Below are 54,627 nucleotides of genomic sequence, written 5' to 3'. Positions count from 1 at the left end.
CCGCTCTCGTGGTCCCAGCCCTGCGCATGCAGCGTGCCGTGTACCAGCAGGTGCGCATAGTGCGCCGCCAGCGTCTTGCGCTGTTCCTTCGCTTCGCGCTCGACCACCGGCGCGCAGAGCACCAAATCTGCCATCACGACGGGGCTCTGCGCATAGTCGAAGGTCAGCACGTTGGTCGCATAGTCCTTGCCGCGGAACTCGCGGTTGAGCTGCTGGCCTTCCTCGGCGTCGACGATGCGTACGGTGATCTCGCCGTCGGCGTCGAGCGCATGGCGAATCCAGCGCGCTACCCGGTGGCGCGGCAGCGCAGCGCGATGGCGCGCGACCTCGCGGAAGCGCGCGAATTGCAGCGATAGGCTCAGGTCCGCCAATGCCATCTCAGCGGGCCGAAGTGCGTTTGCGCGCGCCGTCGTAGGCATCGATGATCCGCGCCACCAGCGGATGCCGCACCACGTCGCCGCTGTTGAAGTGCGTGATGGCGATGCCGTTGACGCGCTTGAGCACGCGCTCGGCGTCGATCAGGCCGCTGAGTTGCGCCTTCGGCAGATCGATCTGGCTCACGTCGCCGGTCACCACCGCCTTGGCGCCGAAGCCGATGCGCGTGAGGAACATCTTCATCTGCTCGGGCGTGGTGTTCTGCGCTTCGTCGAGTATCACGAAGGCGTTGTTGAGCGTGCGTCCGCGCATGAAGGCGAGCGGTGCGATCTCCAGCGTGTTGCGCTCGAAGGCCTTTTGCACGCGATCGAAACCCATCAGGTCGTAGAGCGCGTCGTACAAGGGCCGCAGGTAGGGGTCGACCTTCTGCGTCAGGTCACCGGGCAGGAAGCCGAGCCGTTCGCCGGCCTCCACCGCCGGCCGCGTGAGCACGATGCGCTGCACCGCGCTGCGCTCCAGCGCATCGACCGCGCAAGCCACCGCGAGGTAGGTTTTGCCGGTGCCGGCGGGACCGATGCCGAGCGTGATGTCGTGGTTCGCGATGTTGTCGAGGTAGACGCTCTGGTTCGGCGTGCGCGCACGCAGGTCGGCGCGGCGCGTGGCGAGCGTGACGGCGCCGTCCGCGGCCTCGCCCATCGAACTGTCGCCCGCCAGCGTGAGCTGTACCACGGCCGCGTCGATCGGCCGCTGGGCGATCTCGTAGAGCGCCTGCAGGACTTCCATCGCGCGCTGCACGTTGACCTTGGGTCCGTCGAACTTGAACTGTTCGTGCCGGTGCGCGATCTTGACGCTGAGTGCCTCCTCGATGCGCCGCAGGTGCGCGTCGAGCGGCCCGCAGAGGTGCCCCAGGCGTGTGTTGTTGGGCGGAGCGAAGGTGTGTCGCAGAATCACGCGGATTTCAATTCAAAAAGCGAGAAGGGCACCCATGATAGGCAAACTCACCGGCATCCTGGCCGAACGCAATCCGCCGCAGGTAGTGGTGGACTGCAACGGTGTCGGCTACGAGGTCGACGTGCCGATGAGCACCTTCTACAACCTGCCGTCCACCGGCGAGCGCGTTTCGCTGCTCACGCACTTCGTGGTGCGCGAGGACGCGCAGGTGCTCTACGGCTTCGGCAGCGCCGACGAGCGCGCCACATTCCGCCAGCTCATCAAGATCTCGGGCGTCGGCCCGCGCATGGCCCTGGGCGTGCTCTCCGGCCTCAGCGTGGCCGAGCTCGCGCAAGCCATCACGCTGCAGGACGCCGGGCGCCTGGTGAAGATCCCCGGCATCGGCAAGAAGACTGCCGAGCGGCTGCTGCTCGAACTCAAGGGCAAGCTGGGTGCCGACATCGGCATGCCTGCGCATGCGGCGACGGACGCGCAGGCCGACATCCTTCAGGCGCTGGTGGCGCTGGGCTACAGCGACAAGGAGGCCGCCGCCTCGCTCAAGGCCTTGCCCAAGGACGTGGCGGTGGGCGAGGGGATCAAGCTGGCGCTGAAGGCGCTGGCCAAGTAGGGCTACGGCACCCACCAGTAGCGGAGGGCGTGAAAGTAGATCGGCGCCGCGAAGATCACCGAGTCGAGCCGGTCGAGCATGCCGCCATGCCCTTCGATCATCGTGCCCCAGTCCTTCACGCCGCGGTCGCGCTTGATGGCCGACATCACGAGCCCGCCGAAGAAGCCCATCACGCAGATGGTCAGCGCCATCAGCGCCGCCTGCCACGGGTTGAAGGGCGTGGCCCAGTAGAGTGCGGCGCCCAGCGCTGTGGCGCTGGCGACGCCGCCGACCAGGCCTTCCCAGGTCTTCGACGGCGAGAGCTCGGGCGCCACCTTGCGCCGGCCGAGGAGCTTGCCCCAAACGTACTGCAGCACGTCGCTGCCCTGAACCACGATCACGAGGAAGGCGATCAGCAGCAGGTTGCGGCCCTCGAAGCCGGGAATCTGCAAGGTGAGCAGCGCCGGCACGTGGCTGATGCAGAACACGCAGACCATCAGTCCCCATTGCACCTTGGACGTGCGCTCGAGGAAGCGCTTGGTGTCGCCGCCCACGGCGGCGAGGATCGGCAGCACCAGGAAGGCGTAGACCGGAATAAAGATCGAGTAGAGCCCGTACCACTCGATCCAAATCAGGAAGTACTGCACCGGCAGGGCGACGAAGAAGGCCAGCGCGATCGCATGGTGGTCGCCGCGCCGCGTGTAGGCCAGGCTCATGAACTCGCGCAGGGCGTAGAACGAGATCAGGTAGAACAACACGATCACGCCGCCCTTGCCGAACGCGAAGGCAACGCCGATCACCGCGACCATGATCCACCACGCGTTGACGCGCGAGTTCAGGTTGTCGATCACCGAATGCGGCAGGCCCTGCGCCACGCGCCACTTGAGCAGCGCGCCGATGGCCGAGGCGAGGATCAGCACGCCGGCGACGCCGCCGAAGAGCGCGAGCGTGGTCTGGGTGGCGGCAGAGATGTTCATGATGGCGAGATCTCTTCCGCACGGTCGTACTCGGGCCGCAGGTCGAGCATCGCTGCGCGCGCCCGCGCAATGAACGCGTTCTTGTCCTCGCCTTCGGCCAGGCTGATCGGCGCGCCGTAGCGCACGCTGCAGGCGAGCGGGATCGGCACCAGCGTGCCCTTGGGCAGCACGCGCTTGAGGTTCTCGATCCACACCGGCACCAGCCGCACCTGCGGGCAGGCGCGGGCCAGGTGGTAGAGCCCGCTCTTGAGCGGCAGCAGCACCTCTTCGCCGATGTTGCGCGTGCCTTCGGGAAACATGATCAGCGAGTCGCCGGAGCGCAGCGCGTCCGTCATCTGGTCGACCGGGTTGGCCGCTTCGCCGCCGCCGGCGCCTTTGCCGTCGCGGCGGATCATCAACGCGTTGAACACGTCACGGCCGATGAAGCGGCGCAGCGGCGATGCTTCCCAGTAGTCCTGTCCTGCCACCGGCCGCGTGAGCGCGCGCAGGTCCGGCGGCAGCGTGGCCCACAGCAGCACGAAGTCGCCATGGCTGGTGTGGTTGGCGAAGTAGAGCGTCTGCTCGGCCTTCGGGGCGGTGCCGGCCCAGATGGCGCGCACGCCGGTCAGGAGCTTGGCGAAGACGACGATCAGCCAGGCGCAGGCAATGGCCGCCGCCTTGCGCAGGCCGCCCGGTTCTAACGAAGAACTCATGACAACTCCTCGGGATTCATGCGTGGGCCTCAGCGCCAGTCCTGCATCGCAAGCGCCATCGCGAAGACGATGGTCTGCGCGATGACGGCGATGCCGTGGCGCTGCATCAGTTGGCGGCTGCCGAGCACGCGGTCGGCCAGCGGGCGCGACGCGTCGGCATTGCGCCGCAGGCCGAGCTGCTCGAGCGCGCGGTCCATCGAGGGCAGCGATGCGATCGTCGCTTTCGCGAGGCCGTCGAACAGCGTGGCGTCGAGTCGCAGCCGCAGCGCGAGATAGCGTTCCGGCAGCCCGATCAGCGTGACGGCCGCGTAGGCGATCCAGGCGGCCGAGCCCAGCGAGCGACCGGTCAGGGCCAGCACCAGGGCCGAAATGAAGGAGAGGGCAAGGCCCCAAAAGGCGAGCGCCTCGCTGGCACGCAGCAACCCGGCCGTGGCTGAGCACAGTGCGCGGTCGTTGTCTTCATTCATCGCGAGTCTTTCCCGAGGTGGCCAATCGATCGAGCGCGGCGAGCCAGGCCGGGCGCAGCACGATCTGCGGGCGCGCGCGACGCACCACCTCGTGCGCGCCCGCCATCGTGCCGGCGGCGCCGTGAAGCCCGAGCCAGCCGATCACCGAAGCCGCGCTGCGCGAGAAGCCGAGCGCGCAGCAGACCCACACCGCCTGGCCGCTGCGGCGCTGGCCCTCGACGACGGCAACGGCGCGCTGCAGCCGCAGTGCCGTCGGCACGGTGAGGTCGAGCATCGGCACGCAGCGTGCGCCGGGCACCGGCAGCGTCTGCAGTTCGGCGCAGAGGCTCAGCAGCCGCGGCCGTCCCGCCGCCTCCCATTCGCCGCGCGTCGGCAGACGGCCGAGGCGCAGCCCCGGCGCCACTTCGACTGAAGCGGGCAGTCGCCGTGTCCAGAGCCAGGCGTTGACGGCGGCGCCGAGGCGGTAGGGCGCGAACAGCCAGCGCGCGGCCCACTGCATGCGGCCCTCGCGGTCCATCTGGAAGCCGCGTGCGTCCAGGCCCGCATAGTTCAGCGCCACCAGCGCGAGCGACAAGGCTGGCCACATCAGCCAGAGCGGGACGCCGCGCATGTGGAGGGCAGCAGCGAAGAAGAGCAGCGCGCCGGCTGCGTAGGAGCCGGCCAGCTTCCAGCGCTGCGGATCGCGCGCGAGTCGCCAGGCCCGCGGCATCGCCAGTACGCGTTCGAGCGGCCAGAGCCAAACGCAGAACAGGCCCAGCAGAGCGCCGGTGGGAATGTCGATGAAGTGGTGCTGCCAGGTGGTGAGCACCGAGGCGCAGATCGCGAAGGCCCAGACATGCAGCGGCGCGCGCAACCAGCGCGCGTGGAGCAGGCGCCGGTACCAGTCCCACAGGATCACGGCCAGCGCGATGTGCAGCGAGGGCGCCTGGTTGAAGGGCTGGTCGAAGCCGCGCAGCGCATCGAACAGGAAGGCCGGCGCGCCCTCGACTGCCGGCTGGCCGAAACTGAAGCGCAGCGGCCAGAGGATGAAGCAGCTCACTGCAACGGCCTGCGCCGTCAGCAGCCGTGCCGCATGCCGGTCCAGCGTGTGGCGGTCGCGCGCGAGGTAGAGCGAGAGCGCATAGAAGGCATTGATGGTCCAGTACGGGAAGATGGTCCAGGGCCAGAAGGGCACGCCCCGCTCCCACTCGAACACCAGCACCGGCACATGGGTGCGCGTCGCGGCCCACCAGTTGGCGAAGCCGTAGGTGGCATAGAACAGAGGACCGAGCAGCGCCAGCCAGGCGGCGGCGCGCTTCCAGGGCCGTGGTCCGCGCACGGGTTTCATGGACCGGTGCGGATGGCCAGCGAGACCGTGAAGATGCCCCATTCGTCGATGCGCTGGTCGATCTTGCGAAAACCCGCCGCCTCCACCAGTTGGTCCATCTCGGCCTGCGTGCGCCGCCGCATCACCCAGGCCTCGCCCTGGCGGTGGCTGGTGAGGGCGCGCGCGATCATCTCCAGTTGCGGGTGCCAGGGCTGGCCGGTATAGACCAGGTAGCCGCCGTCCTCGACCGCATCGCCGACGCCGGCCAGCGAGCGGCTCACCATCTCGTTGTCGGGGAAGAGCTCGTAGAGGCCCGACACCACCGCCAGCGTGGGCCGCGGCAGCACGCTCGCGAGACTCAGGCGATCGAAGGCGTCGGCCTGAACGAACTGCGCGACGTCTTCCAGGCCCTTCTCTGCGATCAGCGCGCGGCCGTCGCGCACGTTGATGTCGCTGTAGTCGCGCAGGAGGATCGAACTGGCCTTGACCGGGCTGGCCTGCACCGCATCGAGCACATAGCGGCCGTGGCCGGCGGCGATGTCCATCAGACGCACTTCGCGGTGCTTCTCGGCCAGCCGTTCCATCGCTTCGCAGAGCAACTCTTCGACGTGGATCTTGCGCTGACGGATGCCGCGCCAGCCGATGGAATCGAGATAGGTCCTGTCGATGGCGCGGCCGATCGGGCCGGCGCCTCTGGGCTCGTTGCGATAGACGTAGTCGAGCGTGCTGCCCGAGTCGAAGCCCGTCTGGTGTCCCAGCTCGACGCCGCGCGACAGCAGGCCACCAAAGCGCAGGCTGCCACGGGTGATCGCCCAGTAGGCGCCGCGCGGCGACCACGGAGACAGCGGCTCGACGAGCGCGCGCGATTCATCGGCGGTCTCGCCGCTCTGGTGCGCCGAGCGCAGGTCGACGGCTTGCGGCGCCTCGTCGAACAGGCGCAGGATGAATGCGCGGATCGCCTGCACCGCGGGTGCGCGATCCTTCTCGCCCAGCGTGTCGTGGAAGAAGCCGGGCAGCTCCGTCTTCGTCTTGATCGCGCTGCCGACGCGGTCGAAAAACGTGTGCTGCGGCTGGTGATGCACCACCCAGTCCGCGCCGGAAATCAGCAGATGCACCGGCAGCGTGATCGCATTGGCATCCGCCACCACGCGATCGGCCGCTTCGTAGAGGCCGAGCAGGATGTTGACCGCGATCGGCCGCGAGATCAGCGGATCGTTTTCGTAGCTCGCGATGCGCGCGGGGTCGTGCGTGAGGAACTTCGCCTTCACGTAGCTGTTGACGAAGAACAGCCCGCGCAGCTTGTGCATGAGGCCCAGCCCAGCGCGCGCAAAGGGCACGTAGAGCTTGACCTTGAAGGCCGGCGAGGCCAGCGTCAGCCCGCGCACCCGGGGCGCGTAGTCGTGCGCCCAGGTCGCGACCAGCACCGCGCCCACGCTCTGCGCGATCACGTGGATGTCCTCGGGCGGTACGCCGTGCGCGCTGGCGATGTGCTGGATGAAGGTCTGCACGTCGCGCACCGAGGTCGCGAAGCTCGGGCTGTAGCCGCGCTGGCCCGGAGACTTGCCGTGGCCGCGCGCGTCCCATGCGAAGAAATCGAAATCCGGCAGATCGAGCTCGTCGACCAGGTGTGCCATACGCGCGCCGTGCTCGTGGCCGCGGTGGAACAGCACGATGGCGCCCCGCGGCGCGGCGCCGGTCGCCGGCCAGTGCCGATAGAACAGCGACACCCCGTCGTGCGTGTTGAAGTGGTGTTCGTGCGGCACGCGGGCTTCTGTCATTCGGGTTTCTCGTCTCAGGTGCGGGCTGCGGCGGCGGCTTCGAACAGCGCGCGGCGGATGCGGTTGACGACGGTCCAGGCCACCAGCATCGCGACGATCGGCATGAGCCATGCGCTCCAGGCCGGCAGCGGTCCGCCGAGCGCGACGTAGAGACCCAGCGCACCGAACACGAAGGCGCGGTCGCTCTTGCCGAGCGGGCCGTCGTAGCGGCGCGAGGCGCCCACCGTCGGGCCCAGCGCGCCCGTGAATTCGCAGAGGCCCGCGAGCACGATCACGGTGCCGACCCAGAAGGGGCTGAAAGGCGCGACCAGCGCGAAGGGCAGGTAGAGCGCGGCGTCGGACAGCACGTCGGTCAGCTCGTTCAAAAAGGCACCGAGCGCGCTCTGCTGGTTGTGCTCGCGCGCCAGCATGCCGTCGATCGCATTGAAGGCCATGCGAAGGAACATCCAGAGCGGGATCAGCGCGAAGGCGGCCGGGGAGGGCGCGGCGAAGAAGAGCCAGAGGCCGAGCGCGACCGAGATCGCGCAGGCCGCTATCGTGACCTGGTTGGCCGTGACGCCCATGGCGTGCAGACGCACGACCAGAGGCCGCAGCAGGGCCTGGAATCGCGGCTTCAGTTCGTAGATCGACACCCTTCTCGTACCCTCCTCGGTCGCGCATTCTGCACGAGGGGCCCGCGTCGGAGGACGGCGATCTGCCCTCGGATGGCCGTTCGGCCGACTAAACTGTCCCTTCAGCCTACCGCCCATGACCATCCAGACCGACGACTTCGCCCCGGCCCCGCAACGCGTGGTCTCCGCCGCGCCCGCATCGCCCAACGAAGAGGCGATCGAGCGCGCCCTGCGGCCCAAGCTGCTCGACGAGTACGTCGGCCAGGCCAAGGTGCGCGAGCAGTTGGAGATCTTCATCGGCGCCGCCCGCCACCGCGCCGAGGCGCTGGACCACGTGCTGCTCTTCGGCCCGCCGGGCCTGGGCAAGACCACGCTGTCGCACATCATCGCGGCCGAGCTGGGCGTGAACCTGCGCCAGACCTCGGGCCCGGTGCTCGAGAAGCCCAAGGACCTGGCGGCACTGCTCACCAACCTCGAGCGCAACGACGTGCTCTTCATCGACGAGATTCACCGCCTCTCGCCCGTGGTCGAGGAAATCCTCTATCCGGCGCTGGAGGACTACCAGATCGACATCATGATCGGCGAGGGCCCGGCCGCGCGCAGCATCAAGCTCGACCTGCAACCCTTCACGCTGGTCGGCGCCACCACGCGCGCCGGCATGCTGACCAACCCGCTGCGCGACCGCTTCGGCATCGTCGCGCGGCTGGAGTTCTACACGGCCGAGGAGCTGGCGCGGATCGTGCGCCGCAGCGCCGGCCTGCTGGCCGTGCCGATGGACGACGCCGGCGGCCTCGAGATCGCGCGCCGCTCGCGCGGCACGCCGCGCATCGCCAACCGCTTGCTGCGCCGCGTGCGCGACTACGCGCAGGTCAAGGGCGACGGCCGCATCACCGAAGATTTGGCCCACAAGGCGCTGGCCATGCTCGACGTCGACCCGCAGGGCTTCGACCTGATGGACCGCAAGCTGCTCGAAGCCGTCATCCACCGCTTCGACGGCGGCCCGGTCGGGCTGGACAACATCGCGGCCAGCATCGGCGAAGAGGCCGGCACCATCGAGGACGTGATCGAGCCCTACCTGATCCAGCAGGGCTATTTGCAGCGCACGCCGCGCGGGCGCATCGCCACGCTGGCCGCGTACCGGCACCTGGGCGTCGCCGTACCGCAGCGCGACGGCGACATGTTCGGCAACTGAGGAGTCTTTTTTTCATGCACACGCACGATCTCAGCGGGTGGCAGCACGAACACCGGTTCCAGGGCGACAGCCACGCCGCCGAACGCAGCACGCGGCTCGTGATGTGGATCACGGCCGCCGCCATGCTGCTGGAAATCGGTGCTGGCTGGTGGTTCAACTCGATGGCGCTCCTGGCGGACGGCTGGCACATGAGTTCGCACGCGGTGGCCATCGGCCTCAGCGCCTTTGCCTATGCAGCCGCCCGGCGCTATGCCGGCGACCGCCGCTTCGCCTTCGGCACCTGGAAGATCGAAGTGCTGGGCGGCTTCGCGAGCGCGCTGTTCCTGCTCGGCGTCGCTGCGTTGATGGTCGTGGGCTCGCTGGAGCGGCTGTGGGCGCCGACCGCGATCCACTACAAGGAAGCGATCGTCGTGGCAGCGCTCGGGCTGATGGTCAATCTGCTGTGCGCACGGCTGCTCGGCGGGGCGCATCAGCACCACGGGCATGCCCACCACGACCACGACCACGCGCCCGGCCATGACCATGGCCACGACCTGAACCTGCGCTCGGCCTACCTGCACGTCGTGGCCGACGCCGCGACCTCGGTGCTCGCCATCGTCGCGCTCGCCGGCGGCTGGCTTTACGGCTGGGCTTGGCTCGATCCGCTGATGGGCATCGTCGGCGCCGTGCTGGTCGCGAGCTGGGCGCGGGGCCTGTTGATCGACACCGGCAAGGTGCTGCTCGACCGCGAGATGGACCATCCGGTGGTCGAAGAGATTCGCGAAGGCGTGGAGCAGGGGCTCGCGGATTCGGAAACGCGCGTGGCCGATCTGCATGTGTGGCGCGTCGGCCAGGGCGCTTACGCCTGCGCGCTCAGCGTTGTCACGCATTCGTCAACGCTCTCGCCCGATGACGTTCGTGCGACCTTCTCGATGCACGAAGAGATCAGGCATTCGACCATCGAAATCCATCGCTGCCAGGCTGGATGACAGCGCAGCTGCGGCTTTTTTGCACTGTCATTGAAGCTTCACCGCGCCGCCACGGCGCCGTCATCCGCCTTGGCGACGATGACGACCCATGCAACGCGATGAGGCTTTTCTTCGTGCATGGCGCAACACGGCCGACCTGTCCTCCCTCGCGGAAGACGAAGAAAGCTCGCGCCCTCCCCAGCGCTACCGGACCCTCTGGATCTCCGACCTGCACCTGGGCACGCCCGGCTGCCAGGCGAAGGCGCTGCTCGACTTCCTGAAGCACACCGAGTGCGAGACCCTGTTCCTGGTCGGCGACATCATCGACGGCTGGCAGCTGCGTCGCCATTGGTACTGGCCGCAGCCGCACAACGACGTGATCCAGAAGCTCCTGCGCAAGGCGCGCAAGGGCACGCGCGTGATCTTCATCCCCGGCAATCATGACGAGTTCGCGCGCAAGTACCTGCATCACAACTTCGGTGGCATCGACGTGGCCGACGAATGGATCCACGAGACCGCAGACGGCCGCAAGCTCTGGGTCATGCACGGCGACCTGTTCGACGGCGTGATCCAGTGCGCGAAGTGGCTGGCCCACGTCGGCGACTCGCTCTACGAATTCACGCTCAAGCTGAACCGGCATCTCAACTCGCTGCGTGCGCGCCTGGGGCTGCCCTATTGGTCGCTGTCCAAGTACCTGAAGCAGAAGGTCAAGCGTGCGGTCAGCTATGTCGGTGATTTCGAGAGCGCGGTGGCTCGCGAGGCCCGCAAGCGCGGCGTGCAAGGCGTGGTCTGCGGCCATATCCACCATGCCGAGCTGCGCGACATCGACGGCATCCTCTACGCCAACGACGGCGATTGGGTCGAGAGCCTGACGGCGCTGGCCGAGCATGCCGACGGCCGGCTCGAGATCCTGCACTGGACAGAGCACATGCCGGCCGCCACACGTGCCGGGCGGGCCGCTTCCCGGCGCGAACCGGCGCACGCATGACGTGCGCGGTGTCGCCTTCTCCGCGCCTTCAGGCCCAGCGAACCGTCGATCTCGTCTACTTCGACGCCGGCGGCGGGCACCGTGCCTCCGCGCTGGCGCTCGAAGCGGCCATCCGGCGCGAGGGCTTGCCGTGGACCGTGCGGCTGGTCAATCTGCGCGAAGTGCTCGATCCGAAGGACAGCTTCCGCAAGCTGACCGGCATGGATCCGGAGGACGTCTACAACAAGCGGCTGGCCCGCGGCTGGACCCTCGGGCTCACGCACGAGCTCAAGGTGCTGCAGGCCGTGATCCGCTGGGCCAAGCCGAAGCTGCTGCGCCCGCTGCAGCAGCACTGGCTGGCGACCGAACCCGACATGGTGGTGTCGCTGATTCCGAATTTCAACCGAGCGCTCTACGAGTCGGTCGCCTCGGCATTGCCGGGCGTGCCCTACGTGACGGTGCTGACCGACCTGGCCGATCACCCGCCGCACTTCTGGATCGAGAAGGGGCAGGATCAGCACTTCGTCTGCGGCTCGGAGCGCGCCGTGCAGCAGGCGCGCGAAGCAGGCTACGCCGACGAGCGCATCCACGCGACCTCGGGAATGATGATCCGCTCGGCCTTCTACCAAACGCAGCCCATCGACCAGGGGGCCGAACGGGAGCGCCTGGGACTCGATCCGAAGCGCCCGACCGGCCTGGTGCTTTTCGGCGGGCAAGGCTCCAAGGCCATGCTCGGCATCGCGAAGCGGCTGCCCGACACCCAGCTCATCCTGGCCTGCGGCCACAACGAGGCGCTCGCCAAGGCCTTGCGCGCACAACCGGCGCGGGCGCCGCGGCTGGTGCTGGGCTTCACGCCCGACGTCGCCCGCTACATGCAGCTGGCCGACTTCTTCATCGGCAAGCCAGGCCCGGGCAGCGTCAGCGAGGCGGTGCAGCTTCACCTGCCGGTGATCGTCGTGTGCAACAGCTGGACACTGCCGCAGGAGCGCTACAACGCCGAATGGGTGCGCGAGCAGGGCGTGGGCCTGGTGCGCTCGAGCTATGCCAAGGTGCCTGGCGCAGTGGATGAACTGGTCCGCGACCTGGAGCGCTACCGCGCCGCGACCTACAAGGTACGGAACCGGGCGGTGTTCGAGCTGCCGGGAATTCTGCAGGGCATCCTGGCGCGCGCCGAGGCGCCGGCTGGCGCTGAAGAATCGATACCGGGACTGGCGCGAGACGCTCAGTGACCCATGAGGCGCCGAAGCGCCTCGACCACCACCATGCCCAGCGCGACAGCGCCCGCGAAGCCGGCCCACGTCGGGATGCGGCGAGCCGGCTCGTGCGTCAGATGCGCGCGGTTGAGCGGCGCGAGGGAGGAGTAGTCGGACTCGTCCTCGGGCTCGTCCGGAGCATCTCGGTCGGTGGATTTCATGTAGTGCATTTTATTTACTGATCAGGCAGTGCACAGTGAAAAAAGTAGTACTTGATGCTGACTTTTCCATTGGCGACTAGAGCTTTGGTTTTCAAAAGCAGTTAGCATCACCGTCGTCGAACCCGCCATCGGGATCGGCGAAACCGGGGGAAATGACTGTGAAGACACCGTGGATAGCGGTCGCCGGCCTGGCGACGCTGATGCTGTGCATGGCAGGCTGCGAGGGCAGCGGGGCGCCCGCGGCGCAGCCTCGGGACAGCAATGCTTCGACCTCGCCGTCTTCGTCCGCCCCTGCCGTTGCAGCGCGGCAGCACAACGACAAGACGTCCGAATTCCTCAGCGCCTGGCGCCCCAAGAACTAGGGGCGCCGCTATTCGCGCGATGCCAGTCGATCGCGCACCGCGGTCACGTGGTCGCCCACCTTGGAGAGCGCATCCTGCAGCTCGGCCTCGCTGCAACGAAGCTGCTGGCACCAGTACTGCAGCTCGATGGGGTCGAGGGCATTGATCCGGCCGGGGTCCAGCGGCTTGAAATGGCTCAGATCGTCGGGCATTGGCGACTCCTCGGTAGGCGGTGTGCGGCCTGACTTTGTAGGCTCGCGCGCGGCACTTGGCAAGGCAATGAAAAAAAGCCCGCTACCGATGCGGTAGCGGGCTTTCCTTGCTGTACTTGGTGGCTCTTCACGGACTCGAACCGCGGACCTGTGGATTATGATTCCATCGCTCTAACCGACTGAGCTAAAGAGCCGAGCCCGAGATTATAGCCGGCTCCGCGGCGTTCAGCCGGCCTTCGGGAGTTTCGCCAGTTCCTCCGTCACGAGCCGCACGATCAGCCGGTCCAGCGTCTGCACCGAATAGTTGTTCACGTCGTGCACCGTCTCGCGGCCGGGCCCGCTGGCGGGGTTGCTTGCCTCCCTGTAGGTTAGGAATACGAAGCGCCCTCCGGTGAACTGCGCGATCTGGCGCTGCACGTACTCCCCCTGCTTGTCGAGCCCGCTCGCGCCCACGCTGAACACCTTGATGCCCTTGCCGAGTGCGGCCATCATGTCGTCGTCGTATTGCGGACCGCCGTAGTCCAGGTGCGGCGGCGCGTCGGCCAAGAGCACCACCAGCCGGGTCGCGTCGGTGCCGCGCCAGCTCAGCCGGTGCACCGTCTCGTGCAGCGCCTCGTTCATCGCCTCGGGGTAGTCGCCGCCGGCGGCGGCCTGCAGCGCGTCGAGCACCGATTGGAAACTGCCGAGGTCGTTGGTGAAGTCGTGCCGGCGCACGAGAAAGGCGTCGCCGCGATCGCGGTAGGCCACCAGCCCGAAGCAGGTGTCGGGCCGGCTCGGCAGTTGCGCCACCTCGTTGGCGATGGCGTGCAGCGTGCTCTTGAGCTTGCCGATCTCGTCGCCCATCGAACCCGTGGCATCGATCAGGAAGACCAGATCCAGGCGAGCGCGCTGCGGGACGGCAGCCGTATTCAGCACCAGCTCGACCGCGCTTTTCTGCCCGCGGCGCAGGAAGGTCGTGCCCTGCTGGCCGTACTTGCGCACCGCCACCTCGTACACCTGGCTGCCCGAGGGATCGAAGGCGTTGGGATGCAGCCAGGCGCGGCCGGCCGCGTCGGTGCGGGCCCACATGGCGGCGCCGTTCGCAGCCTGCACTGCGACCTCGGCATCGGGCACGGCCGTCCCGCGAGCGTTGCGTACCTGCAGAAGGTAGCGCTCGCTCACGTCGCGCGCGCGGTGCGCGACCTGCGTGCGCTGGCGGAATTGAAGGTAGGCCGAGAAGTCGGCGTTGTCGTCGACCATGCCGGCGGTGACCACCTGCTGTTGCGGCCGGGGGCGTTGAATGGGTGGCGTGCCGGGCGCCGGCGGCGCGAAGCGCGGTGCCTCGGCTTCGGCGGCCAGTGCTTCCCCGGCTGCGCCCGCAGCGGGGGCCGCAGGCGCGGGCATGGCGGCGGCGGCATCGGATGCCGCCTCAGCCGGAGCCGCGCGCCGCGACTTGGCTTCGCGGCCGAGGGGAGCGCGACCTTCACCGTGCCCTGTGTATGCTTCATCGCGCTGGCCGGTGCGCCCCGGCGTTTCGTAGCTCTGCACCGGCCGCGCGCAATGGGTGGCCGAGGGCGCCTCGAAATTCGGCACGGTGCGCGCGATCACGTTCGCCGGCCATTGCGGCGAAGGGAAGTTCGCGGGTTCGGGCTGCGGCGCCGGAGCCGGCCAGCGCGCGGCGCCGGGTGCGATCTCGGTGGCGCCGCACGCGCTCAACAGAAGATGGGCGCACAGCAGTGCGACGAGCGGGCGTCGAAGAAGGTAAAGGCGGGTGGTCATCAGCAGCTCCGGGTTGTGGATGCAGGCTGATACGGTGGGGCGGACCCGGTCGGGTTAAGTCCCGACGATATTTTTTGAGGGGGTGCTAACCCCGAACGACGGCGCAGTCCGTAGAACGTGAGGTGAAAATCTGCCGATGCTTGCGCCCTCCGCTGCGAACCCCGCCCTTCACGACACCATGCCGGACGACCAGCTGATGCTCGCCTATGCCGGCGGCGACGCGGCCGCCTTCGACACGCTCTACGCCCGCCACGAGAGCGCGCTGTTCCGCTTTGTCCGGCGCCTGCTCGGCATGCGGCTCGCGGCCGAGGTCGACGAGGTCTTCCAGGACACTTGGATGCGCATCATCGCGGCGCGCGAGAGCTTCTCGCCGCAGGGCGCGAGCTGGCGCACCTGGGCCTTCACGATCGCGCACAACCTGGCGATGGACCGGCTGCGCCTGAGCGGCCGCGAGGTGGCCTTCTATGCGCACGACGAAGACGGCGATGGGCTCGAGGCCGCGCAGCTGTTCAGCCGCGGCCTACTGAGCGACGGCGGCACCGCATCCGACGCCGCGCATCCTTCGGCCGAGGAGCTCGCGTTCTGGCGCGCCGCCGGCCGCCGCCTGCTGGCCTGCCTCGACGAATTGCCGGACGAACAGCGCGCCGCCTTCCTGCTGCACCACGAAGACGGCTTCACGGTGGAAGCGCTGGCCGACACGCTGGGTGTCGGCTTCGAGACCGTTCGCAGCCGGCTGCGCTACGGCTTGAAGAAACTGCGCGGCTGCATGGAGCGCTACCTGTCTGTGCTGGAGCTTCGCGCATGAACGCCAACGACGATCTTCAAGACGACGCGCTGCGGCGCGCGCTGGCGCATGCGCCGGACCACGCGGCGACGCCCCACTGGCGGCTGCGCAAGGCGATCCTGGAACGGGCGCACGACGCCGTAGGGCCGGCTTCCGCCGCGCAGGAGCCGGAGGCGCTGCCCTGGTGGAAGCGTCTCGTGGGCCTGGGCGATGGCTCGCGCATGCCCTGGAACGCAGCCTTCGCCACCGTGTTGGTCGCGACGCTGGTGACGGTGCTTTGGCAGCGCGAGCCGGTGCCGGGCGTGCGGCCCGACGGCGAGGCCAGGGTCGCCGCGCAGGCGCCTTCCGTGTCCGCTCCGCCGGCGCCGACCGAGCCTGCGCCGCAGCCCGAATCGGCGCCCGTTCCGTCATCGGAACCGGCTTCACCTGTGCTGGAGGCACCGGCAGCCGCCGCGGCGCCGCCGGTACTGGCACGCCCTGAGGCCGATGAAGCCGAATCCAGGAAGAAGGAGACACGCGAGGCGCCTGCTGCTCGGTCCGCAGCGCCTGTCCCGGCTGCGCCCGTCGCGCCGGCGGAACCTTCGGCCGGCGCGGCGGCACGTCCCGCGCCGCGGGACTCCCTCGCCGCCCGAACCCGTCGCGAAGAAGAGGCCGCGGCCAAGCAAGGCTTTGCGCCTCCGGCGAGTCCGCCCGCCGGGCCCGCGGCCCCGGGCGCTGCGGCCGGGGCCGCACGCGCGGCACGCCCTGCGTCTCCGAACGTGCGAACCGAGGCGACGGAGCCGCCCACCTTCGCGGCGCTTTCGCAATGGAATCGCATCACGATCGCACAGCGCGGCGGCGCAAGCCGCAGCCTGTCGCGCGCCGAAGCGCTCGATCTCAATGCGCTGCTGGGATCGGCAGCCATCACCGCGGTCGGCGGACAGCCGTTGGCGGCCACGCCCGAATGGCGCATCTCGCTCGAACGCAACGACGAGGTGCTGGCGGTGTTCGAAGTCGCGCGCGGCCAGGTGCGCTGGCGCGAAGGCCGTGCGCCGCCGGCCACCGGCGCGCCGTCGGCGCCCGCGCTGGCTGCCTTGAACGAGGCGCTGCGCACTGCGGTGCAAGCGCCCGAGGCCGCAGCGCGGCCCGAGGCCGGGCCACCGCCGGCCGCGCCGCGCTAAGGCCGCGTCACTGGTGCTTGAAGGCGGCCTTGCGCTTGTTGACGAAGGCGTCCATGCCTTCCTTCTGGTCGGCCGTGGCGAAGAGCGCGTGGAACAGGCGGCGCTCGAACATCACGCCGTCCGCGAGGCCGCTCTCGAAGGCGCGATTGACCGATTCCTTGGCCGCCATCACGGCGACCTGCGAGAAGTCGGCTATCACCAGCGCGGCACCCAGCGCCTCGTCCATCAGCTTGTCGAAGGGCACGACGCGGCTCACCAGCCCGGCGCGCTCGGCCTCGGTGGCGTCCATCATGCGGCCGGTCAGGGCCATGTCCATCGCCTTGGCCTTGCCTACCGCGCGCGGCAGGCGCTGCGTGCCGCCCGCGCCTGGAATCACGCCGAGCTTGATCTCGGGTTGGCCGAACTTGGCGTTGTCGGCCGCGATGATGAAGTCGCACATCATCGCGAGCTCGCAGCCGCCGCCGAGCGCGAAGCCGCTCACGGCCGCGATCACCGGCTTGCGCACGCTACGGATGGTTTCCCAGTTGCGGGTGATGTAGTCGCCCTTGTAGACGTCGGTGAAGCTGTAAGTGGCCATGGCGCCGATGTCGGCGCCCGCGGCGAACGCGCGCTCGCTGCCCGTGACGATGATGCAGCCGATCGCTTCATCGACGTCGAAGGCCTTGAGCGCATCTCCGAGCTCGGTCATCAGTGCATCGTTGAGCGCATTCAGCGCCTTGGGCCGGTTCAGCGTCACGATGCCGACCTTGCCGGCTTCGGTGCGGACTTCGATGTTCTCGTAGTTCATGCGTGTCTCCTTGAAACGGGTTGGAACAGTACGCGGGCGGACGCTGCCGGTCCGCCCCAGGCGGCCGCGCCTCCCCCTCGGGGGTGGCGAAGCACACGAAGTGGCAAGCCGGTGGCAGACATCATTGCGGATCGAGCCAGCGCGTCAATTTGGCCGGATCTTGTGCGGCGAGGCGCCAGGTCGTCACGCCGCTGGGCAGCGTGAGCGGCAGGCGCAGCAGCCGGCGGTCGCGCGCGATGAGTGCCGTGATCTTCTTCAGCGGGCCGAGGTAGAGCGCGAGGTCGTCGAGCTTGGCGAGCCGCCAGGCCTGCGCCTTGTGGCCCTTGGCAGCGCCGAGCTCGATGCCGATCCATTCGTCGTTGGCCGAAAAGCCGGCCTGCTCGGCCGCCCCGCCGCGCAGCACCATCTTGACCTGCACGCTGCCGTTCGCTTCGGCCACGCGCAGGCCGAGTTCCTGTGCGCGCTGCGCCGGGTCTTCGAGCGCGGCGACGCCGTGGCTGCGCAGCAGATCGGCGAGGGGCAGTTCGTCGGTCGAGTGGACCCAGCTCGCGATCTCTTGCGCAAAGGAGCGCCCGCCGACCGCCTCGAGCGCGGCGGCGAATGCGGCTTCGTCGATCGGGCCGCCGCCGCTCTTCTTCCACAGGAGCCGCATCACTTCGTCGAGCGAACCCTTGCCTTCGGCGCGCAGCGTGAGGTCGAAGCACAGCGCCACCAGCGCACCCTTGGTGTAGTAGCTGATCGTGGTGTTGGGTGTCTGCTCGTCCTGCCGGTAGTACTTGACCCAAGCATCGAAGCTCGCGTCGGCCACCGACTGCACCAGCCGGCCCGGCGCCTGCAACACCTGGTTGATGGTCTTGTTGACCAGGCGCAGGTAGCCGGTGTCGTCGATGCGGCCGGCGCGGCGCAGCAGCAAATCATCGTAGTAGCTGGTGAAGCCCTCGAACAGCCACAGCAGGCGGGTGTAGTTCTCCTGCCCGTAGTCGTAGTGCGCGAACTCGGCGGGCCGCAGGCGCTTCACGTTCCAGGTGTGGAAGTACTCGTGGCTGATCAGCCCGAGCAGCGTGGTGTAGCCCTCGGGCTGCTTCTTCGCGGCGAGCTGGGGCAGGTCGCGGCGGGTGCAGATCAGCGCGGTCGAGTGCTGGTGCTCGAGCCCGCCGTAGCCGTCGTCCACCGCGTTGAGCATGAACACGTAGCGGTCGTGCGGCGGCTTGGGTCCGCCGCGCTTGCCGACCTTGTCGCCGTGCCAGAAGCGCATCTGCGTCTCGCAGATGGCGCGCGTGTCGGCGATCAGCCGTTCGCCGTCGAAGGAGGCGGGGGCGCCGGCGACGACGAAGCGATGCGGCACGCCGCAGGCCTCGAACTCGGCGCTCCAGAACATGCCCATCTCGACCGGGCTGTCGGCGAGTTCGTCATAGTCGGCGGCGAGGTAGCTGCCGAATCCCTGGCGGTCGACCCTGGCGGGTTTCAGTGCCGTCGCGCACGACCAGCGTTCGCCGGGCGCCAGGAGCGGCGGCGCAAGGACTTCGATCGCGTGCGGCTCGTCGGTCTGGCCCTCGACGCGAAGGCACAGGCTGGTGCCGTTGAAGAAGCCGCGGTCGCGATCGAGCCACGCGGTGCGTACCGAGTTGTCGTAGGCGCAGACCTGGTAGCGCAGCACCAGCGGCTTGCCCGACGCGCAGTCGATCTGCCAGCTGTGCTTGTCGAGCTGCTGCGCGGCCAGCTTGCGCCGGCCTTGCACAGCCTGCAGCTTCTGCAGGTTCTTCGCGAACTCGCGCACCAGGTAGCTGCCCGGAATCCAGATCGGCAAGGCGACGCGCTGCTGCGCGGCGGGCCGCTCGATGGTCAGCGTGACGGCGAACAGGTGTGCGTTGCGGTCCGCGCATTCGACGCGGTAGTGGATGGCCGGCGAGGCCATCAGTTGGCTGCGGCGAGTTGCTTTTCGACCTGCTCGGCCGGAATCGCGCCCGGCGCACGCGTGCCGTTGCTGAAGATCAGCGTCGGTGTGCCGGTGATGTTGTACTTCTGGCCGAACTCGCGATTGCGGGTGAGTGCGCTGGTATCGCACTCGGCGGTCTCGGGTGCGACGCCGCGCACCATCCAGTCGGTCCAGGCCTTGACCTTGTCCTTGGCGCACCAGATGTTGCGCGACTTCACGACCGAGTCCGGTCCCAGCACCGGGTAGAGGAAGAGATGGATGGTCACGTTGTCGATCTTGGTCAGCTCGCGCTCGAACTGCTTGCAGTAGCCGCAGTTCGGATCTTCGAACACCGCCAGCTTGCGCTTGCCGTTGCCGCGCACGATCTTGAAGGCATCCTTCACCGGCAATTTGTCGAAGGCGACTTCGCTCAGTTTCTCGACCCGTTCTTCGGTGAGGTTGCGGCGCGCCTTCACGTCGATCAGGTTGCCCTGCAGCAGGTAGTTGCCCTGCTCGTCGGTGTAGTAGATCTCGAAGCCGTTGATGCGTACCTCGTAGAGGCCGGGCATCGGCGACTTGGTGATTTCGTCGATCTTCGCGAACTGCGGGATGCGCGCGGCCAGGTTCTGGCGGATCTCGGCTTCGCCGGCGGCGGCGCTCAAGGTGCAGCCGAGGGTCAGCGCGGAAAGAAGGGCGGGGGCGAATTTCATGATGTTGTTTCTTCCAGCGGAATTCATTGCAGGCCCATGGCCTGCTTCGCGATCCAGTTCTTGACGAGCCGCGTGCGGTCGAAGCCGCGCATGCCCCAGTTGCGAAGCGCCGGCAGCGGATCGGCGCTGTGCGCGAAGAGTTGCTGCAGGCCGTCGGTGGCCAGGCTCATGGAGAGCACGTCGGTGCGGCGGGCCCGTTCGTAGCGGCGCAGCAGCCGGGCGTCGCCCGCGCTGCGCCAGTAGTCGCGATCCTTGATCACGTTGGCCAGCGCCGCGGCATCGCCCAAGCCCAGGTTCAAGCCCTGGCCTGCGAGCGGATGCACCGTGTGCGCCGCGTCGCCTGCGAGCGCCCAGGAGCTGCCGTCCGCGAACTGGCCGGTCCAGCGATCGGCGATCGCTCGCTGCAACGGCCAGGCCGCGCGCTCGCTGATGAGCCTGAGGGCGCCGAGCGCGCCATGGCTGGCATCGTGCAGCGCGGTGTTGAATTCGTCCGCCGTCTGCGCGAGCAGGGCCGGAGCGCGCAGCTGGTCGACCGACCACACGAGCGCGAGCTGCCTGTCGCCCAGCGGCAGCAGCGCGAACACTTCGCCCTTGTCGTTGAACCATTGGCGCGCCACGCAGTCATGGGGCTCCTCGGCCTGCAGCCGCGCCGCGATGGCGTGCTGCGGATAGCGCGTGACCTCGTAGCGCACGCCCAATGTTTCGCGCGTGGCGCTGATGCGGCCTTCGCAGACCACCGTCAGCGGCGCCGGCACAGGCTCGGCGACGATCTCGATGCGCGGCTGGAAGCGCACCGCATCGCTCAACTGCTGCTCGAGCGCGGGGACATCGACGATCCAGGCCAGTGCCTCGACCTTCTGCCGCGCGGCATGGAACTGCACGCGGGCGCCTTCGTCGCCATAGACCAGCATCTCGCGCACCGGCGTGGCATGGGCTGCATCAGGCCAGCCGCGCAGCGACTCGAGCAAAGTCTTCGAAGCCGCATTCAGCGCATAGGCGCGCACGTCCTGCCCCGCGGGGGGCGCAGCCGGCGCCACCAGCGCCACGCGCACGCGTTCGCGCGCCAAAACCAGTGCGAGCGTGCGGCCGACGATGCCGGCGCCGCGAATGCAAACCTCGGGTGGAAGAGCCATCGGGCCATTGTAGGAGTGTGGCCCCACGCTCCATCACTTCGTGTACTCGCTGCTCCCCGAGGGGGTGCATCAGGCCGCCCGGCTGCGCGAAGCGCGGTCTACGCCGCGCTGGCGGCCCGGCGCCGGCCTGGTTCCGCGCACTGCGGGACAATCACCGGCTTCAGCCCAAGGACCGCACGTGAACGCCTCCGACTTCGACCTCCACGCCACCATCGCCCGCCTGTTCGTCTACCCGATCAAGTCCTGCGCCGGCGTCGAGCTGCCTGAGGCGCTGCTGACCGAAACCGGCCTCGAATTCGACCGCGCCTGGATGGTGGTGGATGCCGAACGCGAGTTCGTCACCCAGCGCGACCTGCCGCGCATGGCGCTGATCCGGCCGCAGATGAAGCATTCCGAGATGGTGCTGCGCGCGCCCGGCATGCTGGCGCTGCACATCGCCTTCGACCGCGTCGAGCAGCCGGTGCGGGCGCGGGTGTGGAAGGACGAGGTGCCGGCCTACGACATGGGCGACATCGCGGCCCAATGGTTCAGCGACTTCCTCTCGCAACCGGGCCGGCCGCAGAAGCTGCGCCTGGTGCGCTTCGATCCGGAGTACCGGCGGCTGTCGAACCTCGAGTGGACCGGCGGCATCGAGGCGCCGAACCAGTTCGCCGACGGCTATCCGCTGCTGGTCGCCAGCGAGGGCTCGCTGGCCGAGCTCAACGCGAGGTTGGCCGCGGCCGGCCATGGCGCTGTCGGCATCGAGCGCTTCCGTCCCAACATCGTGCTCGCCGGCATCGAAGCGCACGACGAAGACCGGGTCGACACGCTGCACATCGCGACCGGCGAGGGCGAGGCGCAACTGCGGCCGGTCAAGCCCTGCTCGCGCTGCCCGATCCCCGACATCGACCCGGCCACGGCCGAAAGCAGCCCCGAAGTGGGCGACACGCTGCGGACCTACCGCGCCGATGCGCGGGTCGACGGCGCCATCACCTTCGGCATGAATGCGATCGTGCTGCAGGGCGTGGAGCACATGTTGAAGCGCGGCCAGTCGGTCGGCGCAAATCTGCGCTTCGAATAGCCGCAAATGGGCCCCCACGCTCATCACGTCATGTATCGCTGCCCCCGAGTTGGCGCGCCCAGTGACCTTCGGGCGGCCGGGCGGGCACGGGGCCAGGGCCTAAAATCCCCGGTTCCCCAAAGCATTCTGAAAGCCCCGCCATGAGTCTCCAGTGCGGCATTGTCGGCCTGCCCAACGTCGGCAAGTCCACCCTTTTCAACGCGCTGACCAAGGCAGGCATCGCGGCCGAAAACTATCCCTTCTGCACCATCGAGCCGAACGTCGGCGTGGTCGAGGTGCCCGATCCGCGGCTGGCCCAACTGGCCGAGATCGTGAAGCCCGAGCGCGTCGTGCCGGCGATCGTCGAGTTCGTCGACATCGCGGGCCTGGTGGCCGGCGCCAGCAAGGGCGAAGGCCTGGGCAACCAGTTCCTCGCGCACATCCGCGAAACGGACGCCATCGTCAACGTGGTGCGCTGCTTCGAGGACGACAACGTGATCCACGTGGCCGGCAAGGTCGATCCCATCTCCGACATCGAGGTGATCCAGACCGAGCTGTGCCTGGCCGACCTGGCCACGGTCGAGAAGGCGCTGCATCGCCACACCAAGACCGCACGCTCCGGCGACAAGGAGGCGATCAAGCTGGTCGCGCTGCTGGAGAAATGCCAGTCCGCGCTGAACGAGAACAAGCCCGTGCGCGCGCTGGAGTTCAGCAAGGAGGACAAGCCCTTGATCAAGCAGTTCTCGCTGATTACCGCCAAGCCCGCGATGTTTGTCGGCAACGTGGCGGAGGACGGCTTCGAGAACAACCCCTTCCTCGACCGGCTGCGCGAATACGCCGCCGCGCAAAACGCGCCCGTCGTCGCCATCTGCGCCAAGATCGAAGCCGAGCTGGCGGACATGGACGAAGAAGACAAGAAGATGTTCCTGGCCGAGATCGGCCAGGAAGAGCCGGGCCTTAACCGCCTGATCCGCGCGGCCTACACGCTGCTGGGCCTGCAGACCTACTTCACCGCCGGCGTGAAGGAAGTGCGCGCCTGGACCATTCACGTCGGCGACACCGGCCCGCAGGCCGCCGGCGTGATCCACACCGATTTCGAGAAGGGCTACATCCGCGCCCAGACCATCGCGTTCAACGACTTCATCGCCTTCAAGGGCGAGCAGGGCGCGAAGGATGCCGGCAAGATGCGGGCGGAAGGCAAGGAGTACGTGGTCAAGGACGGGGACGTGATGAACTTCCTGTTCAGCTCCTGAGCCCTGCGCATTGCAGCCCTCCATGATCACCGTCCACCACCTCAACAACTCCCGCTCGCAACGCGTACTCTGGCTGCTCGAAGAACTCGAACTGCCTTACGAGATCGTTCACTACCAGCGCGATCCGAAGACCATGCTCGCGCCGCCCACCTTGCGCGCGGTGCATCCGCTGGGCAAGTCGCCGGTGGTGACGACCGACGAAGGCCTCACGCTCGCGGAGTCGGGTGCGGTCGCCGAGACACTGATCGAGCGCTACGGCAATGGCCGCCTCGCGCCTGCGGCGGGTACGCCCGAGGCGCTGCGCTACCGCTATTGGCTGCACTACGCCGAAGGCTCGGCGATGCCGCCGCTGCTGCTCAAACTGGTGTTCGACCAGATCGAGAAGGCGAAGATGCCCTTCTTCGCCAAGCCGATCGCAAAGGCGATCGCGGGCAAGGCCAAGGCCGCCTTCATCACGCCCAACATCAAGAGCCATCTGGACTTCATGGAAGGCGAGCTCGGCAAAAGCAAATGGTTTGCCGGCAATGCGTTCTCGGGCGCCGACATCCAGATGAGCTTTCCGGTGGAGGCCGCGGTGGCGCGCGGCGGGCTCGATGCGTCGCGGCCCAAGCTCATGGCGTATCTAGAGCGCATCCGCGCGCGTCCGGCGTACATGCGCGCGCTTGAGCGCGGCGGGCCCTACGGGCTTTTGACCTGATCGCGCTGCCGGCTCAGTTCGGCCATATATAGAGAAGCGCGACCGTCATCGTGACGTAGCGCGCGAACTTGCCGATCGCCATGTAGATCACGCAGGGCCAGAACGAGAGCCGCAGCCATCCTGCGACGGCGCAAAGCGGATCGCCGACGATCGGCAGCCAGGCCAGCAGGCAAGCCTTGGGGCCGAGGCGCTCCAGCCAGCCGAGCACGCGCAGGTGGTGCTTGGAGTGCGAATACTTGTCGGCCACCTTGTGTGCCCCGTAGCCGATCCACCAGTCCACGATGCCGCCCAAGGTGTTGCCGAGCGTCGCGACGCCGACCGCGGGCCAAAACATTTCGGGATTGAGCTTGAGCAGTCCGAACAGCACCGGCTCGGAGCCGACCGGCAGCAATGTCGCCGATACGAAGGCGGCGACGAAGAGGGTGCTGAGCCCGAATTGCGGCAGCGCAAGAAGCGCAAAGAGTGAATCGAGCCAGGCTTGCATGTGCGCCGCAGTATAGAAAGACCCGGCCTTATGCGGCGTCGGCGTATACGCTGTCCGCGCGCGCGATGAAACTCTATGAAATCGCAAATGGTTTCAGCCGCTCTCGCTTCGCGCCGCTACAATCGTGCCTCATTTTTCAGCAGCCCGGCGCGCGCCAACATTCCCTCCATGACCCTGCAGATCGGCAACATCGTGCTGGAAAACCGGCTGTTCGTTGCGCCCATGGCGGGCGTCACCGACCGGCCCTTCCGCATGCTGTGCCGCGAGCTCGGTGCCGGCTACGCGGTGAGCGAAATGGTCACATCGCGCAAGGAGCTGTGGGGCTCGCTCAAGACGTCGCGCCGCGCGAACCACGATGGCGAGCCGGGTCCCATTGCGGTGCAGATCGCCGGCACCGATGCGGCAATGATGGCCGAGGCGGCGCAATACAACATCGAGCGCGGCGCGCAGATCATCGACATCAACATGGGCTGCCCGGCCAAGAAGGTGTGCAACAAGTGGGCCGGTTCGGCGTTGATGCGCGACGAGCCGCTGGCGCTCGAGATCGTCGAGGCGGTGGTCCGTGCTGCGATGCCGCACTGCGTTCCGGTCACGCTGAAGATGCGCACCGGCTGGAGCGAAGACCAGCGCAACGCGGTGACGCTGGCGCGCCGCTTCGAAGCGGCCGGCGTGCAGATGCTCACGGTGCACGGCCGCACGCGCGAGCAGGGCTACAAGGGCCTGGCCGAGTACGACACCATCGCGGCAGTCAAGGCGGCCGTGCGCGTGCCGGTGGTCGCCAACGGCGACATCGACTCGCCCGAGAAGGCGCGCGAAGTGTTTGCGCTCACTGGCGCAGATGCCGTGATGGTGGGCCGTGCCGCGCAGGGACGACCGTGGATCTTTCGCGAGATCGCGCATTTCCTCGCGACCGGTGCGCAGCTCGCGCCGCCGCTCGTGGCCGAGGTGCGCCGCCTCTTGCTCGACCATCTGCAGGAGCACTACGCGCTCTATGGCGACTACAGCGGTGTCCGCACCGCGCGCAAACATATCGGCTGGTACGTCCGCCCGCTGCCCGGCGGCGAGGAGTTCAGAGGCCGGATGAACACCATCGAGGACTGCGACGCGCAACTCGCCGCAGTGGCCGATTTTTTCGACACGCTGGCCGCACGGATGGACCGCATTCCGGTCGCCGACGACGCGCAAGCGCAAAGGGATGAGCAGGCAGCCGAAGTGCCTGCATGAATGGAAGAACAGAAGAAGAGAAGAGGGCCATGAGCAAGAAACATATCGAAGACTGCGTACGCAACAGTCTGGACAGTTATTTCCGTGACCTGCGCGGCACCGAACCCGACGGCATGTACGAGATGCTGGTGCGCGTGGTCGAGAAGCCCCTGCTCGACGTCGTGATGACGCGCGCCGAGGGCAACCAGTCCAAGGCCGCGCAATGGCTGGGCCTGAACCGCAACACGCTTCGAAAAAAGCTGGTCGAACACAAACTTTTGAAGTAGCCCTTGATGAATGCACTGATTTCCGTTTCCGACAAGACCGGCATCCTCGAATTCGCGCAAGCGCTCCACGCGCTGGACATCCGCCTGTTCTCGACCGGCGGCACTGCCAAGCTGCTGGCCGATGCCGGCCTGCCGGTGACCGAAGTGGCCGAGCTCACCGGCTTTCCCGAGATGCTCGACGGCCGCGTGAAGACGCTGCATCCCAAGGTGCATGGCGGCCTGCTGGCGCGGCGCGATGTGCCGGCGCACATGGCGGCCTTGAAGGAACACGGCATCGACACCATCGATCTGCTGGTGGTCAACCTCTATCCCTTCGAAGCCACTGTCGCCAAGCCCGGCTGCACGCTGGAAGACGCGATCGAGAACATCGACATCGGCGGCCCGGCGATGGTGCGCAGCGCGGCCAAGAACTGGAAGGACGTCGGCGTGCTGACCGACGCGGCGCAATACCCCCAGGCATTGGCCGAACTCAGGGCCGAGGGCAAGCTCAGCGACAAGACCAAGTTCGCCTTCTCCGTCGCCGCCTTCAACCGAATCAGCCAGTACGACGGCGCGATCAGCGACTACCTCTCGGGCATCCAGGACGACGGCACGCATGCGCTCTTCCCGGCGCAGAGCAACGGCCGCTTCATCAAGCTGCAGGACCTGCGCTACGGCGAGAACCCGCACCAGCAGGCCGCGTTCTATCGCGACCTGTATCCGGCGCCGGGTTCGCTGGTCACGGCGAAGCAGCTGCAGGGCAAGGAGCTCAGCTACAACAATATCGCCGATGCCGATGCGGCCTGGGAGTGTGTGAAGAGCTTCGACACACCCGCGTGCGTGATCGTCAAGCATGCCAACCCCTGCGGCGTCGCGGTGGGCAAGGATGCGCACGAGGCCTATGCCAAGGCCTTCAAGACCGATCCGACCTCGGCCTTCGGCGGCATCATCGCCTTCAACCGGACGGTGGACCGCGTCGCGGCCGAAGCCGTGAGCAAGCAGTTCGTCGAAGTGCTGATGGCGCCGGGTTATGCGCCGGAGGCGCTCGAAGTGTTCAAGAGCAAGGTCAATGTTCGCATCCTCGAGATCGCGTTGCCGCCGGGCGGCGGCAGCGACTGGGACAAGGGCCGCAACGCGGTGGACGTGAAGCGCATCGGTTCGGGCCTTCTGATGCAGACCGCCGACAACCGCGAGCTCTCGGTCGACGAGCTCAAGGTGGTGAGCAGGAAGCAGCCCACGCCGCAGCAATTGCAGGATCTTCTGTTCGCATGGAAAGTCGCGAAGTTCGTCAAGAGCAACGCGATCGTGTTCTGCGCCGACGGCATGACCATGGGCGTCGGCGCCGGCCAGATGAGCCGGCTCGATTCGGCGCGCATCGCGAGCATCAAGGCGCAGCACGCGGGCCTGTCGCTGCAAGGCACGGCGGTCGCGAGCGACGCCTTCTTCCCGTTCCGCGACGGGCTCGACGTGGTGGTCGATGCCGGCGCGAGCTGCGTGATCCAGCCCGGCGGTTCGATGCGCGATCAGGAGGTGATCGATGCGGCGGACGAGCGCGGCGTGGTCATGGTGCTCTCAGGCGTTCGGCATTTCCGGCATTAAAGCTCTCCCCCAGGCTGCGCGCACTTCGTGTCGCTACGCCAACCCCCTCACCGGGGGGCAACACCAGCGGCCCGGCAAAGCCGGTTCCGCGGTGTTTCACCAACGGGCCTCGCTTCGCCGGCCGGAACACGCTCTTCGACGGCGACCGCCTACTCTCCGAATCTGTATTTGAGCTGGAAGCTGACCGCGCCATGGAGACGGTTCCTGATGGTGGGAACGATGGCGATGTTGAGCCCCCAGTTCTTGCCTTCGATGGCCGCGGTCGGGATCAGCGCCGGAAACCAGCCGCCGTTGTTGGATCGCGGATAGCCGTCGAAGGCGCCGACCACGGCGCCGAACTTCACGCCATGGAACTCGATGGGCATCACGTACAGGCCGACATAGTGCGAGCGCTCGCGGTCGCTGTTGCGGAACAGGCCGGCGGTGAGCGAGTAGTTTTCGTCGAGTGGCCATTCGATCCCGAGGCCGGGGTTGCCGTCTGCCAGCCCCTTGTCGCGGTCGAAGTGGTAGGAGTAGAAGCCGGCGTTGAACCAAGCCTTGCCGATATCGGCCTGAGCGAAGGCCAGGCCGGGCGCAAAGGCCAGCCAGGCCAACCAGCTGCGGAGCGTCATGCGCGCAGCGTCTTGAAGATCTGGCGTGCCGCATCGATGGTTGCGGCAATGTCTTCGTCACTGTGGGCTGCGCTCACGAAGCCGGCCTCGTACAGCGCCGGCGCGATGTAGACGCCGCGCTCGAGCAGGCCGTGGAACAGGGTATTGAATCTGGCGTTATCGGTGGTCATGACCGTGCTGTAGTTCTGCGGCAGCGCATCGAGCAAGAAGAAGCCGAACATGCCGCCTTCGCTGTCTGCGCTGAAGGCGATGCCTTCCGCCGCGGCGGCCGACTTCAGCCCATCGACCAGCGTACGGGTCTTGTGTGACAGCGCTTCGAAGAAGCCGGGCCTCGCCACTTCCTTCAATGTCGCGAGGCCACAGGCCGTGGCCACCGGGTTGCCCGAGAGCGTACCAGCCTGATACACCGGTCCGAGCGGCGCGAGCTGTTCCATGATCGCGCGCGGTCCGCCGAAGGCCGCGAGCGGCATGCCGCCGCCGATCACCTTGCCCAGCACCGTGAGATCGGGCCGGATGCCCAGCACGCCCTGCGCGCCCTGCAGGCCGACGCGGAAGCCGGTCATGACCTCGTCGAACACCAGCAGCGCGCCGTGCCTGGTACAGAGTTCGCGGCAGCGCTGCGCAAAGGCGGCGCTCGCGCGGACGAAGTTCATGTTGCCGGCGATGGCCTCGATCATCAGGCAAGCGATTTCGTGGCCGTGCAGCGTGAAGGCTTCCTCGAGCTGCGCGAGGTTGTTGTATTCGAGGACCAGCGTGTGCTGCACCACCTCGGGCGGAACGCCGGCCGAGGTCGGGTGGCCGAAGGTCGCGAGGCCCGAGCCGGCCTTGACCAGCAACGCATCGGCGTGACCGTGGTAGCAGCCTTCGAACTTGATGATGTACTTGCGCCCGGTTGCGCCGCGTGCCAGGCGCAGCGCGCTCATCGCGGCTTCGGTGCCGGAGCTCACGAGGCGCACCATCTCCATCGACGGCACGAGTGCCAGGATGGCTTCGGCGAGTTCGATTTCGCGCTCGGTCGGTGCGCCGAAGGAGAAGCCCTCTGCCACGGCGCGCTGCACCGCATCGACTACGGCGGGATGGCCGTGGCCCAGGATCATCGGCCCCCAGGAACCGATGTAGTCGATGTAGCGCCGATCCGCGGCATCCCAGAAATAGGCGCCCTGCGCGCGCTTGACGAAACGCGGCGTGCCGCCGACGGCCCTGAAGGCGCGCACCGGCGAATTGACCCCGCCGGGAATCACGGCGCGGGCGCGCTCGAAGAGGATGTCGTTCTTGTCTGTGGCGTGTGGCATCAGTGGCGCGTGTCGTGGGGTGGCAGGGCAAAGTCGGTAGGAGAAGCAGGATCGTTGTCGTTGTCTTCGTCATCCTCGGGCTGGGCCCAGAACAGGCGGTCGGGCAGCACGTGGCCCATGCCGGGGCGGAAACCGGCATCGAGGCAGCGATCCATGTAGCTCAGCGCTTCGGTGGTGGCCGCGACCAGGTCGGTGCCGCTGGCGAGCAGCGCGGACAGCGCGGCCGAGAGCGTGTCGCCCGCGCCGGCGAACACGGCATCGAGGCGCTCGTACTTCTCGCTGGCGAGCACCGACTGCGGCGACGCCAGCACGTTGTCGATGAACTGGTCGGGCAGCACCAGCCCGGTCACCAGCGTGTAGGGCACGCCGAACTCGCCGGCCGCCTTGGCAATGTCGCGCGCGGTTGGTGGACGCTCGCCGGCCCAGTCTGGCAGGAGCCATCGCCACAGGGTGCTGTGATTGCCGACCAACACGGTGGTCTGCGGCAGCACGAGCTCGCGAAATGCATCGAGATAGGCCTCGATCTGCGTGTCTTCCCACCATGAGAGGTTGGGCATGTAGGCGACCACCGGCACTTCGGGATAGTCCGTCGCGGTCTCGGCCACGGTGCTGAGGTTCTCGGGCGAGCCGACGAAGCCCACCTTGATGAGCTGCACTTCCACGTCTTCGAGAATGGCGCGCGCCTGCTCTGCGACAGCCTCTTCGTCGAAGGTGAAGTGATCAAAAATTTCAGCGGTGTCGCGCGCGTAGGCGCCGGTCACGACCGGCAGCATGTGGGCGCCGACCGAGGCCATGGCCAAGGCGTCGCTGCCCAGGCCTCCGGCGCCGCTCGGATCGCTCGCGTTGAAGACCAGCACGCACGGCGGATTCAACTCGCTTTCGGCGGATTCATCGCTCGGGGGGTCGGTAAGATCGCTCACTTTGCGGTCGTGCTCTGGTGGTAGTAGGAAAGTTGTCATACGCCACAGGGTTCACCAGATGGTGGCATATCTGAGACGCTTGTCACGGGTTTTGCTGATACGTTTGGATACGATCGTTGCATTCTATGAACAGGGACTTTAAGCTGCGATGAATACGAAAACCTGGATGTGCCTGATTTGCGGGTGGATCTACGACGAAGCGGTGGGAGTGCCAGAAGATGGTATTGCGCCCGGCACGGCATGGGCAGATGTTCCGATGAACTGGACCTGCCCTGAATGCGGGGCGCGCAAGGAAGACTTCGAAATGGTTGAAATCTGAAGCATCGCATAGGGCGTGCTTCTTTGCGTTCCTCGTCGAGGGCGTTGCGGTCATCGGGGTATCAATAGAGGAGCGTGCGAATGAGCGCGAATGGATCGGGTTACAAGGTGCTAGTCATCGACGACAGCAACACCATTCGGCGCAGCGCCGAGATCTTCCTCAAGCAGGGGGGGCACGAGGTCCTGCTGGCCGAAGACGGGTTCGACGCATTGTCGAAAGTCAATGATCACAAGCCGCACCTCATCTTCTGCGACATCCTCATGCCGCGCCTCGACGGTTATCAGACCTGCGCCATCATCAAGCGCAACGCCCATTTTTCCAATGTCCCGGTCGTGATGCTCTCCTCCAAGGATGGCGTGTTCGACAAGGCGCGCGGCCGAATGGTCGGCTCGCAGGACTATCTCACCAAACCCTTCACCAAAGACCAACTGCTCCAGGCTGTCCAGCAGTTCGGCATCGTTTCGCAGGAAGTGCAGTAATGGCTATTCGCAAGGTACTCGTGGTCGATGATTCCAAAACGGAACTGATCTTTCTCACCGAACTTCTTCAAAAGAACGGCTTTTCGGTGAAAACCGCCGAGAATGCCGAGGACGCGATGCGCCGGCTCGAGGAAGAGCAGCCCGACCTGATCCTTATGGACATTGTGATGCCGGGCCAGAACGGCTTCCAGCTCACGCGCGCAATCGCCCGCAATCCGAAGTATGAATCGGTGCCGATCATCATGTGCACGAGCAAGAACCAGGAGACCGATCGCCTCTGGGGCATGCGCCAGGGTGCCCGCGACTACATCGTGAAGCCGGTCAATGCCGCCGAGCTGATGGCAAAGATCAGCGCGCTCGCCTGAACCCGACAGTTTTTCGTACATGGCCAACCGCGACGCTCTCCGCGCATTCCAGTCCCGGCTTGCCAGCCGCCTGCAGGCGGCGCGCACCTCGGGCGTCTCCGCTTCGTGGCTCGCCGTGGAAGCGGGCGAGTCGAAGTACCTGTTCCCGCTCGGGCACGCCGGCGAGATCTTTCCTTGGACGCCCCCTCAGGCCGTGCCGTACACGGAGCCGTGGTTCCTCGGCGTCGCCAATCTGCGCGGCGGGCTGTACGGCATCGTGCAGCTTTCCACTTTCGCCTCGGGCTCAGCCGCTGCGCCCGTGCAGAGCGAAGCGGCGCGCGCCCAATCTCGTCTCGTCGCACTCAACGAGATGCTCGAAGTCAATTGCGCCTTGCTGATCGACCGGCTGGTCGGTCTGCGCGGCGTCGAAGCCTTCACCGAATCGCAGGCCCCGGATGGCGACGCCCCGGCCTGGCTGGGTCATTCGTACACCGACGCCGCCGGCGCGCGCTGGCAGGAAATCAACCTGCAGGCGCTATCCCAGCAACCCCAATTTTTGAGCATCGGCGCCTGAGCGGAACGCTTGGCACCGACCACTACCTGAAGGACCGACCGTGAGCTCGATCGCCGACAAGTTCAAGAAATTCCTGCCCGCCGGTGGCGACAACGTCAACATGCGTGTCGACAGCGGCTCGACCCTGTCGCTCGACAACATGGAAACCGTGCAGCCGCCCGAAGAGAAAACGGTGCGCATCCGGCGTGACGCGGTGCCCGAGTCGACGCCCGAGGCGGTTCTAGCCATGGACGCCGCCAACGACCAGGCGCCGGCCGGCAGCCTCGATGAACCGGCGCAGGCCGAAAACCAGGGCGCGGTTCCACCAGGGCCCGCGGGCGCGGTGCGCTCGCTGCGCTCGAACCCGGCGCGCCAGCAGCGCGTGCTCGCGATCGTTCTCGCGACCGTGGTGCTGTTGCTGCTGCTCGTCGCCGGCTCCGCCATCCTGCGCGCCGAACGGCTGGCGCAACAGGTCGCGGCCACTGGCCAGTCGCTGATGCAGTCGCAGCGTCTCGCCAAGTCGGTCTCGCAGGCGCTGGTGGGCAACGTTCCCGCTTTCGCGGAAGTCAAGGACAGCTCGGACGACCTCACGCGGCGCGTGCAGGGCTTGGCAAACGGCGACGATTCGCTCAAGCTGGAGCGCGTGGGCGGCCAGTACGACGCCGAACTCGGCAAGATCACGCCGCTGGTCGAACGCGCCGACAAGAGCGCCAAGGCCGTGCTGGCTCAGCAGCAGATCCTGACGCAGGTCGGTACCGCGCTACGCGACATCAATCGCCAGTCTTCCGATCTGCTCGAAATGACCGAGACCGTGGCCTCGCTCAAGATGCAGCAGAACGCCACCCTGCCGGAGATCTCGGCCGCCGGCCAGCTGGTGATGCTGACGCAGCGCATCGGCAAGTCGGCCAACGAGTTCCTCACGGTCGAAGGCGTGAGCCCCGACGCGGTGTTCCTGCTCGGCAAGGACCTGAACACCTTCCAGGAAGTCACGCGCGGCCTGCTCGAGGGCAACGCACAGCAGCGCCTGCCCGGCTCGCGCGATCCGCAGACGCGCCAGCAGCTCGAAGCCATCCTCAAGACCTACGAACAGACGCGCACGCAAGCCGGCGCCATTCTGGGCAACCTCCAGGGCCTGGTCGCCGCGCGCGAAGCGCAGGCCGCCATCCTGGCCGACAGCGAACCGCTGCGCACCTCGCTCGGCGACCTGCAGGACAAGCTCTCCGCCCGCACCGGCCTCGGCGCCGGCACGGTGGTGATGCTCTTCGTGCTGTCGCTGGCCGCGCTGGCGCTGGCCGGTGCCATCGGCTTCGTGCAGGTGCGCGAAGGCCGCGAACGCGCCCTGGCCGCCGAACGCGAACGTCTCGCCGCGGAGCGCGCTAGCGAAGACGCGGGCCGCGTCAATGCCGCCAATCAGGCGGCGATCTTGCGGCTGATGAACGAACTGCAAACCGTCGCCGAAGGCGATCTGACGCAGGAAGCGACGGTGACCGAAGACATCACGGGCGCCATCGCCGACTCGGTGAACTACACGGTGGAAGAACTTCGCCTGCTGGTGGGCAACGTGCAGAACACGGCGACGCGGGTGGCGCAGACCACCTCGCAGGTGGAAAGCACCTCGACCGAACTGCTGGCGGCCTCGACCGAACAACTGCGCGAGATCCGCGAAACCGGCCAGTCGGTGCTCACGATGGCCGAGCGAATCAACGGCGTGTCCTCGCAGGCGCAAGAGTCGGCCACGGTGGCGCGCCAGTCGCTGGAAGCCGCTTCCTCCGGCCTGCAGGCCGTGCAGAACGCGATCGGCGGCATGAACTCGATCCGCGACCAGATCCAGGAAACCTCCAAGCGCATCAAGCGCCTCGGCGAATCCTCGCAGGAGATCGGCGAAATCACCGAGCTGATCTCGGACATTACCGAACAGACCAATGTGCTGGCGCTCAACGCAGCCATCCAGGCCGCGTCGGCCGGAGAAGCCGGCCGCGGCTTCTCGGTGGTGGCGGAAGAAGTGCAGCGACTGGCCGAACGCTCGGCAGACGCCACGCGCCAGATCTCGGCGCTGGTGAAGGCGATTCAGACCGACACGCAGGATGCGGTCGGCGCCATGGAGCGCTCCACGCAGGGTGTGGTGGAAGGGGCCAAGCTCTCCGACAACGCCGGTACCGCGCTGTCCGAGATCGACCGCGTGTCGCGCCGCCTTGCCGAGCTGATCGAGCAGATCTCGCAATCCGCTTCCCGCGAGGCCGACTCGGCCAACGTCGTGGCCGCCAACATCCAGCACATTTTCGCCGTGACCGAGCAGACCGGCGAAGGCACGCGCACCACCGCACAGCAGGTCCGCGAGCTCTCGCACATGGCCGAGGAACTGCGCCAGTCGGTGTCACGTTTCAAGATTGTCTGAACGCCGAGCGCAGAACGTGTCGATCCAAAGCCCTGCCACCGCCCCAGTAGCTGGCAACGCGCCAGCCACCGAAGATCTCGGGCCGCTGGCCTGGGTGCTCGGAGAAATCCAGAAGTCGCTCGACAACGCCAGCAAGACGCTGCGGCGCTTCGCCCGCGAGGCCGGCAGCGCCCCGGAGACCGACACCACGCCGCTGCGCATGGCGCGGCAGCAGCTGCACCAGGCCGTCGGTGCGCTGCAGATGGTGGGCCATTCGGCGCCGGCGCTGGTGCTGGGCGCGATGGAGTTCGCAGTCCAGAGCTTCATCGCGGAGCCGGCGCGCTGCACCGAAGCCGCCGTCCACAAGATCGACCGCGCGGGCTTCGCCGCCACCGATTTCCTCAATGCGCTGCTGGCGGGCAAGACGGTGTCCTCGGTCGCGCTGTTCCCCCAGTACCGCGACGTGCTGGAACTGGTCGGCAACGAGCGCGTCCATCCGGCCGACCTGTGGAGCATGAGCTGGCGCTGGGTCGAGATCAAGCCGGCGCCGACGCAGACCGCGCTGGTGTACGACCCGGCGGTCCGCTCCAAGCTCGATCGCGAAGTGCTCAAGATCGTCAAGAGCGGCGACGACCATGCCGCGCGTCGACTTCAGGCCTTGTGCCTGGGCCTGGGACGCGGCGCCTCGGTGCCGCGCGTCGCCAGTTTCTGGACCCTCGCGGCGGGCTTCTTCGAGGCCCTGGCGCTGTCGCTGATTCCTACCGATTCCCATGTGAAGCGCGCCGCTTCGCGCGTGCTGCTGCAGTACGCCACCCTGGCGCGCGGCGACAACACGGTATCGGATCGCCTGGGCCAGGACTTGCTGTTCTTCTGTGCGCAGGCCGTGCCCGGCCCGCGCGACGAAGCCGCCACGCTGCGCGCGGTGCGCGTCGCCTGGGGCGTGGCCAACGAGCAGAAGGTCGACTACGCGATCGAACAGTTCGGCCGCTTCGACCCGCTGGTGCTCGCGCAGGCGCGCAAGCGCATCGAGGCCGCCAAGGAAATGTGGTCGGCGCTCTCGGGCGGCGACGTTTCGCGCACGCGGCAGGTGGCCGACACCTTCGTCCAGCTCGGCGAGTCGCTGCAGAAGCTGCATCCGCCGAGCCTGCCGATGGTGCAGGCCATGAACAACGCGGTCGACGCCTCGCTGCGTTCGGCCAAGCCGCCGGCCACCGAGCTGGCAATGGAAGTTGCGACCTCGGTCCTCTATCTCGAAGCCGCGTTCGAGGACCTCGATCCGCACGACCGGCAATTGACGGCGCGCACGGTGCAACTGGCCGGCCGCATCGAACGCGTGCGCGAAGGCGGCCGTTCGGAGCCGCTCGAGCCGTGGATGGAAGAGCTCTACCGCCGCGTGAGCGACCGCCAGACCATGGGCACCGTGGTCGGCGAACTACGCGCCCACCTGAGCGAACTCGAAAAATCGCTCGACCAGTTCTTCCGCCGACCGGCCGACAAGAGCGTGCTGCGCACGGTGCCGACCCAGCTGCTGCAGATGCGCGGCGTGTTCTCGGTGCTCGGCCTCGACCAGGCCGCGCAAACCGTGCAGCGCATGCGCGACAACGTCGACCATCTGCTGGCCGAGGAAGCCGCTCCCACCGAAGCCAGCGATTTTGACGCCCTCGGCAACAACCTCGGCGCGCTGGGCTTCCTGATCGACATGCTCGGCTACCAGCCGGCGCTTGCCAAGCGCTTGTTCGTGTTCGACAGCGAAGCCGGCGAGCTCAAGCCGCTGATGGGCCGCCAGGCCAACGACACCGCCGGGCCCGAAGCGACGGCGCCGGTTTCCTTCGCCTCCGCGTCCGGACCTGTCGCAGTCACCGACACCGTGCTGAGCGTCGAAGAAGTCGACGCCCAGATCGCTGCCAAGCTTGCCGCGCTGGCTGTCCCGACACGCAAGGCGCCTTCGCCGATCGAGGAATTCAGCCGCGCCACCGCGAGCTGGACCGCCAAGATCACCGGCCCGGCGCCGCTGGACGGCCTGCCCGACACGGAAGTGACGGAGCTCGAGGAAGACGATCTCCAGAACATCTTCCTCGACGAGGCCCGCGAGGTGCTGCACAACGGCCTGGCCGCCGTGTCGGCGCTCGGCGCGCAGCCGGACGACAACGGCGAACTGACCGTGCTGCGGCGCGCCTTCCACACCCTGAAGGGCAGCTCGCGCATGGTCGGGCTGATGGATTTCGGCGAGGCCGCGTGGTCCTTCGAGCAGGTGCTCAACACCTGGCTGGCCGACCAGCGTCCGGCCACGCCCGAGCTGCTTGCCGGCACCAAGCGCGCACTGACGGATTTCGCGAAGTGGGTCGAAGCCATCGCCGCCAGCGAGCCGCACGGTTGGCAGTCCGCACCCTTCCGCAGCATGGCCGAAGCGCTGCGTACCGGAGAACCGCTGGCGCCGGCGCGCGTGGCCGGCGCCGAAGCCCTGGTGGCCGCAGCGCGCCATATCGCGGCCGAAGAAACCATGGCCGAGGCCAAGGCTGCGCCCGACGCGCAGCCCGAGCCGCTTCCCCTGCCGGAACTTCCCGAGATCGAATTCGATCTGGGCCCGATCGCAGTCGAGACGCCGAGCGGTGGCGAGCCGGAGCTCGTTTCTCACTCCGCCAGCGTCGACGCCGACGAATTCGCCGCGACCGATTTCCTCGATTTCGAAGCCCAGCCGACCCCGCCCACGAACGAGCCCGCGCCGCCGGCCGAGCTCGAAGAAATCGACTTCCTCGAAACCGCGCACGTCTCGATCGAGCCCGCGCTGGCGCTGCCGGCCGAGCCCGTCCTCGACGCGCCTTCTCCGATCCCGGCGCCTGTTGCGGAACCCGAGCCCACGCCGGAACCTGCATGGGCACTGGACGTCGAGCCTGAAGCCACACCGGAGCCCGAGGCCCCCGTGGCCCCGGCGGTCGCCGAGCAGGCGGTCGAAGAACTGCCGCAAGCGCTGCAGGAGCCCGAGCCCGAGGCAATTGCCGCAAGCGCAGAACCCGAAGCCGAGCCCGAGCGTCCGGCCCCGAGCGCCGACGACCAGGTGAAGGTGATCGGCCCGCTGCGCATCGGCATCGCGCTCTACAACGTCTATCTCAACGAAGCCGACGAATGGTCGCGCCAGCTGGCCACCGAGGTCGGCGAGTGGGCGCTCGAAACCCACGAACGGGTGTCGGACTCGACCATCGGGCTCGCCCATTCGCTCGCCGGCAGTTCCGCGACCGTGGGCTTCCAGGGCCTGTCGGACATGGCGCGCTCGATCGAGGCGGCGCTGCAGCATCTGCACATGCAGGGCCGCGGCACGCCGGCGCAAGGTGCCGTGCTGCTGGCGGCAGCCGAAGAATTGCGGCGCTTGCTGCACCAGTTCGCCGCCGGCTTCCTGCACGAGCCCGCCGAAGAAACCATGCGCGCGCTGCGCGATGTCGCCGCCTCGCCGATGCCGATCGACATGGGCGAAGCCGCGATCGGATCGGTCGCCTCGTTGCGCTTTGCCGTCCCCGACGTGGCGCTCGACGACTCCGAGGACGCGATCGATGTTACCGACGTGATCGACGTCGACCTGTTCCCGATCTTCGAGGAAGAGGCGGCCGAACTGCTGCCTCAGCTCGGCACCGCCTTGCGCGAGTGGTCGCAGCATCCCGAGGACCCGGCGCCCCGTGCATCCACGCTGCGCACCCTGCACACGCTCAAGGGCAGCGCCCGGCTGGCCGGTGCCATGCGACTGGGCGAACGTGCCCACCGCATGGAATCCGAGATCGAGGCGATCAGCGCCGAGGGCGCCGACCGCCAGGCGATCGAGCGTCTGCTCACCCGCTTCGACACGCTGCAAGCCACCTTCGACGGGCTGCGCGCCGCCGACGACGCGATCCAGACCGAACTGGTGCAGCGGGTGGTCGCAGCCGCTCCGCCGGCTCCCGCCGTATCGGCCGCCGACGCTGCCGAGCCGGAGTTGGGTACGGCGGAGCCGATGCCCGTTGGCGAGGCAGATGCAGCGCGCCGCGCGGTAGCGCTGCCTTCGCCGTCCGCATTGACGCCGCTGCGCACCATCTCGAGCCAGGCGGTGCGCATTCGCACCCATCTGCTCGACCGCCTGGTGGCGCAGGCCGGTGAAGTCATCATCACGCGTTCGCGGCTCGAGGCCGAACTGGGCCAGCTGCGCAGTTCGCTCGGTGATCTCACCGGCAACCTCGACCGGCTGCGCCAGCAACTGCGCGACATCGAGGTCCAGGCCGAAAGCCAGATGCAATCGCGCCTGGCCCAGGCCAAGGACTCGCAGCAAGGCTTCGACCCGCTCGAGTTCGACCGCTTCACGCGCGTGCAGGAACTCACCCGCATGATGGCCGAGTCGGTCAACGACGTGGCCACCGTGCAGCGCACGCTCCAGAAGACCGTGCAGGCGACAGAAGACGACCTGAGCGCGCAGGCGCGCCAGACGCGCGAACTCCAGCGCGGGCTGCTGCGCACGCGCATGGTGGAGTTCGAAGGCATTTCGGAGCGCCTCTACCGCGTGGTGCGGCAAGCCTCCAAGGACACCGGCAAGCAGGTGCGCCTGGACATCGTCGGCGGCTCGATCGAGATGGACCGCGGCGTGCTGGACCGCATGACGCCCGCCTTCGAGCACCTGCTGCGCAACTGCGTCGCACACGGCATCGAGGACGTGGCGGCGCGCGAGAAGGCCGGCAAGGATGCCAGCGGCCTGATCGTCATCGAGCTGCACCACGAAGGCAACGACGTCTCGGTGAGTTTCCGCGACGACGGCGCGGGCCTCAACCACAAGCGCATCCTCGAGCGCGCGCAGTCCCTGGGCCTGGTCGCGCAAGGGCAGAAGCTCAGCGACGACGAGGCCGCCGAACTGATCTTCCAGCCCGGCTTCTCGACCGCCGAGCAGGTGTCGGAACTGGCCGGCCGCGGCATCGGCATGGACGTGGTGCGCGCGCAGGTCGCAGCGCTCGGCGGCCGAATCGAAACCCAAAGCAAGCCGGGCGAGGGCACCAGCTTCAAGCTCGTGCTGCCGCTGACCACCGCAGTGACCCACGTGGTCATGCTGCGCGCCGGCGCCACTTCGATCGGCGTGCCGTCCAACCTGGTGGAGCTGGTGCAGCGCGCCGGCGGCTCCGAGCTCGAAACCGCCTACCTCAACCAACGCTATGCCTTCGCCGGCGAGCAGGTGCCCTTCTTCTGGACCGGCGCATTGCTGCAGTCCTCGGCGCACAGCGACCGCGCAATCGGCAAGACCAACACCATCGTCATGGTGCGAAGCGCGCAGCAACGCGTGGCGCTGCACGTGGACGAAGTGCTGGGCAACCAGGAAGTCGTGGTCAAGAACCTCGGTCCGCAGCTCTCGCGGCTGCCGGGCATGGCCGGCATCTCGGTGCTGGCTTCGGGTGCGGTGGCGATGATCTACAACCCTGTCGCGCTGGCTGCGGTGCATGGCGAGAAAGCGCGCCAGCTTCAGGCCAAGGGCGCGGCAGCAGCCGCCGCGGCGCAGCAGCAGGGTGCGCGCGGCGCCGATGCCGTGGTGGCCCCGCAGGCGGCGCCGCAGATTCCCCTGGTGCTGGTGGTCGACGACTCGATCACGGTGCGGCGCGTCACGCAGCGCCTGCTGCAGCGCGAAGGCTACCGCGTGTCGCTGGCGGCCGACGGCCTGCAGGCGCTGGAGCGGTTGCAGCAGGAACGGCCGGCGGTGGTGCTGTCCGACATCGAGATGCCGCGCATGGATGGCTTCGACCTCGCGCGCAATATCCGCGCCGACGAGTCGCTGGCCGGCCTGCCGATCATCATGATCACCTCGCGCATCGCCGAGAAGCACCGCGATCACGCGCGCACGCTGGGTGTCAACCACTACCTCGGCAAGCCCTACTCCGAAGAAGAGCTGCTGCGGCTGGTGCGCAGCTACACCAGCGCCGAGCTGCCGGTGGCGATGGCGGCCTGAGCGGGCGAGGCAGCGCCCTCAGGCGCTGCCTTTCCTCTTGTCGAGTGCGCTGCGCACCACCCCGTAGCGCTGCAGCGTCCGCTCGCGCGCCTCGGCGTGATCGACGATCGGCTTCGGATAGTTCTCGCCCAACTTCACCCCGGCCGCTTCCAGCTCCAGCGGCTTGGCCGTCCATGGCGCGTGGATCGCCGCGTTGGGCAGCTTCGCGAGCTGCGGCAGGTAGCGGCGGATGAACTTGCCTTCGGGGTCGAAGCGCTCGCTCTGCGTCACGGGATTGAAGATCCGAAAGTAGGGCTGCGCATCGCAGCCGCTGGAGCTCGCCCACTGCCAGCCGCCGTTGTTCGACGACAACTCGAAGTCGTTCAGGTGCAGCGCGAAGTAGCGCTCGCCGCGCCGCCAGTCCAGCCCCAGGTCCTTGCAGAGAAAGCTGGCCGCCACCATGCGCAGCCGGTTGTGCATGTAGCCGCTCTGGTTGATCTGCGCCATCGCGGCGTCGACCAGCGGGTAGCCGGTCTGGCCTTTGCACCAGGCATCGAACAGCAGGTCGGCGTGCTTGCCGTGGTGCCACTGGATCTTGTCGTACTCCGGTCTGAAGCTGCGCGACTCGCCGCCCTCCGCCACGTAAGGATGGCGAGCCAGGATCTGGAAATAGAAGTCGCGCCAAATGAGCTCGCCGAGCCAGGTCGCGGCGCCCGCGTCGCCCTGCAGCGAGAGCTGGTACGCCATGCCCGCGAGCTGCCGGATCGAGACCGTGCCGAAGCGCAGGTGGACGCCCAGGTAGCTGGGGCCGCGCACCGCGGGGTAGTCGCGCGCCGTGTCGTAGCGGCCGATGCGCTGGAAGAAGTCGCCGAGCAGCGCAGCGGCGCCCTGGCTGCCGGTCGGGATGTCGAGCTCGGCCAGGTTGCTCTTTTCGAAGCCGATCTCGGCCAGCACCGGCACCGGCGCGCTGAATTTCTCCGGCGCGGGCTCGAGTGCATCGGCGTAGCCGCGCACGGGATAGGGCTTCAAATAGAAGGCATCGACCTTGGCCAGCCAGGCGCGCTTGTAGGGCGTGAACACCGTGTAAGGCTGGCCGGTCTTTGTCAGCAGCTCGTCGCGTTCGAAGACGGCCTGGTCCTTGTGGGTGTGGAAGGCGATGCCGGCGTTGGCGAGCGCGCCGAAGACCTTGGCGTCGCGCGCGAGGGCGTCGGGCTCGTCGTCGCGGTTCGCGAACACGGCTTGCACATCCAGCGCGCGCGCCAGCGGCGCGATCTCGTCCGCGGCGACCGCGTGGCGCACGATCAGCCCGCCGCCCAGCGCGCGCAGCTCGGCATCGAGCTCGACCAGTGATTCGCGGATGAATTCGACGCGCCGGTCCACGCGCGGCAGCACGTCGAGGATCGCGCGGTCGAAGACGAACACGCAGAGCACCTGCCGGCAATTGCGCAGCGCATGGTAGAGCGCCGCGTTGTCGTCCACCCGGAGGTCGCGGCGGAACCACATCAGGCCCTTGGGATAGCTTTTGTCGACGGCCAGTAAAATCGGCGGCATGGCCTCCGATTCTGCCCCGATGAACCTCACGCATCACTTCCTGATCGCGATGCCGGGGCTGGCAGACAAGTCCTTCAGCCGCAGCGTGGTCTATCTCTGCGAGCACAGCGAGCGCGGCGCGCTCGGCTTGGTGATCAACAAGCCCAGCGACATCAACCTCAAGGTGCTGTTCGAGAAGATCGAGCTCCACCTCTCGCGTCCCGAGCTCGGCAGCGCGCCCGTGTTCCAGGGCGGGCCGGTGCAGACCGAGCGCGGCTTCGTGCTGCACGAGCCGGTGTTCTCCGATGCCGAAAAACCCAATGAATCCGTCTACGCCTCGACCATGACCATTCCCGGCGGGCTGGAGATGACGACCTCCAAGGACGTGCTGGAAGCCCTGGCCACCGGCGCCGGACCGCGCAAGGTGCTGGTCTCGCTCGGCTACGCGGCCTGGGGCGAGGGCCAGCTCGAGTCCGAGCTGGCAGAGAACAGCTGGCTCACGGTGGGTGCCGATCCGGCGGTGATCTTCGACACGCCGATCGAGCAGCGCTACGACAAGGCCCTGTCGCTGCTGGGCCTCGAGGCCTGGACGCTGTCGCCCGATGCGGGGCATGCATGAGCGCAGCGCCGGGCCGCCCCAAGCAAGCTCGCGCCCCCGCCGGGGGCAGCGAGGACACGCAGTGCCGAGCGTGGGGGCTCAAGTGAAGGCTTCGGCGATGCCTGACAGCGCTGCTCCTTCCGTCCTTGTTCCTTCCCATTTCCAAAGCTTTCTGGCCTTCGACTACGGGCAGAAGCGCACAGGCGTCGCCAGCGGCAACCGGCTGCTGAAGAGCGCCACGCCGCAAGCCACCATCAAGGCCGAAGGCGACGCACGCTTTGCGCAGGTCGAAGCCCGCATCCGCGAATGGCAGCCCGATGCGCTGGTGGTCGGCGTTCCCCGCCATCCCGACGGCGCCCCGCACGACAACACCCGGGCTGCCCAGCGTTTCGCACGGCAGCTGAGGGGCCGCTTCGGACTGCCCGTCTACGAGGTCGACGAGCGCTACAGCACGACCGAGGCGCTGGCATCGGGCGCGCGCGACGCCGATGCCGCATCGGCCTGCATCATTCTTGAACAGTTCCTGAGGAGCCTTCCGTGAATTCGATACCTGACGCCGAAGCGCTCTACATCGAGCTGCTGCGCGGCGTGAAATCCCTCCTGCGCCATGACACGCGCCTGGTCGGAATCACCTCCGGCGGCGCCTGGCTGGTCGAGCGGCTGCAAAAAGACCTGGGCCTCGCCGGCGCCCCCGGCACCATCTCCTCGGCCATGCACCGCGACGACTTCGCGCGCCGCGGCCTGGCCGCGAGCGCGCAGACCCATCTCCCCTTCGACGTCAACGGCGCCGACGTGCTCCTGCTCGACGACGTGCTCTACACCGGCCGCACCCTGCGCGCGGTGCTGAACGAACTGTTCGACTTCGGCCGGCCGGCCTGCGTGCGGCTCGCGGTGCTGGTGGACCGCGGCGGACGCGAGCTGCCGGTGGCGGCCGACTTCGCAGCCACGCGCGTCGAACTGCCGGCATCGAAGTCGCTTGCCCTGGCACGCGACGGCAATGGCGTGTTCAGCCTCCAGGTCGAGGAAAGCAAATGAACTGCCCCCACGCTCATCACTTCGTGTATTCGCTGCCCCCCGAGGGGGCGCAGGCCTCCCTTGGGGCGGCCCGGCGGGAGGCCTGATGCTCTACAAACGCAACCCCCAACTCAACAAGAACGGCGAGCTGATCCACCTGCTCTCGATCGAGGGCCTGCCGAAGGACATCGTCACCCACATTCTCGACACCGCTGCCAACTTCACGAGCGTGAGCGACCGCGAGGTGAAGAAGGTGCCGCTGCTGCGCGGCAAGAGCGTGTTCAACCTGTTCTTCGAGAACTCGACCCGCACCCGCACCACCTTCGAGATCGCGGCCAAGCGGCTGTCGGCCGACGTCATCAACCTCGACATCGCGCGCTCGTCGGCGACCAAGGGCGAATCGCTGCTCGACACCATCGCCAACCTGAGCGCGATGGCGGCCGACCTGTTCGTCGTGCGGCACAGCGAGTCGGGCGCACCCTACCTGATCGCGCAGCATGTCGCACCGCACGTGCACGTGGTGAATGCCGGCGACGGCCGGCACGCGCATCCGACGCAGGGGCTGCTCGACATGTACACGATCCGCCACTACAAGAAGGATTTTTCCAACCTCACGGTGGCGATCGTCGGCGACGTGCTGCACTCGCGCGTGGCGCGCTCCGACATCCACGGCCTCACCACGCTGGGCTGCGCCGAGGTGCGCGTGGTCGGCCCCAAGACGCTGGTGCCGGGCGACATGGCGCAGATGGGCGTGCGCGTCTGCCACTCGCTCGAGGAAGGCATCAAGGACTGCGACGTGATCATCATGCTGCGGCTGCAGAACGAGCGCATGAGCGGCGCGCTGCTGCCTTCGTCGCAGGAATTCTTCAAGACCTACGGTCTCACGCCCGAGAAGCTGCAGCTCGCCAAGCCCGATGCGATCGTGATGCATCCGGGGCCGATCAACCGCGGCGTCGAGATCGACTCTGCCGTGGTCGACGGGCAGCAGAGCGTGATCCTGCCGCAGGTCACATTCGGCATCGCGGTCCGCATGGCTGTGATGAGCATCGTCGCCGGAAACGAAGCATGAAATGGCGAGCGTTCGGCTACTGCGCGCCCCGATCTCGCGCCTGCGCTGCTCGCCGTACGGGTGTACGGCTGCGCTGCTCGACGCGACCTCGGGCCGCTCGCTACGCCGCTCGCTCGCCATTTCCGTCGAGCCATAGAGAACAACCATGAAAACTCTGATCACCAATGGGCGCGTCATCGATCCTGCGTCGGGCATCGACCGCCAGGCCGACGTGGCCATCGCCGACGGCAAGGTGCTCGCCATCGGCAGCGTCCCGGCGGATTTCAGCGCCGACCGCGCGCTCGATGCCCAGGGCTGCCTCGTCGTGCCCGGCCTGGTGGACTTAGCCGCGCGCCTGCGCGAGCCCGGCTACGAACACGAAGGCATGCTGGAGAGCGAGATGGCCGCGGCAGTTGCCGGCGGCGTCACCAGCCTGGTCTGCCCGCCCGACACCGACCCGGTGCTCGACGAGCCCGGCCTGGTCGAGATGCTCAAGTTCCGCGCCGAGAAGATGCAGAGCGCACGCCTGTTCCCGCTCGGCGCGCTCACGCGCGGCCTCGCGGGCGAGGTGCTCACCGAGATGGCCGAGCTCACCGAGGCCGGCTGCATCGGCTTCGGCCAAGCCGACATCCCGCTGAGCAACACGCAGGTGCTGCAGCGCGCGCTGCTCTACGCCAGCACCTTCGGCTACACCGTATGGCTGCGTCCTCAGGATCGCGACCTGGGCAAGGGCGTGGCTGCCAGCGGCCCGCTCGCCACCCGACTCGGCCTGGCCGGCGTGCCGGTCGCGGCCGAGACGATCGCGATCTTCACCATCGTCGAACTCATGCGCGGCACCGGCGCGCGCGTGCACCTGTGCCGCCTGTCGAGCGCGGCCGGCGTCGAGCTGGTGCGCGCCGCCAAGGCCGAAGGCCTGCCGCTCACTTGCGATGTCAGCATCAACTCGCTGCATTTGGCCGACACCGACATCGGCTTCTTCGATAGCCGCGCGCGGCTCAATCCGCCGCTGCGGCAGCAGCGCGACCGCGATGCGCTTTCCGCCGCGCTGGCCGACGGCACGATCGATGCGCTGGTCTCCGACCACACGCCGGTGGAGGCCGATGCCAAGACCCTGCCTTTCGCCGAGAGCGAGCCGGGCGCAACGGGGCTCGAGCTGCTGCTGCCGCTGGCGCTGCAATGGGGCGAACAGAGCGGCGTCGGGCTGGCGCGTGCCATCGAGGTCGTGAGCGCGGCGCCGGCCAGGCTGATCGGCGCGGCGGAAGCAGGGCGCTTGGCGCCGGGCGGCGCGGCCGACCTCTGCGTCGTCGATCCCGCGCTCGAATGGCAGGTACGGCCCGAGGCGCTGCGCAGCCAGGGCAAGCACACGCCCTTCGGCGGCTACGCGCTGCGCGGACAAGCGCGCTTCACGCTGGTGGGCGGACGGCTGGTCCACGGCTGAACCGGGGGAACACCGCGCGATGCAGGTCCTGTCCGCCCTCCTGAAGCTGGTGCGCGCCCTGGCGCACGCGCATGTCGGCTGGTGGACCATCCGCACACAGTTTCACAAGCTCTCGCCGGCGGAGCGCGAGCAGCGCGTGCAGCAGTGGGCCGAGCGCATGCTGACCCTGATGGGCGTCCGCCTCGTGGTGCAGGGAACGCCCCCGGCCCGCGGGCCGGTGCTGATGGTGAGCAACCACCTCTCGTGGCTGGACATCCTCACTATCCACGCGGCGCGCCACGTGCGCTTCGTTTCCAAGGCGAACGTGCAGTATTGGCCGCTGATCGGCACGCTCTCGACCGGCGCCGGCTCGCTCTACATCGAACGCGAACGCCGCCGCGATGCGCTGCGGGTGGTGCACCACATGACCGAGGCGCTGTGCAACGGCGACGTGATCGCGGTGTTCCCCGAGGGCACCACCAGCGACGGCAGCGGCGTGCTGCCCTTCCACGCCAACCTGCTGCAGGCTGCCATCTCCTCGGGCGCGCCGGTGCAACCCATCGCGCTGCGTTTTGCGGACGCGGCCACCGGCGAAACCAGCGAGGCGCCGCGCTACATCGACGACGACAACTTGGCCAGCTCGCTGTGGCAGGTGCTGAAGGCGCCGCCGCTCCTGGCTATCGTGCGCTTCGGCGAGCCCCAGCCCTCCTGGGGCCGCGATCGCCGCGCCTGGGCGCTGTCGCTGCATGCCGACGTGCAGGCGCTGCGCCGCCAGGCGCACTGATCAGACGGCAAAAAAACAGCGCCCCGTTGGGCGCTGTGCAACGGCGCCGTAAGCGCCGGGAGGAGGAACTGGATGTGCAAGCACATTAGCCGCCGCCCCCCTTCCGCCCTGCCGGAGAAGGCAATGCACGCACGTGGGCGTTGGCCTACAGGTCGCTACATCACCGTGGCGACGCCAGCGCGGCCGGCCGGGGCAGCAGCCCGAGGAAGTGGTCGAGCATCTGGAAGTGGTCGTCCAGGAACTGCTCTTCGCGCGCGCACAGCTCGCCGATCGGCACCCATTCGACGGCCTCGGCATCGTCGTCGGCGCGCACCGCCGGCAGCGCCCGATCGCCCAGATCGAAGAAGTGCCCGTGCGTGATGGTGCGGCCGCGCTGGCTGCGGTCGGGCCGGTCGAAGACCTCGGTGCTGGCCAGGCAGGCGAGCAGCGCGGCGGCCGGGAGATCGAGGTGCGTTTCTTCCTCGAGTTCGCGCAGCGCGGACTGCAGCGTGGTCTCGCGCTGTTCGAGAAAGCCGCCCGGCACCGCTGTCAGGCCCTTGCCCGGCGCATGGCCGCGGCGAATCAGCAGCGCGCGGTCGCGGCATTTCACGACGCAGTCGACGGTGACCAGCACCACCGGGTAGGGCGATGCGGCCCATGACGCGTCGTGCTGCCGGAGGATCTCCCACTCCTGGCCGAGCTGGCCGAACAGCGGCCCGGCCATCCAGTCGCGCAGAAAGGTGAGGGTGCTGGCCGGCACGGCGCGGGCCAGCGTTTGCGGTGCGTCCTTCGCGCCGCCGAAGATCGCGGCGCGCACCGCGTTCGCGCTCGCGGTGTGAACGCGCGCTACCGTTTGCAGCGTCCAGCCTTCGAAGCCGTGGAGGTAGTCGCGCGTGGCGTCCTTGACGTGGCCGATCAGCACGGTTGACGAAGAGGAAGGCGCGGCGCCTTGCGCGGCGAGCGCGGCATCGATCTCCTGCCGCACCTCGGCGAACCAGCGCTCGTCGTCGAAGTGGTCGCGCATCGGCACGAAGAGCACGCGCTGCCGGTCGGCGTCCGGCAGTGCAAGGCGGATCATCTCCGCGCGCTCCTGCCAGCTGAAGGGGTTCTTCGGCGAGCGCGCCTGGAAGGCGGAACCGATCACCACCGCCACGCGCGGCGCCGCATCGAGCGCCTTCTTCAGCAGGGCCTGGTGGGCGTTGTGAAAAGGCTGGAAGCGGCCGATGAGGACGGCAAGATCGTGTGCTGGGGGTTGGGCGGTCATGAGCGAATTCTGGCAGCCGCCGGTGTCGCCTCCGCGGTGCCCCGGTGCATTGCAGCCAGGCGCGTCATGACAAAGCGCCTATGGAGAAACGAATACTTAAGGCGTACTCTCGATGCAGTGGCCGCCGCGCCCTTTCTGACGAGGCGATTCGGCCGAACCGGGGTTGGAAAGGACAAAGCGACATGGGGTCACCAGCAGAGATGCGCAAGAGACTTCAACGGTTGTTCGTTTGGATGTTCCTGCTTGCGACGATCTCGCTGTCCAGCTTGGTCGGGGTCGAGATCGTCTTTCCACCTCCGCCTATCTCTCCTCCACCAGAGCGTTCGCTCCTGGATCTTCTCGAATTCGATCTGCCCGACCCGAAGCTGCTGGCGGTCGTGGTGGCGATGGTCGTGGAGGTTGCGTCATTCGCGGGCCTGGCCATCACGAAGCTGCTGGATTGGCTGGACGTTCGGCATCACCGCTCTGCCTAGTCGGCAGTGTGCCCTCGACAGGAATCGAACCTGTATCTGAGTCTTAGGAGGACCCCGTTCTATCCATTGAACTACGAGGACGAAGGCGATGGCGACTTTACCAGTTCAGTCGTACTTCACCGTGTAGATCAGGTCGATACCGCTTTGCTGGCCGGCCTGGCCGCGCAGGGTCAGCCGGCGGGTCAGGTCGTAGAAGATGAACAGCGAGCCGAGGGTGCCCGAGAGGCTGCGTTCGTAGGTGAGGTAGAAATCCTTGGAGATGCGCTTGCCCACGGTGACGGCGGATTCGCGCAGGTCGCCGCCGTTGCCCGGGCCCTTGAAGCCGATCTCGTCGAGGCCGAAGCGGCTCGCGAGCCCGCCGCCGGTGCCGCCCTTGCCGAGCCCGCCCAGCAAGGCCAGCGCCGCCTGCTGCAGCAGGACCGATTCGCCGCCGCTGGTGGCCGAGGCGCGGCCCAGCACGACCCATGACAGGGTCTCCGCGTCCGACAGCGTCGGCTCGGAATACAGGCGCACGCGCGGCGTTTGCGCTGTGCCGCTGATCTGGACGCCGGCGCGCTGGGAAATGTTGGGCCGGATCGCGAGGATGTCGAGCGCCGGGTTGTCGTAGGGGCCGTTGAAGCGTGCGATGCCGGTTTCCACATCCAGCCGCTGGCCGTAGGCGCGGTACTGGCCCTTGACGGTCCTGACCTCGCCCGTGATACGCGGCGGCGCGTTCAACGCGGCGCTGCGGATGTCGAGCTTGCCTTCCAGCCGCGTAGTGAGGCCGCGCCCCTGCACGGCGAAGTCGTCGCCGAGATCGAAGCTGACCGCGATGTCGGGCGGCTTGGCGGTCTGCGCCTTGGCCACCCGCGCCTCGTCGCGCCCCAACTGGCGCTGGGCGGCTTCGGCCGCCTCGCGGTCCTTGGCGGCCGAGCGCACCACCACGTCGCTGCCGAGGCTGGGTGCGGTCTCGTCGGGCAGGATGACGACGGCGCGATCGGTCTTGAGGTTGCCGCGCACGCTGAATTGACCGTTGTCGAGCCGCATCTGCAAATCGCCCGAGAGCGTGACCTGGCGGTCGCTGCGCACCAGTATGCGCAGCGCGCGCAGCTGGGCCTGCACGGCCATGCGGATGCCGGTGCCGGCGACCGGTGCCGCGCCCCAGCTGAGTTCGCCGCGCGCCGAGATCGTGCCGCCGTCGCTCGCGGCCGCGCTGGCCGCGGTGCTGAGATTGCCGCTCTGGCCCGGGATGCGCGCGGTGCTGCCGGTGCCGCCCTTGAGCGTGAACTCGGTGATCTCGATGCGCTCGCCCGTGAGCGTCGCGCGCAGGCGCCCGTCGCGCAGGTCCAGCCCCTCGACCAGCGCGCGCAGCGCGAGCTTGTCGGCACCGAGCGTGCCGTTCCAGCGCGGCGCGGCGCGATTGCCCGAGAGCGCCGCGTCGGCCTCCAGCGTGCCGGCCACGCGCCAGCCCGGCGGCGCCAGCATCGACCAGACGCCAAGATTGGGCAGGCGCGCCGTCACGCGGCCGGCGAGCGGTGCATCCGGCGCCCATTGCCAGCCGCCCGCGCGCTGCAGCACGCGCGTGCTGGCTTCGGCATTGATCTGGCCGGCGCGTTCGCTGTCCCAGGCCAGGCCGGCGCGCACGATATCGCCCTCGGCATCGAGCCGCAGCTCGGCCTGGCGCAGGCCGGCCGGCGTGCTCTGGCCGTCGCCGGCCGCGTTCATGCTGCGTTCGCTCGCGCTGCCGGTGCCGCGGCTCGTGATGCGGGTGACCAGCGCCGCCTCGCCGGCCTGTACGCGGATGTCGCCGCTTTCGCGCGTGAGCCGGACGCGCGCGCGCAACGCATCGACGGCATCGATGTCCCATTCGCCGTTGAAGAGTAGATCGCCGCTGATGCCGACCTCGGCCAGCGCGGCGCCACCACCCAGCGCCTCGGCCCAGGCCATCGGCAGGCCCTGCATGCGGCCCTTCGATTGCAGGCGGAAGGCGCGATTGGAGGCGCCGCCGCTGTGGCTGTAGCGCAGGGGTTCCCATTCCATGCGCACGGTGCCGGGCGCCGGCCCGCGCAGCGTGGCAGCCGCGGCGGAGGCCTCGACGTCGAGGCGGTCCGCCGTGCCGCTGCGCAGGGTGGCGTTGACGGCGCGGCTCAGCTCCACGGTCCAGGGACCGCTGCTGGCGGCGGCGCTGTCCTGCATCTGCGCGCGCAAGCTGGCGACCGCGACGCGCCACTGCTTCGCCCGTTCCAGGCCGCCGCTGGCGCGCGTGTCCAGCGTGAATTTCTGCGTGCCGTTGCGGGCCTCGCCCTTCAGGTCCAACGTGGCCCGCGCCAGGCTGCCGGCGAGCTCGGCGCGCAGCTCGCGCAACTGCACGGTCTTCGCGGGCCCGTTGGCGGGCGGCGCCACGCGCAGGTCCAGGCGCGGCACGGACAGGCTGGCTTTCAGCGTGGGCTCGGCCGAGCCGCGCGGCGCCGGCTCGCTGGCGTTCTGCAGCCGCCGCTGCACGGCCTGCCAGCCGCCTTGCCAGTTGGCATCGAGCCGCGCGCTGCCCTGTGCGCTCGTGCCCGCGAACACCTCCGAAAGTCCGGGCAGGCGCTCGACCCAGGCCTGCAGCGCGGCCGCATCGTCGACCTGGGCCTGAATCGCCCCGCCGCCGCTGGCCGGAGCGATGCGGCCCTGCACCTGCGCGCCGCCGCCGGGCATCGCGAGCTTCAGGTCGCCGCTCGCGGCCTGCTCGGCGATGCGAACCTGCAGCTTGCCTTCGATGCTGGCATTCGATGCCTCGATGCGCAGCGTGCGCAGCTCCAGCACCTGCGCCTGCCATTGGCCGCGCGCCAGCGCGCGGTCCAGGCGCAGGCCTTCCATCGCCTTGCTGCCGGCGCCGCCCTCGGCCTGCAGCGCCACGTCGAATATCAGCGCTTCGCCGCGCTGCTCGGCGGTGACGCTGCCGCTCACCGGTGCGCCGGCAAGCTCGGTGTGCAGCGCGCCGGGACGCACGCTGCGCACCCTGGCCCGCGCCTGCCACGGTGCGGGCGCGGGGCTCCAGCGGCCCTCGGCCTCGATGCGGCCGCCGCCGGCGCGCACGGTCGCCTGGGGCAGTGTCCAGGTCGTGCCGTCGAAGCTGGCGCGCGCCTCGATCTGCTCGACGGGCAGCTTGCCGGTGTCCCAGGGGCCGGACTGTGCGTTGCGGATGTCGGCGCTGGCCTGCCAGACCGTGCCGGCGCCCGCGCTGCCCGCGTCGGGGCCGGCCTCGACGCTGCCGCTCAGCAGCGTGGCGGGCGCCTCGGGCCACAGGCGGGCCAGGTCGACGTTCTGCAGATCGGCCTTGGCGTCGATCACCGGCTGCGGCAGCCAGGGCGCGATGTGGGCGTCGAGCTGTGCCTGCATCGGCGCAGCCGCGCTGTCCTCGGCCGGCTTCAATTGCGCTGCGACCGCCAGCCGAGCCTCGGCGCCGGCGAGCGTGCCTTTCACGGTCGCCTGCGCCAGCACGTCGATGCCGCGGTCCTCGGCCAGCGGGGCGCGCACCCGGCCGTCGAGCGCGGCATCGATGGCCATCGGCGCCGGGCCTTGAAGCTTGACGCGTGCGCTGTAGTGGCCGTCGGCGATGTCCACGCCCGTCACCTCGAGCTGGTGCTCGGCGCCGGCGTAGCGGTAGCTGCCGGCCAAATGGGTGGCCTGCAGCGCGGGCGGGCCGGCCCAGCGCAGTTCGTCGATGCGAAAGGGCAGCTCGACCTCGACCGGCAACACGATCTGCTCCAGGGGTTCGAGCGGCTTGTCCTCGATCGGGCCACGGCGCTCGACGAGCAGCCGCGCTGCATGCACTTCGCCGAGCTGCACCTTGCGCTTCAAGAGCGGCGCCAACTGCCAGCCGATCTTCGCGTCGTGCACCTCCACCGCGAGGCTCTCGCTCTGCCAGCGCAGCCAGCCGATGCGTCCGCCCGCGCGCAGCGAACCCGTGACGTCGCGGCTTTCCAGCGTCTGGCCGGCGGGCAGGTAGCGCGCGGCGCGCGCGAGCGCGAAGGCCAGCGATTCGTTCGAACCCAGCCACCACCACGCGCCGGCCGTGAGCACGCCCACCAGCAGGACCAGGCCGAGGAGGCTCCAGGCCAGCGCGCGCAGCGCGCGGCGGCCGAGCGAGCGCTTCGGTGGAGCGGAGAGTTGCGTCGCCTGCTGCATATCAGAAGGTGAAGCCCAGCCGCAGGTGCAGCCGGAATCTCTTGGTGTCCAAGCCGTAGGCTAAGTCGGCCTGTACCGGCCCTACCGGGCTGCGCCAACGCGCGCCCACGCCGACGCCGACCTTGGCCTTGAGTTCGCCGGGCTTGTCGGCCACCGCACCGGCATCCACGAACACCGTGCTCTCCCATTCGGTCATCTTTCCGCGGTAGACGAAGGGGCGCTGCCATTCGACGCTGGCCACGCCGAGGTAGCGGCCGGCGACGATCTGGCCGTCGCTGCGGACGGTGCCGATCTGGCGATAGCTGTAGCCGCGCACGGTGGTGTCGCCGCCGGTCAGGTACATCAGCGTGGAGGGGATCTGCGCGCTGTCCTTGGCCAGCACGGCGCCGGCCTCGGCGCGCAGCTGGATGCGGCCGCGGCGCGCTTGCGTGCCGTCGTCGCTCGTCACTGTGCCGAGCGGCACGATGCCGAGCCAGCGTCCGTAGACGCGCGTGAAGGGCAGGTGCTCGCCGGTCAGCGTGTAGCCGAGGCCGAGCTCCAGCGCCAGGCCGTGGCCGCGCGTCGGCGCGCCCGCGTCGTCGAAGTAGCGACCGGTCCAGCCCCAGTTGACGCTCAGCGCCGAGGCCGAGGGCGGCGCGTTGAAGCCGCGGTTCTGCGCATAGTCGTACTGCAGGAAGTAGTTGAAGTCGATGTGGTCGCCGGCCTTGCTGCGTCCGCCGCGCAGCCGGCCGCTGTCGACCTCGTAGCTGCCGGAGGTTTCGCTCTTCAGCAAACCCGAGCTGAACAAGCGCCAACCCTTGTCGTCGGGAATCGCGTTCCACTCGGTGCCGAGCGACTTGGTTTCGCGGTCCACCGAGAGCTTGGAGACGGCGCGCCAGCCGAGCAGCGGCATGCGGTTGTGGATGTGGTCGACCGATAGCCGCGGCCCGCTGTCGGTGGTAAAGCCCGCGCCCAGCACCACCTTCTGCAGCGGCGCCTCGCGCACCTGGGCGATGACCGGCGCCCACAGCGGGTTGGTGCCGTTGGTGTCGAGGGTGAGGAAGACGGAGTCGAAGTAGCCGCTGCTCGCGAGGCGCTGCTGCGCATCGAGCAGCTTCTGCTGGTCGTAGTCGGTGCCGGTGGGCACGCGCGCGATCCGGCGTGTGCCGTCGGGGTCGTAGCGCTCGTTGCCGCGCACCTCGAGCGGACCGAAGCGGTAGGCGGGGCCGGACTGGTAGTTGAGGCTGAGCTTGGCCTCGCTGCGGTCGGCATCGATTTCGGCCCGGCTCGAGGCGATGCTGCCGGTGGGGAAGCGCTTGGCCGTCAGGCTGCGCAGGGTGGCGGCCTTGGCGTTGTCCCAGGCCTGCTGGGTGAAGGGCTGCCCGGCGCGCAGCGGCCAGTCGGTGCGGATCGAGTCGCGCTGGGCCTCTGCCGTGGCGTCGTTCTCGATCGGCCCGCTGAAGCCGATCTGCACGTTGGCGACGCGCGTGAGTTCGCCGGGTTCGACGGTGATCCTCACCTCGCGCGGCGCGCGGGCTTCAGGCGTCTCGCGCAGTTCGAGCGTGAGCGTGGGCGTGAAGTAGCCGAGGGTGCCGAGCAGCTCGCGCACGTTCCCTTCGGCGGCCACCATCAGGCGCGAGAGCTCGGCCGCGCCGAGGTCGTCGAGCTGGCGATAGCGCTGGATTTCGAGATGGCGCACGAGGTAGTCGCGCACCGTGTCCGGCGCCTTCACCTCTACCGTGAACGCATCGCGCTGCGATGCCGGCCTGTCGCTCGTTACCGGGCTCGCGGCAGCTTCAGTTTCCGCCGGCTCGCTCTTCGGCAGCAGGCTGCACCCTTGCAACAGAAGGGTGCCTGCACAAAAGAACGCCGGCATCCACGCCGGCGCGAGAGAGCGAACCACCCTGAGCATGCGGCCATTTTGACAGCATGCGCAGCGCCCTCGGCGGGCGGGTGAGCGCGGGGCTCCG

At 68.4% G+C, this 54,627-nt stretch carries 50 protein-coding genes and 2 tRNA genes (1 of these 52 only partly in view); 27 read left to right on the top strand and 25 right to left on the bottom strand.

The genetic code is table 11. The annotated features are described in order from the left end of the window. Nucleotides 1–377, bottom strand: partial view of an rRNA maturation RNase YbeY gene (gene ybeY / locus EJI01_RS18735; RefSeq protein WP_126838641.1) — the 5' portion only. It extends 76 nt beyond the left edge of the window; 377 of the gene's 453 nt are visible here — the first part of the coding sequence; the start codon lies at nt 375–377; its stop codon lies beyond the left edge, outside the window. 1 nt (nt 378) lies between these two features. Further along, complete coding sequence (locus tag EJI01_RS18730) at nt 379–1,326, bottom strand: PhoH family protein (RefSeq protein ID WP_126838640.1); 948 nt, start codon at nt 1,324–1,326, stop codon at nt 379–381. A gap of 34 nt (nt 1,327–1,360) precedes the next feature. Between EJI01_RS18730 and ruvA the strand changes: the two genes are divergently transcribed. Next, a complete protein-coding gene (ruvA, locus tag EJI01_RS18725; protein WP_126838639.1) occupies nt 1,361–1,933 on the top strand; it encodes a Holliday junction branch migration protein RuvA in 573 nt (190 codons plus the stop codon). Between the two features lie 2 nt (nt 1,934–1,935). Here the strand turns inward: ruvA and EJI01_RS18720 are convergent, their stop codons facing one another. From EJI01_RS18720 to EJI01_RS18695, 6 genes are read right to left on the bottom strand one after another with little or no spacing between them, the layout of a single operon-like run. Beyond that, nucleotides 1,936–2,889, bottom strand: a complete 954-nt coding sequence (locus tag EJI01_RS18720) for a phosphatidate cytidylyltransferase (RefSeq protein WP_126838638.1) — start codon at nt 2,887–2,889, stop codon at nt 1,936–1,938. Beyond that, a complete protein-coding gene (locus EJI01_RS18715) occupies nt 2,886–3,581 on the bottom strand; it encodes a lysophospholipid acyltransferase family protein (protein WP_126838637.1) in 696 nt (231 codons plus the stop codon). The genes EJI01_RS18720 and EJI01_RS18715 overlap by 4 nt, the downstream gene beginning before the upstream one ends. 29 nt (nt 3,582–3,610) lie before the next feature. After that, nucleotides 3,611–4,048 carry a hypothetical protein gene (locus EJI01_RS18710; protein WP_126838636.1) on the bottom strand — a complete coding sequence of 146 codons (438 nt, stop codon included), beginning with the start codon at nt 4,046–4,048 and terminating at the stop codon, nt 3,611–3,613. Next, nucleotides 4,041–5,375: a phosphatase PAP2/dual specificity phosphatase family protein gene (locus tag EJI01_RS18705; protein ID WP_126838635.1), complete on the bottom strand. Its 1,335-nt coding sequence runs from the start codon at nt 5,373–5,375 to the stop codon at nt 4,041–4,043. Before EJI01_RS18705 ends, EJI01_RS18710 begins: the two co-directional genes overlap by 8 nt. Continuing rightward, nucleotides 5,372–7,132, bottom strand: coding sequence for a bifunctional alpha/beta hydrolase/class I SAM-dependent methyltransferase (locus EJI01_RS18700; protein ID WP_126838634.1), 1,761 nt, complete (start codon nt 7,130–7,132; stop codon nt 5,372–5,374). Before EJI01_RS18700 ends, EJI01_RS18705 begins: the two co-directional genes overlap by 4 nt. 14 nt (nt 7,133–7,146) lie before the next feature. After that, complete coding sequence (locus EJI01_RS18695; protein ID WP_126838633.1) at nt 7,147–7,764, bottom strand: CDP-alcohol phosphatidyltransferase family protein; 618 nt, start codon at nt 7,762–7,764, stop codon at nt 7,147–7,149. Nucleotides 7,765–7,879: 115 nt separating this feature from the next. Between EJI01_RS18695 and ruvB the strand changes: the two genes are divergently transcribed. From ruvB to EJI01_RS18675, 4 genes are all read left to right on the top strand, one after another. Next, nucleotides 7,880–8,935 (top strand): Holliday junction branch migration DNA helicase RuvB, encoded by a 1,056-nt coding sequence (ruvB, locus tag EJI01_RS18690; protein ID WP_126838632.1) that lies wholly within the window; start codon nt 7,880–7,882, stop codon nt 8,933–8,935. A gap of 14 nt (nt 8,936–8,949) precedes the next feature. Further along, a complete protein-coding gene (gene dmeF / locus EJI01_RS18685; RefSeq protein WP_126838631.1) occupies nt 8,950–9,903 on the top strand; it encodes a CDF family Co(II)/Ni(II) efflux transporter DmeF in 954 nt (317 codons plus the stop codon). 88 nt (nt 9,904–9,991) lie between these two features. Further along, the gene (locus EJI01_RS18680) at nt 9,992–10,870 is read left to right on the top strand and encodes a UDP-2,3-diacylglucosamine diphosphatase (protein WP_126838630.1); all 879 of its coding nucleotides are present in this window, start codon (nt 9,992–9,994) and stop codon (nt 10,868–10,870) included. Between the two features lie 8 nt (nt 10,871–10,878). Further along, nucleotides 10,879–12,078 (top strand): glycosyltransferase, encoded by a 1,200-nt coding sequence (locus EJI01_RS18675; RefSeq protein WP_260602518.1) that lies wholly within the window; start codon nt 10,879–10,881, stop codon nt 12,076–12,078. On the opposite strand, the gene EJI01_RS18670 is transcribed toward EJI01_RS18675, so the two are convergent. After that, entirely contained in the window at nt 12,072–12,263 is a 192-nt protein-coding gene (locus EJI01_RS18670; RefSeq protein ID WP_126838628.1) for a hypothetical protein, read from the bottom strand. The two genes, EJI01_RS18675 and EJI01_RS18670, sit on opposite strands and share 7 nt — an antisense overlap. Nucleotides 12,264–12,415: 152 nt before the next feature. Here EJI01_RS18670 and EJI01_RS18665 point away from each other — a divergent pair, with 152 nt between their 5' ends. Next, a complete protein-coding gene (locus tag EJI01_RS18665) occupies nt 12,416–12,625 on the top strand; it encodes a hypothetical protein (RefSeq protein WP_126838627.1) in 210 nt (69 codons plus the stop codon). Between the two features lie 8 nt (nt 12,626–12,633). On the opposite strand, the gene EJI01_RS18660 is transcribed toward EJI01_RS18665, so the two are convergent. The 3 genes from EJI01_RS18660 to EJI01_RS18650 all read right to left on the bottom strand — a co-directional run bounded on the left by EJI01_RS18660 (nt 12,634) and on the right by EJI01_RS18650 (nt 14,574). Further along, nucleotides 12,634–12,816 (bottom strand): DUF3606 domain-containing protein, encoded by a 183-nt coding sequence (locus EJI01_RS18660; RefSeq protein ID WP_126838626.1) that lies wholly within the window; start codon nt 12,814–12,816, stop codon nt 12,634–12,636. A 117-nt stretch (nt 12,817–12,933) separates the two neighbouring features. Then, nucleotides 12,934–13,010: transfer RNA gene (locus EJI01_RS18655), tRNA-Met, on the bottom strand. A 31-nt stretch (nt 13,011–13,041) separates the two neighbouring features. Then, nucleotides 13,042–14,574, bottom strand: coding sequence for a vWA domain-containing protein (locus EJI01_RS18650; protein ID WP_126838625.1), 1,533 nt, complete (start codon nt 14,572–14,574; stop codon nt 13,042–13,044). A 136-nt stretch (nt 14,575–14,710) separates the two neighbouring features. On the opposite strand from EJI01_RS18650, the gene EJI01_RS18645 reads away from it, so the two are divergent. Continuing rightward, nucleotides 14,711–15,379 (top strand): sigma-70 family RNA polymerase sigma factor, encoded by a 669-nt coding sequence (locus EJI01_RS18645; protein WP_126838624.1) that lies wholly within the window; start codon nt 14,711–14,713, stop codon nt 15,377–15,379. Further along, the gene (locus EJI01_RS18640) at nt 15,376–16,518 is read left to right on the top strand and encodes a hypothetical protein (protein WP_126838623.1); all 1,143 of its coding nucleotides are present in this window, start codon (nt 15,376–15,378) and stop codon (nt 16,516–16,518) included. The genes EJI01_RS18645 and EJI01_RS18640 overlap by 4 nt, the downstream gene beginning before the upstream one ends. 7 nt (nt 16,519–16,525) lie before the next feature. Here the strand turns inward: EJI01_RS18640 and EJI01_RS18635 are convergent, their stop codons facing one another. From EJI01_RS18635 to EJI01_RS18620, 4 genes are all read right to left on the bottom strand, one after another. Continuing rightward, on the bottom strand, nt 16,526–17,305 hold the full coding sequence (locus tag EJI01_RS18635) for an enoyl-CoA hydratase (RefSeq protein WP_126838622.1): 780 nt from the start codon (nt 17,303–17,305) through the stop codon (nt 16,526–16,528). 121 nt (nt 17,306–17,426) lie between these two features. Continuing rightward, complete coding sequence (locus EJI01_RS18630) at nt 17,427–19,220, bottom strand: M61 family metallopeptidase (RefSeq protein ID WP_126838621.1); 1,794 nt, start codon at nt 19,218–19,220, stop codon at nt 17,427–17,429. Beyond that, nucleotides 19,220–19,930 carry a DsbC family protein gene (locus EJI01_RS18625; protein ID WP_126838620.1) on the bottom strand — a complete coding sequence of 237 codons (711 nt, stop codon included), beginning with the start codon at nt 19,928–19,930 and terminating at the stop codon, nt 19,220–19,222. The genes EJI01_RS18630 and EJI01_RS18625 overlap by 1 nt, the downstream gene beginning before the upstream one ends. Before the next feature lie 23 nt (nt 19,931–19,953). Next, nucleotides 19,954–21,063, bottom strand: coding sequence for an FAD-dependent monooxygenase (locus tag EJI01_RS18620; protein WP_126838619.1), 1,110 nt, complete (start codon nt 21,061–21,063; stop codon nt 19,954–19,956). A gap of 178 nt (nt 21,064–21,241) precedes the next feature. On the opposite strand from EJI01_RS18620, the gene EJI01_RS18615 reads away from it, so the two are divergent. The 3 genes from EJI01_RS18615 (at nt 21,242) to EJI01_RS18605 (ending at nt 24,052) form a co-directional block, all read left to right on the top strand. Then, a complete protein-coding gene (locus EJI01_RS18615) occupies nt 21,242–22,123 on the top strand; it encodes an MOSC domain-containing protein (protein WP_126838618.1) in 882 nt (293 codons plus the stop codon). Nucleotides 22,124–22,263: 140 nt separating this feature from the next. After that, nucleotides 22,264–23,355 carry a redox-regulated ATPase YchF gene (gene ychF, locus EJI01_RS18610; RefSeq protein ID WP_126838617.1) on the top strand — a complete coding sequence of 364 codons (1,092 nt, stop codon included), beginning with the start codon at nt 22,264–22,266 and terminating at the stop codon, nt 23,353–23,355. A 22-nt stretch (nt 23,356–23,377) separates the two neighbouring features. After that, nucleotides 23,378–24,052 carry a glutathione S-transferase gene (locus EJI01_RS18605; RefSeq protein ID WP_126838616.1) on the top strand — a complete coding sequence of 225 codons (675 nt, stop codon included), beginning with the start codon at nt 23,378–23,380 and terminating at the stop codon, nt 24,050–24,052. Nucleotides 24,053–24,065: 13 nt separating this feature from the next. On the opposite strand, the gene EJI01_RS18600 is transcribed toward EJI01_RS18605, so the two are convergent. Further along, nucleotides 24,066–24,536, bottom strand: coding sequence for a YqaA family protein (locus EJI01_RS18600; RefSeq protein WP_126838615.1), 471 nt, complete (start codon nt 24,534–24,536; stop codon nt 24,066–24,068). Nucleotides 24,537–24,704: 168 nt separating this feature from the next. Here EJI01_RS18600 and dusB point away from each other — a divergent pair, with 168 nt between their 5' ends. The 3 genes from dusB to purH are packed head-to-tail and all read left to right on the top strand — an operon-like array spanning nt 24,705 to nt 27,604. After that, complete coding sequence (gene dusB / locus EJI01_RS18595) at nt 24,705–25,760, top strand: tRNA dihydrouridine synthase DusB (RefSeq protein ID WP_126838614.1); 1,056 nt, start codon at nt 24,705–24,707, stop codon at nt 25,758–25,760. A gap of 29 nt (nt 25,761–25,789) precedes the next feature. Further along, nucleotides 25,790–26,026 (top strand): Fis family transcriptional regulator, encoded by a 237-nt coding sequence (locus tag EJI01_RS18590; RefSeq protein ID WP_028259705.1) that lies wholly within the window; start codon nt 25,790–25,792, stop codon nt 26,024–26,026. A gap of 6 nt (nt 26,027–26,032) precedes the next feature. Further along, complete coding sequence (purH, locus tag EJI01_RS18585) at nt 26,033–27,604, top strand: bifunctional phosphoribosylaminoimidazolecarboxamide formyltransferase/IMP cyclohydrolase (protein WP_126838613.1); 1,572 nt, start codon at nt 26,033–26,035, stop codon at nt 27,602–27,604. A 149-nt stretch (nt 27,605–27,753) separates the two neighbouring features. Here purH and EJI01_RS18580 read toward each other — a convergent pair whose 3' ends face one another. From EJI01_RS18580 to EJI01_RS18570, 3 genes are read right to left on the bottom strand one after another with little or no spacing between them, the layout of a single operon-like run. After that, complete coding sequence (locus EJI01_RS18580) at nt 27,754–28,215, bottom strand: hypothetical protein (RefSeq protein WP_126838612.1); 462 nt, start codon at nt 28,213–28,215, stop codon at nt 27,754–27,756. Then, the gene (gene hemL / locus EJI01_RS18575) at nt 28,212–29,507 is read right to left on the bottom strand and encodes a glutamate-1-semialdehyde 2,1-aminomutase (protein ID WP_126838611.1); all 1,296 of its coding nucleotides are present in this window, start codon (nt 29,505–29,507) and stop codon (nt 28,212–28,214) included. Before hemL ends, EJI01_RS18580 begins: the two co-directional genes overlap by 4 nt. After that, nucleotides 29,507–30,466 (bottom strand): hydroxymethylpyrimidine/phosphomethylpyrimidine kinase, encoded by a 960-nt coding sequence (locus EJI01_RS18570; protein ID WP_126838610.1) that lies wholly within the window; start codon nt 30,464–30,466, stop codon nt 29,507–29,509. The genes hemL and EJI01_RS18570 overlap by 1 nt, the downstream gene beginning before the upstream one ends. A 109-nt stretch (nt 30,467–30,575) precedes the next feature. Between EJI01_RS18570 and EJI01_RS18565 the strand changes: the two genes are divergently transcribed. The 6 genes from EJI01_RS18565 (at nt 30,576) to EJI01_RS18540 (ending at nt 40,440) form a co-directional block, all read left to right on the top strand. Then, nucleotides 30,576–30,746 carry a rubredoxin gene (locus EJI01_RS18565; RefSeq protein WP_093109554.1) on the top strand — a complete coding sequence of 57 codons (171 nt, stop codon included), beginning with the start codon at nt 30,576–30,578 and terminating at the stop codon, nt 30,744–30,746. A gap of 80 nt (nt 30,747–30,826) precedes the next feature. Next, nucleotides 30,827–31,225 (top strand): PleD family two-component system response regulator, encoded by a 399-nt coding sequence (locus EJI01_RS18560; RefSeq protein WP_093109555.1) that lies wholly within the window; start codon nt 30,827–30,829, stop codon nt 31,223–31,225. Beyond that, nucleotides 31,225–31,590 (top strand): PleD family two-component system response regulator, encoded by a 366-nt coding sequence (locus tag EJI01_RS18555; RefSeq protein WP_126838609.1) that lies wholly within the window; start codon nt 31,225–31,227, stop codon nt 31,588–31,590. Before EJI01_RS18560 ends, EJI01_RS18555 begins: the two co-directional genes overlap by 1 nt. 19 nt (nt 31,591–31,609) lie before the next feature. Continuing rightward, complete coding sequence (locus EJI01_RS18550; RefSeq protein ID WP_126838608.1) at nt 31,610–32,143, top strand: chemotaxis protein CheW; 534 nt, start codon at nt 31,610–31,612, stop codon at nt 32,141–32,143. 226 nt (nt 32,144–32,369) lie between these two features. Further along, nucleotides 32,370–34,517 (top strand): methyl-accepting chemotaxis protein, encoded by a 2,148-nt coding sequence (locus EJI01_RS18545; protein ID WP_409513967.1) that lies wholly within the window; start codon nt 32,370–32,372, stop codon nt 34,515–34,517. Nucleotides 34,518–34,533: 16 nt separating this feature from the next. Further along, nucleotides 34,534–40,440 (top strand): Hpt domain-containing protein, encoded by a 5,907-nt coding sequence (locus tag EJI01_RS18540; protein ID WP_126838712.1) that lies wholly within the window; start codon nt 34,534–34,536, stop codon nt 40,438–40,440. Between the two features lie 18 nt (nt 40,441–40,458). Here the strand turns inward: EJI01_RS18540 and EJI01_RS18535 are convergent, their stop codons facing one another. Next, nucleotides 40,459–41,970: a cryptochrome/photolyase family protein gene (locus tag EJI01_RS18535; RefSeq protein WP_126838606.1), complete on the bottom strand. Its 1,512-nt coding sequence runs from the start codon at nt 41,968–41,970 to the stop codon at nt 40,459–40,461. Here EJI01_RS18535 and EJI01_RS18530 point away from each other — a divergent pair. The 6 genes from EJI01_RS18530 to EJI01_RS18505 all read left to right on the top strand — a co-directional run bounded on the left by EJI01_RS18530 (nt 41,969) and on the right by EJI01_RS18505 (nt 46,810). Next, nucleotides 41,969–42,568 carry a YqgE/AlgH family protein gene (locus EJI01_RS18530; RefSeq protein ID WP_126838605.1) on the top strand — a complete coding sequence of 200 codons (600 nt, stop codon included), beginning with the start codon at nt 41,969–41,971 and terminating at the stop codon, nt 42,566–42,568. The two genes, EJI01_RS18535 and EJI01_RS18530, sit on opposite strands and share 2 nt — an antisense overlap. 97 nt (nt 42,569–42,665) lie before the next feature. Further along, the gene (gene ruvX, locus EJI01_RS18525; RefSeq protein WP_126838604.1) at nt 42,666–43,088 is read left to right on the top strand and encodes a Holliday junction resolvase RuvX; all 423 of its coding nucleotides are present in this window, start codon (nt 42,666–42,668) and stop codon (nt 43,086–43,088) included. Then, on the top strand, nt 43,085–43,582 hold the full coding sequence (gene pyrR / locus EJI01_RS18520; RefSeq protein ID WP_126838603.1) for a bifunctional pyr operon transcriptional regulator/uracil phosphoribosyltransferase PyrR: 498 nt from the start codon (nt 43,085–43,087) through the stop codon (nt 43,580–43,582). Before ruvX ends, pyrR begins: the two co-directional genes overlap by 4 nt. An 85-nt stretch (nt 43,583–43,667) precedes the next feature. Beyond that, entirely contained in the window at nt 43,668–44,630 is a 963-nt protein-coding gene (locus EJI01_RS18515) for an aspartate carbamoyltransferase catalytic subunit (RefSeq protein WP_126838602.1), read from the top strand. A gap of 145 nt (nt 44,631–44,775) precedes the next feature. Continuing rightward, nucleotides 44,776–46,047: a dihydroorotase gene (locus tag EJI01_RS18510; protein ID WP_126838601.1), complete on the top strand. Its 1,272-nt coding sequence runs from the start codon at nt 44,776–44,778 to the stop codon at nt 46,045–46,047. A gap of 19 nt (nt 46,048–46,066) precedes the next feature. Next, the gene (locus tag EJI01_RS18505) at nt 46,067–46,810 is read left to right on the top strand and encodes a lysophospholipid acyltransferase family protein (protein WP_126838600.1); all 744 of its coding nucleotides are present in this window, start codon (nt 46,067–46,069) and stop codon (nt 46,808–46,810) included. Between the two features lie 160 nt (nt 46,811–46,970). Here the strand turns inward: EJI01_RS18505 and EJI01_RS18500 are convergent, their stop codons facing one another. Beyond that, a complete protein-coding gene (locus EJI01_RS18500; protein ID WP_126838599.1) occupies nt 46,971–48,053 on the bottom strand; it encodes an NUDIX domain-containing protein in 1,083 nt (360 codons plus the stop codon). A gap of 200 nt (nt 48,054–48,253) precedes the next feature. Between EJI01_RS18500 and EJI01_RS18495 the strand changes: the two genes are divergently transcribed. Further along, the gene (locus EJI01_RS18495) at nt 48,254–48,526 is read left to right on the top strand and encodes a hypothetical protein (RefSeq protein WP_126838598.1); all 273 of its coding nucleotides are present in this window, start codon (nt 48,254–48,256) and stop codon (nt 48,524–48,526) included. Nucleotides 48,527–48,535: 9 nt separating this feature from the next. Here the strand turns inward: EJI01_RS18495 and EJI01_RS18490 are convergent. The 3 genes from EJI01_RS18490 to EJI01_RS18480 form a co-directional block, all read right to left on the bottom strand. Continuing rightward, a tRNA-Arg gene (locus EJI01_RS18490) sits at nt 48,536–48,607 on the bottom strand. Nucleotides 48,608–48,631: 24 nt separating this feature from the next. Continuing rightward, nucleotides 48,632–52,678, bottom strand: coding sequence for a translocation/assembly module TamB domain-containing protein (locus tag EJI01_RS18485; protein WP_126838597.1), 4,047 nt, complete (start codon nt 52,676–52,678; stop codon nt 48,632–48,634). Nucleotide 52,679: 1 nt separating this feature from the next. Beyond that, complete coding sequence (locus EJI01_RS18480; protein ID WP_126838596.1) at nt 52,680–54,569, bottom strand: autotransporter assembly complex protein TamA; 1,890 nt, start codon at nt 54,567–54,569, stop codon at nt 52,680–52,682. Between the last annotated feature and the right edge of the window lie 58 nt (nt 54,570–54,627).

The sequence above is a fragment of the Variovorax sp. MHTC-1 genome, from assembly GCF_003984645.1.
GTDB lineage: Bacteria > Pseudomonadota > Gammaproteobacteria > Burkholderiales > Burkholderiaceae_C > Variovorax.
The sequence above is the reverse complement of the archived record's forward strand: the minus strand, read 5'-3'. Positions and strand labels throughout refer to the sequence as shown.

Excerpts from the sequence above, each read along its gene's own strand:
- EJI01_RS18480 (WP_126838596.1), bottom strand. The coding sequence starts at position 54,569 with ATGCTCAGGGTGGTTCGCTCTCTCGCGCCGGCGTGGATGCCGGCGTTC.
- EJI01_RS18715 (WP_126838637.1), bottom strand. The coding sequence starts at position 3,581 with ATGAGTTCTTCGTTAGAACCGGGCGGCCTGCGCAAGGCGGCGGCCATT.
- EJI01_RS18515 (WP_126838602.1), top strand. The coding sequence starts at position 43,668 with ATGCTCTACAAACGCAACCCCCAACTCAACAAGAACGGCGAGCTGATC.
- EJI01_RS18485 (WP_126838597.1), bottom strand. The coding sequence starts at position 52,678 with ATGCAGCAGGCGACGCAACTCTCCGCTCCACCGAAGCGCTCGCTCGGC.
- EJI01_RS18635 (WP_126838622.1), bottom strand. The coding sequence starts at position 17,305 with ATGAACTACGAGAACATCGAAGTCCGCACCGAAGCCGGCAAGGTCGGC.
- dmeF (WP_126838631.1), top strand. The coding sequence starts at position 8,950 with ATGCACACGCACGATCTCAGCGGGTGGCAGCACGAACACCGGTTCCAG.
- EJI01_RS18680 (WP_126838630.1), top strand. The coding sequence starts at position 9,992 with ATGCAACGCGATGAGGCTTTTCTTCGTGCATGGCGCAACACGGCCGAC.
- purH (WP_126838613.1), top strand. The coding sequence starts at position 26,033 with ATGAATGCACTGATTTCCGTTTCCGACAAGACCGGCATCCTCGAATTC.
- EJI01_RS18565 (WP_093109554.1), top strand. The coding sequence starts at position 30,576 with ATGAATACGAAAACCTGGATGTGCCTGATTTGCGGGTGGATCTACGAC.
- EJI01_RS18510 (WP_126838601.1), top strand. The coding sequence starts at position 44,776 with ATGAAAACTCTGATCACCAATGGGCGCGTCATCGATCCTGCGTCGGGC.
- EJI01_RS18670 (WP_126838628.1), bottom strand. The coding sequence starts at position 12,263 with ATGAAATCCACCGACCGAGATGCTCCGGACGAGCCCGAGGACGAGTCC.
- EJI01_RS18620 (WP_126838619.1), bottom strand. The coding sequence starts at position 21,063 with ATGGCTCTTCCACCCGAGGTTTGCATTCGCGGCGCCGGCATCGTCGGC.
- EJI01_RS18495 (WP_126838598.1), top strand. The coding sequence starts at position 48,254 with ATGCGCAAGAGACTTCAACGGTTGTTCGTTTGGATGTTCCTGCTTGCG.
- hemL (WP_126838611.1), bottom strand. The coding sequence starts at position 29,507 with ATGCCACACGCCACAGACAAGAACGACATCCTCTTCGAGCGCGCCCGC.
- ruvX (WP_126838604.1), top strand. The coding sequence starts at position 42,666 with ATGCCTGACAGCGCTGCTCCTTCCGTCCTTGTTCCTTCCCATTTCCAA.
- EJI01_RS18625 (WP_126838620.1), bottom strand. The coding sequence starts at position 19,930 with ATGAAATTCGCCCCCGCCCTTCTTTCCGCGCTGACCCTCGGCTGCACC.
- EJI01_RS18570 (WP_126838610.1), bottom strand. The coding sequence starts at position 30,466 with ATGACAACTTTCCTACTACCACCAGAGCACGACCGCAAAGTGAGCGAT.
- ruvA (WP_126838639.1), top strand. The coding sequence starts at position 1,361 with ATGATAGGCAAACTCACCGGCATCCTGGCCGAACGCAATCCGCCGCAG.
- EJI01_RS18630 (WP_126838621.1), bottom strand. The coding sequence starts at position 19,220 with ATGGCCTCGCCGGCCATCCACTACCGCGTCGAATGCGCGGACCGCAAC.
- EJI01_RS18720 (WP_126838638.1), bottom strand. The coding sequence starts at position 2,889 with ATGAACATCTCTGCCGCCACCCAGACCACGCTCGCGCTCTTCGGCGGC.
- EJI01_RS18545 (WP_409513967.1), top strand. The coding sequence starts at position 32,370 with ATGGACGCCGCCAACGACCAGGCGCCGGCCGGCAGCCTCGATGAACCG.
- EJI01_RS18665 (WP_126838627.1), top strand. The coding sequence starts at position 12,416 with ATGACTGTGAAGACACCGTGGATAGCGGTCGCCGGCCTGGCGACGCTG.
- EJI01_RS18560 (WP_093109555.1), top strand. The coding sequence starts at position 30,827 with ATGAGCGCGAATGGATCGGGTTACAAGGTGCTAGTCATCGACGACAGC.
- EJI01_RS18530 (WP_126838605.1), top strand. The coding sequence starts at position 41,969 with ATGGCCTCCGATTCTGCCCCGATGAACCTCACGCATCACTTCCTGATC.
- EJI01_RS18605 (WP_126838616.1), top strand. The coding sequence starts at position 23,378 with ATGATCACCGTCCACCACCTCAACAACTCCCGCTCGCAACGCGTACTC.
- dusB (WP_126838614.1), top strand. The coding sequence starts at position 24,705 with ATGACCCTGCAGATCGGCAACATCGTGCTGGAAAACCGGCTGTTCGTT.
- EJI01_RS18500 (WP_126838599.1), bottom strand. The coding sequence starts at position 48,053 with ATGACCGCCCAACCCCCAGCACACGATCTTGCCGTCCTCATCGGCCGC.
- EJI01_RS18700 (WP_126838634.1), bottom strand. The coding sequence starts at position 7,132 with ATGACAGAAGCCCGCGTGCCGCACGAACACCACTTCAACACGCACGAC.
- EJI01_RS18710 (WP_126838636.1), bottom strand. The coding sequence starts at position 4,048 with ATGAATGAAGACAACGACCGCGCACTGTGCTCAGCCACGGCCGGGTTG.
- ruvB (WP_126838632.1), top strand. The coding sequence starts at position 7,880 with ATGACCATCCAGACCGACGACTTCGCCCCGGCCCCGCAACGCGTGGTC.
- EJI01_RS18660 (WP_126838626.1), bottom strand. The coding sequence starts at position 12,816 with ATGCCCGACGATCTGAGCCATTTCAAGCCGCTGGACCCCGGCCGGATC.
- EJI01_RS18705 (WP_126838635.1), bottom strand. The coding sequence starts at position 5,375 with ATGAAACCCGTGCGCGGACCACGGCCCTGGAAGCGCGCCGCCGCCTGG.
- EJI01_RS18505 (WP_126838600.1), top strand. The coding sequence starts at position 46,067 with ATGCAGGTCCTGTCCGCCCTCCTGAAGCTGGTGCGCGCCCTGGCGCAC.
- EJI01_RS18600 (WP_126838615.1), bottom strand. The coding sequence starts at position 24,536 with ATGCAAGCCTGGCTCGATTCACTCTTTGCGCTTCTTGCGCTGCCGCAA.
- EJI01_RS18590 (WP_028259705.1), top strand. The coding sequence starts at position 25,790 with ATGAGCAAGAAACATATCGAAGACTGCGTACGCAACAGTCTGGACAGT.
- EJI01_RS18645 (WP_126838624.1), top strand. The coding sequence starts at position 14,711 with ATGCTTGCGCCCTCCGCTGCGAACCCCGCCCTTCACGACACCATGCCG.
- EJI01_RS18555 (WP_126838609.1), top strand. The coding sequence starts at position 31,225 with ATGGCTATTCGCAAGGTACTCGTGGTCGATGATTCCAAAACGGAACTG.
- EJI01_RS18640 (WP_126838623.1), top strand. The coding sequence starts at position 15,376 with ATGAACGCCAACGACGATCTTCAAGACGACGCGCTGCGGCGCGCGCTG.
- ychF (WP_126838617.1), top strand. The coding sequence starts at position 22,264 with ATGAGTCTCCAGTGCGGCATTGTCGGCCTGCCCAACGTCGGCAAGTCC.
- EJI01_RS18650 (WP_126838625.1), bottom strand. The coding sequence starts at position 14,574 with ATGACCACCCGCCTTTACCTTCTTCGACGCCCGCTCGTCGCACTGCTG.
- EJI01_RS18550 (WP_126838608.1), top strand. The coding sequence starts at position 31,610 with ATGGCCAACCGCGACGCTCTCCGCGCATTCCAGTCCCGGCTTGCCAGC.
- EJI01_RS18580 (WP_126838612.1), bottom strand. The coding sequence starts at position 28,215 with ATGACGCTCCGCAGCTGGTTGGCCTGGCTGGCCTTTGCGCCCGGCCTG.
- EJI01_RS18535 (WP_126838606.1), bottom strand. The coding sequence starts at position 41,970 with ATGCCGCCGATTTTACTGGCCGTCGACAAAAGCTATCCCAAGGGCCTG.